Here is a 57671-nt window from a genome sequence, read left to right on the forward strand (position 1 = left end):
TTATAACAAGAAAGATACCTTAGCACGTCATCCGGGCTAAGGTATCTCAATGAACTAATTTTTGTTTTTTTAACTGTCTACTTTACAGGGAGCGGTTCACTACGATAGCCGGGAGTGCTCTTTTTATATAATTTAGCTCTATAAACGGCCATTAATCCAAATTCACCTTGTAATTTTACTTACCGGTAAATATAATTTATTAGAATTGACCAATAAGGGTGGTGAAGCAGCTTGGATGTATGGATATACTCCGTACTTACTCTTGTTTATTTGATACTTGTTGTGCGGATGGCCGTCGATTTAACCCAGAGAAAGCAATGGCTCGCGTATTCCAGTTTTCAGCTATTCGTAGCGTTCAGCTTGGCATATGATAATGTAATTATTGCTGTAGGTAAGTTGATAGGGGATGGGGAGGTGTTAATGGTTCTCAGTAGCCTTCGATTTTGGCTACATGCCTTTGCTACCCCTACCCTTATTCTAGTTGGCTACCATATCTTGCGCAGCTCAGGTGCCAAGGTTGCAAATAGAAGTATAACGAGTGTGGTAGCATGGCTGATAACTTTAGGTTTGGTTATCTACCAGATTGTAGGCTTTACTATATCCGAGGTTAAAAATCTTAAGGTTATAGAAGAGTATGGAGTACTGAGATATATGGCAGAAGGTCATGGAGGTCCGCCGATGATGGTTATCGTCGTGGGGATTGTACTCTTATTGGTTAGCCTGATCGTTCTTTTCAAACATAAATGGGTATGGCTGTTTGTTGGGACTGCATTATTGTTTGTAGGGCAGTTAATCTCCCTGCCAGTGGAAACCGGAACTTTAACCAATGTGTATGAGCTGATCCTCATCCTCTCAATTTGGAGAACGACTACATTTTTGAGGGATTCAACAGATCATCGCCGTCCTTAAGCCCCCATGCATCAGAAAAGACTGGCCAGTAAGATACAGGCCAGTCATCTGTGTTTGTTTATTTCATTTTTTTATTCAAATATCCTTAGTATCTGATGAGGCAGACACAGTACTCACCGAGTCACGATAGATGATGTTGCCTTTCACGTGTACACGGCCGAAACTGCGGTTTGGGTTATCGATCTTTTTGAGCATGGACTGGACTGCCGTGCGCGCCATCTGTTCCACATCCACTTCGACGGTTGTCAGCTTGGGATCGGAGAGCGTGGCATAGATATCATTATCAAAACCAACAACAGAGCATTGGCCAGGCACCTGAATATCCATGGAAGTCAGTTTTTGAACCAGCAGATGAGCGACTTGATCACAGTTGCATACAAAGGCCGTTGGAAGTTGCTCTGGCAGATCGATCTCAATAAACGTACCCCGTTCATCCCGATCATTCAGAACCAGATCTGGGTTCATCGGCAAGCGATGTTCCAGCAAGGATTTGTAGTACCCGAGGAATCGATCCTGGATGCTGCTCGTGGAATACAGGTTCCCCACATAAGCAATGTTACGGTGGCCCTGCTGAACCAGAACGTTCGTTAGCTCATAGGCCGCGTAGAAGTTATCGGTAACGACGGAATCGATATCGGAATGTTCATCGTAGAAGTCGAGAAACATTTTGGGAACTTCCATCGATCGCACCAGTTCAATATACGCTTTGCTGATCTGTCCGAGCACGATGAAACCATCCACCTTGTTGTCGCTGTACAGCTTGGGCAGCGTTAATTCTTCCTCATCCTCGACATTCAGAATGTGCAGAATGCCGTAGTAGCCCTGTTCCTCCAGATGTTTGGTGATGCGCTGGAACACGCGTACATAGAACGACTGCGTAGGCCCGGTAAAACGCTCCGGAATAATTACGCCAATATTATGGGTTAAGCCTTCCTTCATCGAACGGGCAGCAGAATTATACCGATAGCCCATTTGGGCAGCAAGCACTTTAATTTTTTCCTTTAATTCGCCACTCACGCCATCTTTATCATTCAATGCTTTGGAGACGGTCACACTGCTGACCCCGAGCCTGTCGGCGATATCCCGCATGGTGATATTGTTCTTCAGTATGGTCGCCTCCTTCAAGCCGGTATAGGCACAATGTGCTGTCATTATGATGAGTGCTTTCCTCCAACATAATAACAATCCATATCAGTATACATCGTTACCCACTTGGAATAAAGCCATTCTGGCTGTTGTTTCGCTAATTTTCAGCACATTGCAGGCTTCCCTGAGAGGACGCTCTACCGATGTTACGTTAATTGTTTCTGTAAAAGCTTCTCATTCTGTTCAATCAGCTGACCCCGCTGGCTGGCACAGTCCAGGGAACGATATGGATCGGCCGGTGTATTAAACGTATAATCAACTAGTTTTTCCAGAGTCGTTGTTGCCACATGACAGCGGGTATCACTGGAAGCGTAATAGATAAAGACTTCTTCTTTCTCATTGACTACAGCACCGTTGCAGAAAATAACATTGGATACATCGCCTACACGCTCGTCGTCATAAGGAGCAATGAAGTGGCCGCCCGGCTTGGCAATCACACGCGCCGGATCATTCAGATCCGTAGCGAAGGTGTATAACACGTAACGCAGGCCTGCCGCGGTGTTCCGAACCCCGTGAGCAATGTGAATCCAGCCACGATCCGTCTTGAGCGGAGCAGGGCCTTGACCGTTTTTGACTTCGTAGACCGTATGATATTGACGTTCGTCGATAACCGTCTCTTCATGAATGACCGGATTCAAGATATCCTCACACAGACCAAAGGCGATTCCACCGCCGCTGCCTGTGGAGATAAATCCGTCTTGTGGACGGGTGTAGAAGGCATACTTTCCATCCACAAATTCCGGGTGCAATACGACATTGCGCTGTTGAGGGGAATTCGTCGTGATGTTGGGCAACCGTTCCCAGCTTGTAAGATCCCGTGTCCGAACCAGTCCTGCCTGTGCAACTGCGCTGGACGTATCCAATGCAGGAGCCTCCGGGTCTTTACGTTCCGAGCAATAGATGCCATAGATCCAGCCGTCTTCATGTTGAACAAGGCGCATATCATACTGATTGGTTTCATCCGCATCGATATCTTCCCAGACTAATGGTTTACCCGTAAAACGAAACCCGTCAACTCCATTGTCACTCTCCGCGAGCGCAAAGATCGATTTGCGGTCCAATCCTTCGGTACGAATGACCATGACGTATTTGCCATTGAAATAGATGGCTCCTGGATTCAGCGTCGCATTAATGCCCAGACGTTCCATGAAATGCGGGTTGGTCGTCTCATTCAGATCGAATCTCCAATGCAGCGGTACATGATGGCGAGTGATTACCGGATATTGGTACCGATCATATACTCCGTTGTAGAAGGAAGAATTGATCTCATTGGGGCGAGTAAGCAGCTGTTCCTGTTTCTCCAGTAACTCCTTGTATTTCGGGTGTATCATTATGATCCCATCCTCTCGATTAATTCAATACAGAATCTGCTATTGTGATACGGGCATTTCCACGGTCCGGCAATTTCGCTCTGATCCGGCGTACCGTTCCCATCAACCGACCAGTACCATTCCCCACCAGTGCGCTGATCTATGATGTTTTCTTTTGTATAGGTCCACAGGTGATCCACTCTCTCCATAAACAAGGGATCACCTGTACGCTGATATGCGTTATAGAAGCCAACCATCGCCTCCGCCTGAACCCACCAAATGCGCTTATCATCGATATGTTCACCTTCTTGTTCATTGAGCAGGGAACCATCGGCATTCACGGCTACATTGGAGATGTTATAGGCAATATCCGTGACCATCGCCGCATACTCCGGATGTTGTTCCATCCCCAGCACTTTCAGTGCTTCGTCAATCAGCCAGCTGGCTTCAATGTCATGTCCGAACGAGCGAAGGTCAATGATGGATTCCCACTGTTTGTTGAAAAATACCCCGAGAAACTTGGTGTCTTGGTCATACACACGTTCATACAAAATTCCGAGCAGACGTTCCAGCGCCGCCTTCACTTGTTGATCCGGCCACACTCGATAGAGCGTGGTGTAGGCCTCCAGCACATGGATATGCGTATTCATGGTGTAATCCGCAATAACCCCATTTTCGCTCAGCATCTCATTGGGTTGTTCCTTCCATGTGCGATCAAATTGTTCCTTGTACGCAGGTCGTTCGGCATCCAGACCTTTGTCCTCGATTAGTGCAAAAAGCGTTTTCGCAAGTTCCAATGCAGAAGCATCCCCAGTAGCACGATAGTACTCACTGAGTGAATACACGCCGAATGATTGCGTATACACATGTTTGCTCGTGTCCAGCGCTTCCCCTGTGTAATCTACCATCCAGTACATACCGCCATATTCGGTATCCATCACATGGTCAGCGAGGAAACGATAGGCGTGCTCCGCGTGATCTCGCCATCTTTGATTTCCGGTAACCCGATAGGCTGCTGCAAAAGACCATAGTTGCCGTGCCGTGGCGATCCCGCCTTTGGGTGCCTGTGGATTTACCTGAAGATCATTGCCAACCCAGCCGTAGAATCCACCGTGGGTTGTATCTTGAAGGTTGGACCAGAAGGGTAAAATCTGCTTCTCCCAATGCGCCTTAATTTCAGATTGAAGTTCAGTTGTTTTTGTATTCATAAGTGAGCGCTCCTTCAACGTGTTACATAGATCTTAAAATATAAATGGACTAAAGAATATTTACACTGGCCACTCCGATGACAGAATAACCTTCCGATCGCTGTTATCCCCAGATTTTTTGATTCCTTGTCATAAGGAGAAAATCCGGGGATAAAGGCGAACGCTCCGCTTCTCCAGGTTCTTTCTGTCCTCTCCGTTTCGTGTAAATGTTTAATAAATTCATATATTTAAGTTAACGGTAACTTTATAAAATAATATTAGTGCTCTAAAAAACAGATGTCAACGAATTACCTCGCAATTTTTCTTGTTAGGTTCTAAATAAATGAATTGACAGGTAAGCGTTACCATAATAGAATTCATTTTGTAACCTTAACGATAACCTAATTAACTTGAGAGAGGGGTCGAAACAATTGAGGAAAAACAAAGGTTGGATGATGTTGCTGACGATGCTGCTCATCACTTCACTACTTGCTGCATGTTCATCCGGAGGTGGATCTTCGCAGGCAGGGGAGGAGATCAGTACAGATCCGGCAGATATCAAAGGTGAAATAACCGTTCTGACGCAACGGACAGATATTGTGGATACCGTGTTCAAAGACTACGCTGCAGAGTTCAATAAGGAATACCCGGATGTCAAAGTGAACTTCCAGGCACTGGCCGACTATGAAGGTCAAGTGAAGATCCGTATGAGCACCAAGGATTATGGTGATGTGCTGATGATTCCGACCAGTGTTCCGATCGCGGATATCCCGGACTTTTTTGAGCCGCTCGGCACTTACGATGAATTGAAAGACAAATACACGGCGATTGAGGAGCGTATGGTGAATGGTCAGGTATATGGTATTCCTACCGTGATCACATTCTCCGGAATCATCTATAACAAACAGGTCTTCCAAGATGCAGGTATTACCGAGCTGCCAAAAACACCGGAGCAATTCCAGGCAGCGCTTCAACTGGTCAAAGACAATACAGATGCCGTTCCGCTTTACACCAACTATGCATCCGGCTGGGCGTTGACGCAGTGGGAAGCAGACCTGCCAACGGTCGCAGGTAGCGTAGATTACGTGAACGTGGACCAACCCAATACCGATGAGAACTTTGTGCCTGGTCAGCCGCACTACGAACTATATAAAGTGCTCTATGATGCAGCCAAGAACGGTTTAATCGAGAAAGATCCAACGACAACCGACTGGGAAAGCTCCAAAGCTGATCTTGCCAAAGGCAAAATTGCCACAATGGCACTGGGCTCTTGGGCCATCACACAGATCCAAGGTATGACGGATACACCTGATGACATCGGATTCCTTCCTTTCCCAACCAATGCAAGCGAAGTGGTGGTACCACTCTCCGCTGACTATAACATCGGCATGAACGTCAACAGTGAGAACAAACCTGCTGCGAAAGCCTGGATTGACTGGTTCTTGGCGAAATCGAACTACGCAGTTGAACAAGGCGGCGGTATGGATGCAGACAAGAATGCTGAATTGCCACCGATTTTGGATCAATATAAAGATGTGAAATTCTCCACGCTTACGCCCGCCAAAGAGGGCCAGGAAGGTCTGGTCGACAAGATCGATAACGAAGGTGAAATCGGCCTCTGGCAACCTGACTTCAAGAAACGCATTATCGAAGCAGGTCTTGGTAACCGCAAGGAATCGTATGACGATATCATGAAAGATCTGAATGATAAGTGGGTAAAAGCCCGGGCAGAACTCACGAAATAATTGGATTAACGTAAGTGAATCAGGTGATGAATGGACTGCGGGGATATAGGAATCCATTTATGAATGGAGCATGGAGTATGTGGTATTTGAAAGCATGATCCCCATGCTCTTCCCCCGGCAGTTGTTCCACGGGAATTCCATTGGACGGGAGACTTTTGATATATAGGCGGGTGAACCGCTTGGAGGTGTGGAGAGCATGAAGTACTTAAAACTTTCGAATTGGGGCTACTCAGCGCAACGCATATTTATTATCTGTGCCTTCTCGATTATTCCGCTGGCGTTGCTGTTTACATTTGCATACTTACCAGTCATTAACATGTTCAAATACAGTTTCACCGATTGGAACGGATATAGCAAAAGGTTCGATTATGTTGGCTTTGAGAACTATACGCGCATATTCAGTGATCCCGAATACTTCAAAGTATTTATTGTCAGCTTGTATTACTTCGTGGCTACGTTCTTACAGATGGGATTGGCGCTTTACTTTGCCACGATTCTGAGTTTCAAAGTTCGAGGCAAAAACTTCTTCAAGGGCATACTGTTTTTCCCTTATTTGCTGAATGGGGTAGCCATCGGTTTTATCTTCCTCTTTTTCTTCAAACCAGACGGTACACTCGATATGCTCATGCATGCTGTAGGGCTGGGACAATATACGCAGCTCTGGCTCGGTAATCCGAATATTATCAACGTGTCACTCGCAGGTGCATCGGTATGGAGATACATGGGCTTCAACTTTATCATTTTCCTGGGTGCAATCTCCTCCATTCCGAAGGATGTATATGAAGCATCTGATATTGATGGCGCCAATCGCTGGCAGCAATTCCGCCACATCATCCTGCCAAGTATTACACGCATCCTGCAGCTCAACCTGATCTTGGCGATTAGCGGCGCAATTAGTGCGTTCGATATTCCATATATTATGACTGATGGTTCCAACGGCAGTATGACCTTTGTAATCCAAACGGTTCATTTGGCGTTTAAATATGGCAAGCTGGGACTGGCATCCGCCATGGCTGTGGTGCTGCTCATGATTGTTATTCTCGTTACACTCGTTCAGCGCGTGACCATGAAAGGGGAGGAATGATTGTGAACCAATTCAAGTACACCCTTGCGAGCGTGGTTAAATATACTTCCCTTGTTCTTGCAGCGTTTATCGCACTGTTACCTATCGTGGTCATTCTGTTTGCATCTCTCAAAACCAATGCGGAATACGCTACCAGCAGCCCGCTAACCCCGCCAGCCAACTGGCTGAACTTTGCGAACTATGCAAAGGCTTTTGTGGATGGCAACATGCTGGTCGGTTTCAAAAATACAATCATTATCCTGATCATCTCCATTATAGGTGCTACCTTGACCGGCTCCATGATCGCTTATGTGCTGGATCGGTTCAAATTCAAAGGCAAGAAAATCATGGTCGCGGCATTCCTGCTCGCTACGCTGATTCCAAGTGTTACAACGCAGGTCGCCACATTCCAGATCATCAACGCGCTCGATCTGTTCAACACACGCTGGGCGGCCATCGTGATGTACCTGGGTACAGATATCATCGCGGTTTATATTTTCCTGCAGTTCCTTGGCTCCATCTCAAGTGCACTGGATGAATCCGCCATGCTGGATGGCGCTTCGTACTTCACAATCTACTGGAAAATCATTCTGCCACTGCTGAAACCGGCCATTGTAACAGTCATTATCGTGAAGGGTGTGAACATCTATAACGATTTCTACACACCGTTCCTGTACATGCCCAAGACCGATCTACAGGTCATATCCACCGCTTTGTTCAAATTCAAGGGACCGTTCGGATCGCAGTGGGAAGTCATCAGCGCCGGCATCATGATCGCCATTATTCCAACCATGATTATCTTCCTGCTGTTACAGAAGTACATCTACAACGGCTTCGCGCAAGGCTCCGTTAAATAAAAAAACATAAGGCTATATGAAATGCATAAGAGAATGCACAGGAACAAAGAGGACAGAAAAAAGCTGGAGAAACGGAGGGGACGCTAAAAGCTTTCTGAAAGAAAGCTCGCTCCGTAAGCATAAGCTATAACCGGATTTTCCCCCTTCATAAGGGGATCAAAAAAATCTGGGGATAACGGCGATCGGAAGGTTGTTCTGTCATCAAAGTGGTCTAGTGTAATTTTAGTATTCATTTCATAAAGCCTAACCGAAGGGAGAAATGAAAAATGACAGTTGCCGAAACAAAAAACGTACACATTGTTGGGGATGCTTTGCCAAATATGCCGTGGGAGGCTAAACCTGAGGGAACAGAAGGCCCGGTATGGAGACATTCGGCCAATCCGGTGGTTCCGCGTAATCCGGTCAAAGGTGTTGCCCGCATTTTCAATAGTGCCGTTGTACCATATGAAGGGAAATTCATTGGGGTATTCCGCGCCGAAACCGTGAATGGCCGACCACATCTGCACATGGGCTTCAGTGAGGACGGTTTGGAGTGGACAATTGAAGAGGAACGCATTGCATTTGTAGATGAAAATGGCGATTCGTTCATGCCAAACTATGCGTATGACCCGCGTCTGGTCAAAGTCGAAGATACGTATTACATCATCTGGTGTACAGACTTCTACGGCGCAGCCCTAGGTCTGGCGAAGACCGATGACTTCCAAACGTTTATCCGCCTTGAAAATCCAATGCTGCCGTTCAACCGGAATGGCGTGTTGTTCCCGCGCAAAATCAACGATAACTATGTAATGTTGTCCAGACCAAGTGACAGTGGACATACCCCATTCGGAGACATTTTCCTGAGCGAAAGCCCGGATCTTGTGTACTGGGGCAAGCACCGTCATGTGATGAGCAAAGGCGGTCAGGGCTGGTGGCAATCGGTCAAAATTGGCGGCGGTCCTGCTCCGATCGAAACGTCCGAAGGCTGGCTGATGTTCTACCACGGTGTCACTGGAACCTGTAACGGCTTGGTATATAGCATGGGTGCGGTCATTCTGGATCTGGATGAGCCCTCCAAAGTGAAATATCGTTCCTCCAACTTCGTACTGACACCGGAAAAATGGTACGAGGAGCAAGGCTTCGTTGATAACGTCATCTTCCCGTGTGCCACACTGCATGATGCTGAGACCGGACGTATCGCCATCTATTACGGCGCTGCCGACACATATGTGGGCGTTGCCTATACGACCATCGAAGAGATCGTGACCTATGTCATCCAGACCGATGAGGTTATTGCAGGTGACCGCGAGGAAGGCAAGCTGTAATGCATATGGAGTACATCAAGGGATTTACATTTGGCTGGCTGAGTGGCAGGGGAGAAAGCATTATGCGGCGATTGCAGGGCAGGAAAAGTGCGAGATATTCATCGCAGGCTGTGAGATGGTGCAATCCGAGCGTCGGGATCAAGAGTGGCGCGGGGTGATCGCTGGTGTGCGTGAAGTGTACACTGGACTGGTCATACAACACGGACAAATATCAGGAAGGTCATGTGAAGTGGTGGGATGCTGTGGACTTGATCTCTTCCAGTGGGTATTATCCCATCGGAGATTGGGAGGCACAGCTGGATCGAATTGAGCAGCGATTGCTCCCTATGGCAAACCCTTTTTCTTCGCGGAAGCAGGTTGTCCCAGCCGCAATGGGATCAGCCCGGGGATCGAATGATTGGGGACAGGAAGGCGAAGTAAGTGCTGAGGAACAGCAGCGTTTCTATGGGGCCATGTTCGGGCATGTCAGTCAGCGTGAATGGGTACGCGGATTCGGTCTGTGGGACTGGAGTGCACATTTACATGACGAGAAAGATGCGCTGACCGATGACGGATACGGGGTGTATGGTAAGCCAGCAGAGCAGGTGATTTGTCGGTTCTATGAGAGCGTCGCTGTAGAAGTTTAAACGAGAAATAAGAAGATATATGTGAAGCGGGACTATAGGTAATATATCTGCATATGTACTTTCGTGATTTCCGTGCTGTGAGCAAGGAATAGCAGATTATTGGGGACTTATTTTTGCAGTTGCGATTCATATTCAGGTATAGAGGCCCTTCCTCCTATAGGAAGGGCTTTTTTTGGCTATTTTAATAACAACACATACTATGTCGAATTTTGTTGACAAAAGGAGGGCTCCTGCCTATTCTTAATAAATGAATATGAGAATCATTATCATAAAATAGAGAAAAGGGGTTCTACATCCATGTCTGTACAACATCGCAAATCTTCGGCCCTCACACTGGCAACGATGCTCTTGTTGCTATTGGTTATCGTGGGCTGCAGCAATACAGGAAGTGCAGATAAATCCTCATCTGCTGCTTCGGATCAAACATCTGAGAAGTCGATTACGATGTCATGGCCACGTGATATCGGTACAATGAATCCGCATACGTACAATCCTTCGCAATTATTTGCCCAATCGATGCTCTATGAGCCACTGATCAGTTACCAGAAGGACGGAAAGCTGGAACCTGCGCTGGCAGAATCATGGACGATCTCTGAGGATGGCAAAGTATATACATTCAAGCTTCGCCAAGGTGTGAAATTCTCAGATGGTACACCATTTAATGCTGAGATTGTGAAAAAGAATTTTGATGCTGTAATGAAAAATAAAGATACACATAGCTGGCTTGGCATTGTAGGGGTGCTCGACAAGACGGAGGTTGTGGACGATCAGACTTTCCGACTGACACTCACGGAGCCGTATTATCCTGTTCTTCAGGACTTATCTGTAGTTCGTCCTTTCCGCTTCCTGGGTGAAGCCGGATTCCCGGATGATGGAGATACATCCCAAGGCATCAAAGAGCCGGTTGGAACGGGCCCGTGGATGCTGGCGGATTACAAGCAGGACGAATATGCTGTTTTCAAGCGTAACCCGAACTATTGGGGAACAGCACCAAAGGTGGATCAGATTACGGTTAAAATCATTCCCGATGGTGAGACTCGTGTACTCGCTTTTGAAAAAGGCGATCTCGACCTGATCTATGGTGAAGGTGTGATCAGTCTGGATGCATTCCAGCAGCTTCGTGACAATGATGAATATGTGACCCAATTGTCTGATCCGGTGGGCACTCGTAGCTTGCTGCTGAACTCTTCCAATCCAAAGCTGTCCGATGTCAGAGTGCGGATGGCGCTTCAGCGAGGGTTTAACAAAAAGGCAATGGTAGAAGGCGTGACTTCCGGATTGGAAGAACCAGCCGATACAGTACTTTCCAAAAACTACCCGTACACCAATGTAGACCTGGAAGCGATCACGTATGACGTGGAGAAATCCAAAGCTTTACTGGATGAAGCGGGCTGGAAGTTGCCTGCAGGTGGTACGGTTCGTGAAAAAGATGGTCAGCAGCTTGATTTCGAGATGATTTTTGATAAAACGGACCCGATTCAGAAAGCGATGGCTGAGACCATTCAGGCGGAATGGAGCGAGCTTGGGGTTAAGGTAAACCTCACGGGGCTGGAACTGACGGTACAGATCAAACGTTTGAAAGCCAATGATTTCGACCTGTATTTCTGGTACAACTATGGTGCGCCATATGATCCACATTCCTTCATTAATGTTGTGGCAAGCCCTGGATTCGGGATTTCCGAGACCCTGAATGCGTTGCCGATGAAAAAGGAACTGGACGATCAGGTGCATGCAGCACTATCATCTACAGACGAGACAGAGCGCCAGGAGTTATATGGCTCTATCCTGAAAACACTTCAGGAGCAATCGGCGATCGTACCGATCTCTTATATTAAGAAAACGGCTGTATATCAGAAGAAAATTTCCAACTTTATTTTCCCGGCGAACCGTGATGAAAATCCGTTTGTGGGCATTGAATTAGGCAATTAATAAGTAGTGACTTTGAGAGTGGTAAGGTCATGTAGCTTGATAAAAGGGAGGAATGTTTGGTGATCAGTTATATCGGTAAAAGAATGATCGCGATCATTCCTATCGTATTTATCGCTACACTCGTTACCTTTGCGCTTATTCATATTTCGCCGGTTGACCCGGCTGAGGCTTATCTGACAGCCGCTCATATCTATCCAACACCGGAGCTGCTTGCACAAAAGCGGCATGAGTTCGGTCTGGATCAGCCTTTGTTAACCCAATATGCGCATACGATTCAGAAGATTGCCAAGCTCGACTTCGGCACCTCGTATCTCACTAATAAACCCGTATGGGATGAAGTGAAATTAAGGCTTCCCGCTACGGCTGAACTAGCCTTCTGGAGTATATTGTTATCGGCTTTGGTGAGTATTCCTTTGGGAATACTGGCTGCGGTGTATAAGAATAGCTGGATTGACATGGTCAGCCGGGCGATCTCCTATTTTGGAGCATCTATTCCGCAATTCTGGCTCGGTTACCTGCTGATCTTCTTTTTCTCGGTGAAGCTGGACTGGCTCCCTGTGGAGGGGCGTGGATCGTGGGAGAATCTGGTTCTGCCTACGATTACACTCTCCTTGATTCTTATTGCGATCTACACCCGATTGTTGCGTTCCAGTGTACTGGAGCAATTGCAGGAGACATATGTACAGTATGCAAGAACACGCGGAATTCGCGAAAGAGTGATTATGCTGAAACATGTCCTGAAAATCGCCATATCGCCCCTCATTACGGGGATGGGGATGAGTATGGGCAAGCTGCTCACAGGCACCATTATTGTGGAGCAAGTGTTTTCCTGGCCTGGATTTGGACGATACTTTGTCGATGCAATATTTAATCGGGATATCCCCGTGATTCAATGTTATGTCTTCCTGGCGGCATGCCTGTTCATCGTATGCAATCTGCTCGTTGATCTGGTGCAGCTCGTTATGGACCCACGGATTTCAGCGAAAGGACGGGCAGAACATTGATAAACAAATGGCGCACGTTATTTAAAGGACAGAGAGCCATCCAGATCTGCTCGGTGATCATCTTGCTTTTCTTCGTGATCGCGTCATTAGCCCCATGGATTGCTCCTCATGACCCTGTGAAGGTAAACCTGTTACAGAAGCTGGCGAGTCCATCGCTTGAGCATTGGCTGGGAACGGATCATCTGGGACGCGACAATCTCACCAGGCTGATGTATGGAGCGCGGGTGTCGCTCGGATTTGCTACCCTGATCTTTCTGTCTTCTTTGCTCATAGGTGTCATCGTAGGTTCAATCTCCGGTTACCTTGGTGGCTGGGTGGACAGTCTGCTGATGCGCTTGTGTGAAGGCATTATGGCGTTTCCGAATCTGGTGCTAGTGCTGGGTATTGTAGGGATTTTTGGCCCAGGTCTGATGCAGGTGCTTCTAGCCCTCATGATGGTGCAGTGGGTGTATTATGCACGTATCTGCCGGAATATGGTCGTGAGTCTGAAGGAACGGAACTTCATCGCGGCGGCGCGGATTAGCGGCTCCTCTTCGTGGACGATTATTCGGAAACATATCATCCCCAACGTGCAGCGTCCCATCGTTGTAATGGGCACGCTGGAGATGGGGTGGGCGATTATGGATATATCTGCTCTGTCCTTCCTGGGACTCGGTATTCAACCACCGAATGCAGAATGGGGCGCCATGATTCATGAAGGGACGGGTTACATTCGCAGTCATCCGGAGTTGATGATCTATCCAGGTGCCTTGATTTTACTGGTAGTCATTACGTTCAATATCTTGGGTGAGGCGTTATCCGAGCGTTATGGCATTGCAAAAAGATAGTGATTCGGAATCGAAGGTATATAAGGGGTGAACGTAACGATGGATGATGCAGCGAAGGTACTCGAAGTTCGTGGTCTGCAAGTGAATCTAAGAACAGCGGAGGGTTCGGTCCCGTTACTTGCGCCCATTGATTTCGAATTAAAAAAAGGTCGTGTCTTCGGTCTGGTTGGCGAGAGTGGCAGCGGCAAGACCGTTACGTGTAACGCGTTGCTCCATCTGCTTGATCCGCGCAGGATGGAGGTATCGGGCAGCATCCGTCTGAATGGACGGGAGCTTGGCTCGTTGTCAGGTGAGGAGATGCGGCGCATCCGGGGCAAGGACATCGGATTTATTATGCAGAATCCGATGAATGCTTTTACACCCGTATATACGATCGGATCTCAATTCATTGAAACCTTGCGTACACACACGGGAATGTCCAAAGCCGCAGCCCGAGAGCGGGCTATTGCTGCCTTGGCAGATATGAACCTGCCCGAACCAGCTAAACTGATGAAGCGATATCCCTTCCAACTGAGTGGAGGTATGTTACAGCGGGTGATGATTGCCATATCGATGTGCCTGCGACCCGCCTTGGTTATTGCTGATGAACCAACGACGGCACTGGATGTCGTGAATCAGTTCAAGGTGCTTCAGGAATTGGATCGGCTACGTACCGAATACGGCACATCCATCTTGCTCATCTCCCACGATCTGGGCGTGATCTCGCAAATGGCGGATGAAGTTGCGGTTATGCAGAAGGGCCGAATTGTAGAGCAGGCAGATGTGTACCAACTGTTTGATCACCCGCAGCATGAGTATACCCGGATGTTGTTAAATGCCAGACCTAGTGTGTCTTTGGGACGATAGTGATTGATAGAAGAGTGGAATCGTTAGTGAATGTATGTGTAGAGCTGACATGAACTAGGTTTGAAGCGGGTAGGTGTAGGGGTGGAATGAACATGGTGATGTGTAGATTCGGCCTCTTCGGAGATTGCTTCTGCCAAGTACAAGAGAGGAGGATGACCGATGCTTCAGGTACGTGAAGTAAGCCATAGCTATGGCAAACGCAATTGGCTGGATCGTTCAGGAGCGCGTCCTCCTGTGCTGGCAAACATTTCGCTTACGATCGAAAAGGGTGTGTGTCTGGGACTGCTGGGTACGAGTGGGGCAGGTAAAAGTACCTTGGGTAAAATCATTCTTGGTCTGGAGAAGCCTAGCCAGGGTCAGGTTTTATTTCAAGGTCAGGATATCTATCGATCCAGCAAACCCGTGCTTAAGGAATTACGACGTGATCTGCAGGTCGTGTTTCAGGACTGTTATTCGGCTGTGAATCCACTCATGACTGCCGCGCAGATCATTGGGGAGCCGCTGGACAATTACGAGCGAGTGTCGGCAAAAGAACAACTTCGTGTGGTTGGACAACTGCTTGAGCAGGTTGGACTTACACCTGAGGATGGGAGCAAGCTTCCGCACCAGTTCAGCGGTGGGCAATTACAGCGAGTTAACATCGCACGAGCTATCGCGCTCAAGCCAAAGTTAATCGTATTGGACGAATCGATCAGTAGCCTGGATATGGTGCACCAAACGCAAATCCTGTCCTTGCTGGCGGAGCTCAGAGCGTCGTATGGATTGTCGTATCTTTTTATCACGCATGACATTCGGGCCGCCATGACGATCTGTGACCGCATTGCGGTAATGGATCAGGGGAAGCTAGTCTATAGCGGTGATGCGGGGGATTCGGTGATGCAATCGGATCATCCGGCTGTGCGGCAGCTGGTAACAGCTATTTTGCCTGAGCATCCATCGGGTCGTATTTCGTTTGGGTAATGGGTTGCTTGTATGGTTTACCTTCGTTAGACCATAGCGAATGTTAAAAGGGTTGTCCCCTACGTCTTGAACAAGACGTAGGGGACAACCCTTTTTTTGTAACTGGGAATAGGCACATTTCCTGCTTTCTGATATAAATTAAACTAAAATTAAAATTGTGCTACTCGCAAAAAAACAAGACTACCTCTGAATTACGCATATCCCCAGATCTTTGATCGAACTTACAAGGTGAACATCTGGGAAGAAGCATCTACTTCCGATGAGGGCTTTCTTGCAGAAATTTTTTACCCCATCTTCCGCCCAAGTTGCTCAATCTTATCGAGCCAATTCTTTCTCTGTTCATCAGACTTCTTCCTAACTTGATCTACAGTTGTTATCCGAACAGGTTTGATGCCAGTGAGTTCAAATGTGGAGATTTTCATCATCTTGTGTGCGGGCTCACCTTGGAACCATTTGTAGTACCAGCTCGGACCATCCATCGTGGTGATCATGTGGGCGGTGCGGCCTTTGAGCAGTTGATCCGGGAAAAGTTTTCCTTTTTGATACTTGAAGGCGTAACCTGGCATGAAGATTCGGTCAACGAAACCTTTCAGCAGGGCAGGCGGTCCTCCCCACCAGATTGGGAACACCCATACGAGATGCTCGGCCCACTTGATCGCTTCTTGGGCTTGTAGCAAATCCGGTTCGAGTGGAAGTTTATTACGATATCCTCCTTCCAGATTCATGTTGAACGTGAGTTCGTTCAGGTTGATCATGCGAACTTCTGCGCCAGCCTGAACCGCACCTTTACGGTAAGCCTCGGCGATTGCGCCGTTGTAACTGGGTGAGACGGGATTGCCTTGAATAATTAATATTTTTTTCATCGACGATGACACTTCCTGACTATTTTAGTTAATGAACACTAACCTCATGTGCAAAAAGAAAAGGTCACGTATGACCCGGTAATCCATTCGTATATCCTGATGGTATGTTAACGATTCTCTTTTTATAACGTGCAGCTCCGACCCTTTTTAGAAATGGCTGCCCATCTCCATCGTTACTCTTGGGGGACTTGTCCCAACATGGATGTAAGTCGGTGAACGGTTTCACCAGTATAGGGTACCAACAGCTCCGGTAACTCACCTTGCATACTGGAGACCGCCATACGTGTAATTGCACCGATCACCAGAACGGCTGTAAGCCGTGAATCCTGCTGAGGCAGCTCACCTCGCATGATTCCCTGATCGATCAGATCCCTTAACGCATCCAATGGCTGACGGTAGTCTTCACTGCTTCCAGCTTCAATGAATATTTCATGATTCTGTGAAATCAGCAGAAGCCCGTAGGGATCTTCATCATGCAGATGGAGAACCTCGGTAACCAGTTGCTTGAAGCGTTCCAGCACCGGACCTTCCCGGCGAACATACCCGTCAATCAGTGAAGTATAGTCCGCGCAGTATTGGGTGAAGGCTTCCAGGGCAACGGCATCTTTGTTTTTAAAATGTTTGTAGATCGCCGCATCGGTTACTCCGGCGGCGTCACCAATCTCTTTGACGGATATGCCGTCAACGCCTTTGGTTGCGAACAAGCGCATCGCCGCTTGTAAAATATCTTTCTTTTTGCTATCCACATGAGGTTTATTCTTCATGATTGTATAGTAAGTGATTACTAACTAAAATGCAATAAGAAATTTTGTAACTCTACATTGAGACGCTGAATAAGCGCTTACGAACAAAGCTTGCAGGCTTGTGAGCGGCAACGTATGATGAATAGAAATCAACATCGGAGCAGCAGGGAGAACGAAACGGATGGTGGGTAGCGTGAAAGAAGAGATGGATGCATACAGCTGGGTGACGCCCGAAGGAATGCTGAATGATCACTATATAACAAGCCGCGAACAGTTGTATCAAGGAATGAACGGACGATATGTGGAGCGATTCACTGTTCCCACTGGTGGAAGTTTTATTTTCAAACCGCTGACGAATCCTGCGCAGCATGGACGGGAACGATGGATGTATAAGCGTGTGATGTCTGTTCTACCTCCGTTCTATCCGCAGCTCATTGCAGCGTCGGACCCTACCATTGCACCGGCACAGAGCTGGATGATCTACGAGGATCTGGGGAAACTGGTGCATGATTCACAAGAAGCGACGATGCTCCGCGCAGCGGCACATATGGCAGCGTGGCATGCGCTACCTGTTGAAGATTGGAGCGAGCTGCCTCGCGTGGGCCAGAAACCGTCCATTCGCACGATGTTGGATGAGTTGCAAATGCAGAAGCAATCTACCGTTGATCTGTTGTCCAGAATGGATATGCAGCTGTCCGCATTGGATTGGGACAAGATCACCAGGTTGATCCTCACGGCAGAGGAAGAACTTCCAACCGTTCTGTGTCACGGAGATTTGCATCCTGGTAACATGGCAGAGGTGGACGGCAGACTGGTCATCCTGGACTGGGAGCATGCCCATCTGAATACGCCGCTGTGGGATGTAGTTCATCTGGTGGATCTCTCGCATCCGCTGTTTCCCAGAACGGTTACGCCTGCCTTGCGGGAGCGGGTTATAGATGTGTATCTGGACAAGCTGGAGAGCCTGGGCGTGCAGATTGAACGGGTTTCTTTTGCAGAATGGTACGACGCCTATGCTATTGTATTCTCGCTCTGGATGCTGCGTTTAATTGATGGTGACCTGAGGAGTGAGGAATGTGTGTGGCCGAAGGAGCAGCTGCGAAGCCAGTGGCACGAGACGGCAGCGACGCTGGAACAGTGCATGAAGCACATGCGTGAGGAATAGAAATGAGGGGTGAGAAGCTTGCGTAAAGTCGGACTTGTTATGCGTAAAATTCAATTTACAGAAGCTCAGGGGCCACGCGTATTTGCGGATCGGCTGAAGCAGATTGGTCTGGAGCTTGGTGTGGATATTGTGTTCATCTCGCCGGAGCGTCATGTCAGCGGATATGACTGGTTGCCGGGTTATGAGCATGAGAAAGGTGATCTGGTGAACTACGATATCGTGCTGGATCAGATTCATAGCCAAAATATAGAGCATGTCATCTACACCGTGTCCGGGTTTACGTTTCTGAAGATGTTTTTACCGAAAAGCGTATTGTTCCCGCACAGTTTCCCCGATCCCGCGCTGACGGGATATGAGATGATGAAGCCATTCTATACGATGGTGGATAAAGCCATTGTACAGACGGAGTTTTTGAAAACAGAACTGGGTCGCAATTTCGGTGTACATGACGTGAACGTTATTCCGATTGGCTTTAGCGAAGAGCTGGCGAACCGGCACTATGATCCGAGTCAGGTTGTGCATAATCGGGTGCTCTGGATCGGTCGGGATGAGGCGAACCGTCGCCCTGATTTAGTCCTGGAATACGCTCGGCAGAACCCGGACAAGGAAGTATATATGGTGTTTGGCGGTGTACGCTATAAGGAAACCATGAAGAAGTACGACATTCCTGCCAATGTGAAGCTGAAGTTTGCGCTCACACAGGATGAGATATTTACGTTGATGAATTCCGCGAAGGTTTATTGGAACTGTTCGGCCTTTGATACGTTTGCGATGCCGCTGACCGAAGCGATGGCGATGGGCAAAATGGTCGTGAAACCGGAGCATGCTTGCTACGGTCATATTCGATCCACGCATGCCTTTGCAGGCAACGAGGATAACTGGTTTGAACTGGTGAACATGGCTGCGGCTGCGCCGCGCAGTGTGTCAGAAGACAACAGGGAGTATGCGTTTGGTGCTTTTTCGCGTACGAAGATGAAAGAAGGATACCGGAACTTTTTCTCGGATTGGTTGAAGTAACGTAAGGTCTGTAACTAAGGGCTTAATCCATTCAGCAACAGGAGGGGAACCTTATGGAAGTACTGATCTTGTGGACATTGGGAATGTGGGCAGTGCAGCTGCTGATTGAATGGCTTATCTACCGGTTGCAAGGACGCCGAATGACGTGGGTTCAATATATTTTGCCATGTGTGGCCTTGCTCGGCGGTGCCGTCGTAATTATGATCAGCATCGATATTGGCGGGTGGAACGGCATCGGATATGCCCTGCTTGGCGTATCACTGGGTACCTCGGGAATGTTAACACTCATTACGGTGGCGATCAGGGATGTGGTGCTTCGGCGACGGGGCAGGAATTAAGCGGAAGAATGAAACCTCTGTACAGTAAGATTGAATTGGGCGATGGGATGGTTGCAGGAACGCATCCCTCTGTGATATATTGACATTAATTATGACAAGGGAGGTGAAGACAGGTGAATCACGAGATGCTTAACAACCGTATTAGCCAGCTGCCGATTGCTATGGCTGGCATTGTTCATACTTTTCTGACCAACGGGAGAAGTCTGTCCAATTTTGAATATACGGAAGTTAACATTTGCGAGAAGATGCCTGCCTTGACCTCATTCGGACGATAAGCGATATTGCTTGAATTCTGAAGGGCCGCGGAGCTAACCTCCTGCGGCTCTTTTTGTGTTGCGGTCAGGATCTTCCAACCTATAGGAGGAACCTTATTATGATGATGATTAGCGCGCAACAACTGACTCAATACCACGGAGCACATCTGGTGCTGGACGGCATTACGTTTGAAATTATGGAAGGTGACAAGGTCGCCCTGATCGGCCGCAACGGAAGCGGCAAGACCACACTTATGCGCCTGATGGCAAGATTGAATAAGCCGGATGAAGGGCAATTGATGATCAAGAAAGATACACGAATGGGATATGTGGCTCAGGTTCCAGAAGGATTGGATGACCGTACCGTACTGGATGTATTGAGTCTGGGATTCAAGGAGCTTATGATATGTCGCACGCAAATGAAGGAAATGGAGCAGCAGATGTCCGATCCGGCATGTGCAGCAGACCCTAATCAATTGGAGCGCCTGCTGAAACGCTACGCGGCACTGCAAGACCAGTTCGAGCGCGAGGGTGGATATGAAATGGATGCCCGGATCGATCAGGTGGCAGACGGTTTGGATATCGCCAAGGCGAATTATGGTTGGCGCTTCGGTTCCCTGTCTGGTGGGGAGCAGACTCGGGTGGTGCTGGCTTCACAGCTAATCGTAAGACCCGACCTGTTATTGCTGGATGAGCCGACAAACCATCTTGATCTGGAGCGGGTGGAGTGGCTGGAAGGATTTTTACGAGAATATCCCGGCACCATTGTCCTGATCTCGCATGATCGCTATTTTCTGGATCGGGTCGTGAATCGAACACTGGAGCTGGAGGATGGAGAAGCGGAAACATCTGCTGGCGGTTATACGGAATATATGAAAGTGAAGGAACAACGGATGTTGCAGCAATTCGAGGAGTTCAAGGAGCAGCAGAAGGTTATCAAGAAAATGAAGGAAACGATCCGCCAACTGGAGGAATGGGGTCGTGTGGGCGGCAATGAAAAGTTCTTCAGACGGGCCGCTTCCATGCGTAAGGCGCTGGAGCGGATGGAACAGGTGAAGCGTCCTGTACTGGAGCGCCGCAATGCCGAATTCGATGTGCGTCCTACGGATCGAACGGGTAAACGGGTAGCGGTATTGGAACAGGTCGAGAAGAGCTATGGTGAGCGTGAAATCCTGCGCGGAATCTCGGGTCTGCTGGAATATGGAGATAAAATTGCACTCATTGGCCGCAATGGTTCCGGCAAGACGACCCTGTTCAAGTTGTTGCTTGGTGACGAGCAGCCCAATGCGGGCAAGCTGGAGTGGGGGGCGCGTGTGGATGTGGGGTATCTGGCTCAACAGGAGGAACCTACGAATCCGAAGCTGAACGTGCTTGAATACTTCCGTCTGGAAGCAGGCGTTGAAGAGGGAGAGGCTCGCGGAATTCTGGCGCGATATCTGTTCTATGGAGCGGATGTATTCCGCTCGGTGGGACAGTTATCTGGTGGAGAATGGACGCGCCTGCGTTTGGCTCTGCTGGTGCAACGCAAACCCAATGTACTGTTGCTTGATGAGCCGACCAACCATCTGGATATCGCATCCAGAGAAGCGTTGGAAGAGTCGCTGGTTGATTTTGAAGGAACCGTACTTGCCATCTCACATGATCGGTATTTCGTCAATCGCCTCGCTTCCCGTGTCTGGGAACTGGAGGGCGGTCAGATGACTGCTTATCTGGGAGACTATGAGGCATATCGGGAGAAGAAGCTTGAACTGCAAGCTCGTGCGGCGGCAGCGAGTCAGCATACATCAGGGGTAGCCGTTCCATCCCGCGGGAATGCCAAGTCAGAGGTGAAGTCAGGTTTAACGTCCGCGTCGAGTGCGACTGCCGATGGAAGTCGTGATCATGAAGTTTCCACAGGATCAAGCAAGGCGTTGACTCCTTCGGCAGCAACTGCATCGAATCATAGAAGTAGCAATGGCAACAACCAGTCTGCGGAGAAGCTGGAACAGACGTTAGCTCGTCTTGAGGCACAGATTCAGGCACTGGACCAACAGTTGGAATCAGTACAGAACAATTCGGTGGAACTCGAACAAATCTGGAATGATCGCGAGCAATTGTCCGCTGAATATAATGATATATTGGCGCAGTGGGCTGAGTTATAAGTCAGAATGGCATGAGCATAAGATGGAACAAGCGAGGTCGGAGAATCATTTCCGGCCTTTTTGACCGGGGTTACAACACTTGCCAAACGTGGAATCCGCATGTTAGCCAAGCAACCGTTAAACCGCCAATAGCACCATTGAAAGCAAATCGAATAGTAGCTTTTTTTACATGTCATGGTGAATAGTGTAACTTTTTACCTCCACATGCGTTAAATACGTTTGTATGAATTGAAACGGCTCACCTAAGAGCTCGCAAAAAGGGAGGTTAACGGTATCTATTATTCATTGACGTATCGGAGTTGGTCGGATGTAAGGCAGGCGGAGACGGGGGTGCTGGAACAGACTTCAGTCACGCGAGATGAACTGTTCATGCACAAACTGGTGGATGCAACCCTGGTGAAAAACAAACTCTGGGCGCATCTGTCCAATGAATGCCAGGATGGGCGGGAACATGCAGTATATGTAACGGCGTATGAGCAACAGATGCCGGATGAGTACGGTGCAGCTATTGCGGATGCTGCGCTGGCGATGTGCAAAATGTCTTCCATGTACAGCGCAGAGTATATGTTGTGGAATGGAAGTTCATTTCAGGAGTTGGAACTCACAGTATCCTCCACCTATACGATGGAGCTTGCCGAACAACTGCTGGACCATTACATGGTTCGCGGTAACAAGACATATGAGTTCCTGTATTCCGTGCTGGATGCGGATCGCAAGAAAGTGTTGTTTTATATGAAAGAGGTGGATCTGTAATGAGTGACCAAGAGCGGGGGCAAGCATCGAAACCCGGATCAAAAGCAAAGCTGGTTGCTTTCTCCCTGATGCTGGCGGTTCCTGCCGTGTTATCCGGTTGTGGTAGCAACAATGATGAATGTGATCCGGAGTATGATACCGGATGTGAATATGATTCCAGCAGTGGGCACTACTACTACGGCGGGTCGTCGTATCGAAGCAACAAGGACAGTAACAGCTCCTATAGCAAATCCAAGTCCAAATCAAGCGGCTTCGGTAGCTTCTTCCGCAGTTCGGGAGGATAACCGGATGAGGCAAGTGGTTCAACTGCCGTTTAGTCACGAAGAGGTATTTCAGGGCGAAACGGGACAACAGATTCCATACCATCGAATGTACGGGAAGCAATATTGTGTGCCTGCTCTGACAGTCTACTCTCCCTCGGAGGTACTGGAGCTGCGTACCGCAGCCGAGGCGGTAGACGGCATTTACTGTAAAGTGATGCGATTTATCCAGCAATATATGCCGGATTCTTTTTTGGAGCATCAGTTAGGTATCCATCCCGGGCTTATTCCGGCGGCACGTATGGAGCTGGTGACTGGAGGAATTACCCGCCAGGACTGGATTATTGGAGAAGCTGGGCCGAAGTGTATTGAAAATAATACGGACACTCCTACGGGCATACCGGAGGCTGCTGCATTGGAAAATATCCTGGTCGGTCTTGCTGAGGATACTACGTTAACTGCGCCATCTGCCGAGATGGATACACGTATTCGGGAGTGTTTCAGGATATGGCTGGAATTCTATGCAAACCAAGGATTGCAGGGTCCGGTGACGTTTACTTCTTTTGGCGAACATGTCGAAGATCGAACAAATACGGAATATCTGATGAGACGTTGTCAGGAAGCTGGATACGAAACCTGCTATGCCCCGTTGGAGGAACTGGAGATTGTTCCGGAGGAGGCGCTTTACCATAGGGGGCGGGAAATTAATCTGCTGTATCGCCTCTATCCACTGGAGTATCTGATCGATGATCGGGATGAGACGACAGGGGTGGACATTGGTGCTGCGCTGCTTGAACTTGTTCGTGAGGGACGACTTGGCCTGATGAATCCCGTTCAGCATGTCCTGATGCAGAGCAAAGGCTTCATGGCGGCAATCTGGTCGCTCTACGAGCGTAACGAACAGACCCCGGATTATTGCGGGTTTACCCTCTTTGATGAAGCAGAGATGGACGTGATTTCCCGATATCTGCTGCCCACCTATTTTTCGGCTGAGCCTTTTGAGCTGAACGCCATACCATATGTAGCCAAAAGCTATTGGGGGCGCGAAGGCAGAGGAACTCTTTTGCTGGATGGAGGAACGGACAATGCCTTTGGAAAGCAGGATATGGAGCGTCCTCTTAACGAGGCGCTGGAATCCAATCTTGCATCTGGGGCTACGGACGAGGATGAGGAGATTACAGCCTATTACAATAACCAGCCCAAAATCTATCAGCAACTGGTTCCGATGGAACAGGTCGTGATCGAGACGGAAGATGGAGCGTACAGTGGTTATTTGCTTACAGGGGTGTTTGTTATTGGTGGGCGTTTGGCAGGTGTACTTCCCCGGATTGGGGAGAAAGTAACCGGAGATATGGCTTATTATTGCGCAGCAACAGTTCGTGAACAGATGAATGATGAGGAGGAGAAGGTATGGAAAACTTGGGATTGAACTTGCTGAATGTTGCGGTGGGTATAGGCATTCTGCTGGTGGTATTGGTATGTGGATATTTCGCGTTTAGCAAATTAACCCGATATAACGATAGTGAGGAGATCGCCAAAGGCAACGAGGCGGCAGGCATTTATATGGGTAGCAAACTGCTGGGACTGTGTATTATTGTCGGAATGGTATCATTCTCGACGCACTCGTGGTTGGATATGCTGCTGTGGTCGGCGCTGGGCATCATTATTCTGTGTCTGGTCTATATTATATTTGACTTCCTCACACCCAAAATGCGAGTTTGCGAAGAAATTGCACGAGGCAATATGGCGGTAGCACAGCTACTGCGTTCGATTATCATCGGCGTTTCCATCGTCATCGGTACGTTTTTGATGTAAAATAGGACATAGTGTTTTGTAGCGTTTACTATCAAACGGAAGAAGGAGCGCGGCATCATGAGAAGAGTCATCATCGATACAGATACAGCAGGAGACGATACGATTGCGATCCTGACGGCATTGCATCACTTCCAGGTGGAAGGCATCACCATTACGGGCGGTAACGTACAATTTGACCAGGAGGTTGAAAATGCCCTATACACGGTACAGGTTGCTGGACATGGCGGCAAGGTGCCTGTGTATAAAGGTTGCGAGCGGCCACTAATGGTCTGCGGAAAGGCTCAGCACCGCACAGTGGAAGATGTGCATGGCGATGACGGCATGGGCGGCGCGCATTTCCCGAAGGCAGATCAGCGCCCAGAAAGTGGTCATGCGGTTGATTTTATCATTGAGAAGGTGCATGCACATCCAGGTGAAATTGAACTTCTGGCGATTGCGCCGCTGACCAATATTGCAATGGCGATCCAGAAGGACCCAACCATTATTCCGGAAATTGCTCACCTGTACATCATGGGCGGAACCAATAATGCACTGGGCAATATCACACCGGCAGCGGAGTATAACTTCTACGTGGACCCGGAAGCAGCGAAAATTGTACTGCATGCAGGCATTCCGATCACGATGGTTGGCTGGGAGATGTGCACGCAATATTCAGTCATGGACAATGATGATCATGCAGAAATTGCAGCTCTCGGTACATCTGGTGCAGATTTCTTCACCGCTATTAACAAAGTCGTTATGCAGTTCAACAAGTCGGTACATAAACTCAATGGCACCACTCATCCTGATACGTTGCTGATGGCTGTAGCGGCAGATGAATCCATCATGACCAAGTCGGGTCAATATTATGTGGATGTGGAAGCGGCAGGAGAACTGACACGTGGATACAGCGTGGTCGATATCAACGGACGTTTTGGCAAGGAGCCGAATGTGCGCGTCTGTGAGGCCATTGATCGATCGAAATTCAAATCTATGTTGCTGGATGTTCTCTCGGCGATTCAATAAACGAATAATATTCCGAGAGATCGTATGAATTGCAGGAATCGCATTCGAATCAACAGCGACAATAGTCCTACCAAATCCGTACCTCTAACTGGTACGGATCTTTTTTTGCCCATTTTTGGATTAACTACTTCACCTGTCGTAGTAACTGTGCTATACTTCAACTACTACGACAGATGAAGTAATGAGGAGGAGTATCTTTTGTGATCAGCAGTGACGTTATACGTGGCTACAATGATACGCTGATCCTCTACATGCTGCTCGAAGGGGAGTCGTACGGCTACGAGATTTCCAAGAACATCAGGCAGCTAACAGAGGAAAAGTACGTCATGAAGGAGACGACATTATACTCGGCCTTCACTCGATTGGAGAAAAATGGTTATATTAAATCGTTTTACCTGGATGAGAATAGTTTGGGAAAGCGTCGAACCTATTACCGGATTACGCCGCCCGGTCTCGACTATTACAGAGAAAAGTGTGAGGAATGGAAGGTTACGCAGGAGGTTGTTAATCTATTTATCAGGGAGTTGTGACGGAACATGGAGACAATTATGGTGTATCTGGAGAACATGTTTGCTGGTCTGCCGAAGACACCCGAGGTGGAGCATCTGAAGCAGGAGCTCCTTTCGGGGATGGAAGATAAGTACCTGGAGTTGAAGCGGGAAGGCAAGTCGGAGAATGAAGCCATCGGTATTGTGATCTCAGAATTCGGTAATATCGAGGAGCTAACTGCAGAACTAGGTATTCAACCAGTCAGTGCGGAAGAGGTAGTACCTGTGCTGACGGAAGAAGAAGCCTACGCATATACCACTGCCAAAAGAAATGCCGGGTTTTGGATCGGGCTGGGTGTTTTATTGTGCGCGTTGGGTGTGGCGTTTCTGATTTTTATGAATACCTTGTTTGAGAACTATGCCAATCTAGCTGCAGACCGTTAGGAAGAAACAGGCGCTGTACTGGGCCTAATCGGCATGTTTGTACTGATTGCCATTGCGGTTGGCATGTTCATTCATAGTGGCATGAAGCTGGATCGTTTCAGTCATATGGAGAAGGGCTTCCAACTTCCTTATGCGCTTAAGATGAGTCTTCAGCGTAGCCAGGAGGGCTTCGCTCTAACTTATCGTGTAGCCATCATTACGGGTGTCTGCCTGTGCATTCTGTCTCCTGTGTTTATTTTCGCAGCCTCCTCTATCAATGATAACTACGCCTCTTATGGTGTATCTGCCTTTATGGTGATGGCTGGGGTAGGGGTATTCCTGTTTGTATATTATGGAAATATGCAGGGGGCTTACACGAACTTGCTGGAGAAGCACCAGTTGACGGCAGAGAAGAAGCAAGAAGTAAAGGTTGTGAGAGCCGTGGAAGCGATTGTATGGCCGCTGGCGACAGCCATCTTCTTGTTCACAGGCTTTGTATATCAACGGTGGGATATCAATTGGGCCATATTCCCGATTACAGGCATTCTCTCCGGCAGCTTTAGCAATGTGTACCATATTATGAAAAGCAAAAATCCGTCCTGAGCACTGCTTTAGCTAGTAAAGCCCGCTTGATCTATGTTGATCAGGTGGGCTTTTTTTGCTCCATTTAATCTAGTTTTGCTGCAACAAAAATGAGCGGATGCCTGTCGTGACCAGATCATGGTCTTCTTCATCTGGCAGACCCGATACCGTAATGGTGCCGGCCTGTCCCTCATTCTCCAGAATCAGCGGGAAAGCGCCACCAGCCAGTACATAGTCCGATGAAGACAGATTGAAGTCATGCTCAAGTGTCTGGCTTTCACTGCTCAACCGCAGGGCGGTATGCCAAGAACTGGAAGAGAAATGATTCACCACGTTGTTTTTGCGTCGAATCCAGTCTTCATTGTCGGGATGAGTGCCTTCCATCGCATGCAAAAAGAGGCGATGTCCCTTCAGGGTGATGTCGATGGTCACGGCTTGGGAGCGACGCTTCGCTTCTTCGACCAGATGCAGGCCAAGGTTAAGCGCCGTTTCAGAATCAAATGTGCCAAATACCAAGTCTATTTCTTCCTGCTGCATTTCCTTTAATCTTTCGGTCATGGTTAAGTTCAAATTACAGGCAGCCCCTTTACATATATGATTGATGTCTACATTCGACATGGGTTGGTGCAGTACCTTCCGAGTACGGACTGGACGATGTTAGTCCACGTTATATGTGTGGCTGAAGTTGGCTCATTTGGAGACCGTACATCAGCTGTGTTAAAGTGAAGGGAACCTAATATACAAAAATCTTAAAGTTAAAATAAGTTATCGCTAGGTAGGCAGGAGGAGAAGCACGATGCTGTTTTATTTTGTAGCACTGCTGGTGACTTTGGTGGATCAGGGAACCAAAATTGCAGTGAGGATGTATATGGAAGTTGGCGACGTCATGAGACTGGGTGACTCGGGCATGCAGTTACAGCATTACGAGAACAGTGGAATGGCGGGCAGCATGTTTCAGGGAAATGCGCGTCTGTTCGGTATGATTGCTGTTCTGTTCATAGCGGGTATGCTGTATTATCGGAGTAAAGGTGAGATTCGTGGTTTCTGGATGCAAGCTGGCGCGGGTTTTATGGTCGGCGGGGCTTTAGGAAATGCAATCGATCGATTTATCTATGCGCGGGTAACGGATTTCCTCGTGTTTCCGTCAGGACGCGGGATTTTAAATCTCGCTGATGTCGCAATTAACATCGGTGTGGTCATGATCATCATTGGCATGTTGATTCGTGCATATCAGAGTTATCGAGCCAAGCGTTTACGTAATGCTTTGCCGAAGGTTGAGCGTTCATAATTAGGTTGGATAAAAGCGTTACATTGGCTGAATATAAGCTTAATAAATGAGGGACATTGGATATCATCTAGTGTCCTTTTTGTTATGCCCAATTCAGGTTATGGGAGGAAATGTCTTGATTCATTTTTGCCGAAACCGTTTTAGGAATAATAAAGGCTTGTATAGCCAACGTTCATAGTATGAGTTATTGGAAGGATTAATCAAATGGTTATTTCACCAATTTACTGGGTAAATCTTTACGTATAAAGCTGAGGGAGGTACAACATGAGAACAACGCTTACCAAGGCTCTCGGGACAATGTTGCTGTATGGAATGATGGCTGTACTTTTATCTTCCTGTACCAGTGGGGATAGCGCGAATGGCAAAGTGCAGATTGAGTTTTTCCAAAACAAGCCTGAAGCCAAAACAACCTTTGATGAATTGATCAAAAAATTCAACGCGGAGCATGACGATATTCAGGTGACACAGGTGAATCCGCCCGATGCGGAGACGGTATTGAAGACGCGTGTCGTCAAAAATGATATCCCGGATATTATGGCCATGGGGGCAACCGATACCTATTCCATTTTGGCCCAAAGTGATATTTTCACCGACCTGACGGACAGCTCATTACTCCAGACGATTGATCCGAATTACATACAGATGCTGAAGGATGTCACAGGTATGGACGAAGTCACAGGTATTCCTTACGCAACCAATGCAAACGGCATCATGTACAACAAAACGTTGTTTAAGGATATGGGATTGGAAGTACCAAAGACGTGGGATGAACTCATTGCGACCGCCCAAAAGATCAAGGATGCAGGTGAGATTCCATTTTACTTCACATACAAGGATGACTGGCAGACAAGCCTGCCCTTCAATGCACTCGGCTCCAATCTGGTTGGCATAGATTTCTACCAGGAGCGGCGCGATAACAAAGTTACGTTCAAGGAGAAGTACCGCGAGGTAGCCGAGAAGCAGCTGGAGCTCATGAAGTACGGTCACGGCGATAACTTTGGTAAAGCGTATTCGGACGGCAACCGTGCCTTCGCAAATGGTGAAGCCTTTATGTACATCCAGGGAACCTGGGCCATCTCGGAGATTCGCAAAGCGAACCCAAATGTCGACATCGGTTTCTTCCCGTTCCCAACGGGCAACGATGCAAGTGAGATCAAGCTGGTGAACGGGATTGACTCCCTGTTTACCATTGCGGCAGACACGCCTAATCGCGAGCAGGCAGAGACGTTTATTGCGTTCCTGTTAAAGCCTGAAAATATCGGAAGATACATTGACGAACAGACGCTGTTCTCTGCGGTCGAAGATGTGAAGCAGGATGATCCTGCAGTGCAGGAATTGATGCCTTATATCGAGCAGGGCAAGGTTGTAGACTTTGCCGATCACTATATTCCGGCTGCGGTGCAGCTGAATTCCATCGTACAGTCCTTTTTGCAGAACCAAAACATCGACAACTATCTGGATACACTCGACAAAGAATGGGACAAGGTTGCCAATCGGCGCTAAGCCTTGTCTGGAGGAGGATGGAGTATGAACAAGCGCATGGCGCCCTTTTACTGGATGACGGTTCCGGCGGTCGTATTGTTCTTTGTGTTTATGACGCTGCCGGCCATCCAGGGCATCTATTATTCATTTACGAATTACAACGGATTCGGGAAAGAGTATGATTTTGTTGGCTTCAAAAACTATTTTAACTTGTTCCAGGATGACAATGTAGGTCACGCCTACTGGTTTACGTTCAAGTTCGCGATCGTTGTGACGATCCTGACCAATATTCTGAGCCTGCTCATTGCACTCGGGCTGAATGCCAAGATCAAGTTCCGTAACTTTTTCCGCGGCATCTACTTCCTGCCCAATATTCTGAGTGTGCTGATCGTAGGTTACATATTTAACTACCTGTTCTCCAACGTATTCCCGATCTGGGGACAAAATCTGGGGATCAACGCGCTATCCACCAACATTCTCGGCAGCGAGAGTCTGGCCTGGATCGGTATCGTCATTGTTGCAGTGTGGCAATCCGTGGCCCTGAATACGATTCTGTATTTAGCTGGTCTGCAAACGATACCAACCACACTATACGAGGCATCCAACCTCGATGGTGCAGGCAAATGGCGTGAATTCTGGAGCATTACTTTCCCGCTGATTGCACCTTTTTTCACCATTAATATGGTGCTTGCGATGAAAAACTCACTTATGGTCTTCGACCAAATCGTAGCCTTGACCAACGGTGGTCCTGGACGGGCGACGCAGTCCATCTCCCATCTGATCTACACCGGAGGATTTGAAGGCGGCGAATATGCATATCAATCTGCGAACTCGGTTATATACTTCATCGTTATTGCGGTAATTTCAATTCTGCAAATCCGGTTCCTGCAAAGAAGGGAGATGGATCTGTAATGAGAAGCCGTACACGAATCAATTGGCTCGTTATGCTGCTTGTTGTGCTGGGTACGCTGTTTATCCTGTTTCCATTGTATATGACCGTTACGATTGCTTTGAAAAATCCGGAACAGATGGCCCAATCGGTCTTTGCTATTCCGACCACACTTCACTGGGAGAATTTCGCGAGGGCCATCGACATGACAAACTTCTTCCAATCGTTCCGTAACAGTGCAATCGTTACCGCATCCACCGTGCTTTTGACGTTGCTCAGTAACTCGATGGTAGCCTATGCGATTGCACGGAATATGGAGAAACGCAAGTTTTTCAAAGGACTGTATTATTACTTTGTCAGCGCGATGTTCATTCCATTTCCGATCATCATGCTTCCTATTGTTAAACTGACCGCATCCCTGGAGATGACAAATCTGATAGGTCTGATCCTGCTGCATACGGTCTATGGTCTGGCATTCAACGTATTTGTGTACGTTGGATATATCCGGTCCATTCCGGTGGCATTGGAGGAAGCGGCGTTTGTGGATGGGGCAACAACCTGGGGCACGTTCTGGAAAATCATTTTCCCGCTCATGGCACCGATCAGTGCCACGATTGGTATTCTGACCTGCCTGTCCACGTACAATGACTTCCTGCTGCCACTCATTATTATCAGTGATCCGGGACAGTACACGCTGCCGCTGGTGCAGTATGTATTCCAAGGGCAGTTTAATACCGAGTTTAACCTTGCGTTTGCATCATACCTGCTCGCGTTGCTGCCGATGATCATCATCTATCTGTTTGCACAGAAGTGGATCATCAACGGGGTGACTCAAGGGTCCGTGAAATAACTGAAATTAGGTGGGGAAGAAAAAGATAGATGTAAAAGGAATGGACATATGTGAAGAGATATGAACAAAGAGAGGTGGACTTTAAAAAGTCCCCTCTCTTTTTTGATCCTTGTCATTTAACGTATGGGAACTGTCAGAAGGATTGCTTAACCTGTAAAACTATGCTATTTTTTAGTCGTTAGTTTAATCGGTAAACAAAGACTAAAAGAGAAGAAGATTAAGGTTTAATCTTGCAAGCGCTTTAACTATATAAATTAAATACGTAGATAAATCCGGCATCGTTTGTACCCAGTCTTCAAGAGCACGGGCGTAAGGTGGTGGGTTCTTTTACATGCCAAAAAGAGAGGAGAATGGGCAAGTTGCACGGGAAAAAAGGACATTTTAACTCACTTCGCAATCAGATCTTCATTGGTTTTGTTATGGTGATGCTTGTTGTTCTGCTGCTTGCAGGCATATCGGCCTATGATCGGGTAGCTGCTCTGCTGAAAAGCAATGCGGAGAAACATATTCATCAAACTGCCGTCCAAGCCAGTGGCAGATTGGATGCACTCATTGCACAAGTGAATTCGCTGACCGCCCAGGTAGCGGATGATTCATATGTGCAGCGTCTGCTCAGCGATGAGAAGCAAGGCAACCCGGCCACCTTTAATCAGCGTCAAGCTCTCTTGCAGATTGCAGGCAGCTATCAGTCTTTCATCAATGGCGCGCAGAGTATGGAGATATACACTACGGGTTATAACCGCATCTTTCCCATGGATGACAGATCCCTTGATCTCAGAGTGGAGCGCAACTGGATCAGCCTGGCGGATGAAGGAAAAGGCAGACTGGTATGGGCAGGCGCTGACCCTGAAGATCCGGGGGTGCTTCTGGCTATTCGGCGGATTAACCTGCTGGATCATTCTTTCGAACATGGAGGTTACGTGGTGGTGCGGATGCAGCGGAGTTTTTTTCAACTCAATGATTCGAATGGGGCAGATGGTTCGCAGGACTCGATCATGCTCTTGGATGGTGCAGGCGAAGTGGTGACTTCCGATCTGGAGATTAATCTCGATCCCAAAGCCATATTGGACAGCGGATCAGTTGTGCAGAATGGGGAGGAATCCTATATCGTCGTCCGGCAAAAATCAGAGTTAACGGGATGGACACTTGCTGTCCTGACTCCGCTGCGGGAGACAACGGAAGGGGTATCCATCCTGAGAACGGCGCTGCTCGTCTCGGGAATCATTGGTGTTGTTCTGTTCCTGATCATGTCGTTCTTTCTGTCCACAATGATTACACGTCCACTCGTACGCCTGATGCGGGCCATGCGCAGTGCACAGCCAGGAGCAATGAGACCTAATCTAATGGTTAGCTCTACGATGGAGATCAATGAACTCAACGACGTATATAACCAGATGGTTTACAGGCAGAACGAATTGACCCGTGTGGTTCATGAGAAGGAAGTCATGCAGTCCCGGGCTGAGCTGAAGGCGTTGCAGTCTCAGATTAATCCCCATTTTCTATTCAACACACTGGAGGCGTTCTATTGGTCCCTTGAGGAAAAGGGAGACGAGGAGATGGCACGTATGGTTGTGGCGATGTCCCGATTATTTCGCTACATTATCTCCAGTTCGCAGCAGGATGAATGGGTTACGATTGCCGACGAGCTTGAACACGCCGAGCGTTATCTTCGAATTATGCAGATGCGGTTGGGAGAAAGAATGCAATGGGAGATTCAACTGAGCGACGTGGTTCGTAAGGTCCCAATCCCAAAACTGCTTATACAGCCCTTGGTGGAAAATGCGATCCTCCACGGCATTGAGAGTAAACTGGGACCGGGAAAGATAAGCATCCATGTGGATGCTTCGACGGAGGATAATCTGGTTCGCATTGTGGTTCGTGATGATGGTCCCGGTATGGATGAATCACGGCTTCAATCTGTCATTCATGCTTTACATGGCGGGCCGGCTGTGTCCAAGAAGGGGACAGGTGTAGGGTTAATCAACGTACATCAGCGGCTAAAGCTTTACTTTGGCGGCCAACTTGGTGAACGTTGCAGGCTTTCCATTACAAGTAAGGTTGGGGAAGGGACCGTCATTTGCTTTGAGATTCCCAAGGGAACGGAGGGTGCATATGATTCATGACAAAACGATTCTTATCGTTGATGATGAGCCGCGTACAAGAGAGGGTATTCGCAAGACACTGGAAGGATGGTCGGCAGGACGAAATCACATCCTGACTGCGGAGAGTGGGACCCAGGCCGTGGAGTGTCTCAGGAAACAGCCAGCAGATCTGTTAATCACGGACGTTCGCATGCCGGAATTCTCCGGCTTGTCCCTAATTGAGGCCATTCAGCATTTTGCAAACAAGCCTGTCGTCCTTATTATGTCGGGACATGCCGATTTTCAATACGCTCAGCAGGCCATTAAGCTGGGGGTCGTGGAGTATATGTTGAAACCCATTGATAAGGAACAGTTGCTGCAGACTGTCGAAAAAGCCCTAAAGTTTAGCGAACAACAGCGACGTATTCAAACGATGCAAGAAATGGTTGACCCCAAGCTGCTGGATGTTAAGGAGCGAGGGGAACAAAGGCTCAATAGCCAGATCAGTGAAGCTTTGACCTATGTGGATACTCATCTGGGTGAACATGTGACCATGCGTGAAATTGCTGACTTACTCCATCTCAACTCCAGTTACTTCAGCGTATTGTTCAAGGAACAGATCGGCATCAATTTTAGTGAATACCTTACCCGCAAACGCATTCAGCGCGCGAAGGAGTTGCTTGTGCAGACAACGATGCCAATCTCGGAGATTGCCGAACAGGTGGGGTATCAGACGGATAAGTATTTTATCACGGTATTTAAAAGTCTTGAGGGGCTTAGTCCAAGCAAATATCGGCATTCCCTATCTGAACGAGATAACAAATAACCTCAAAAAAGTGGAGTTTTTCCAAATTATTCTGGTCTTATAGGGGCGATAGGCCCGTGCTACAATTTGGTTAAAGCGGTTACATTAACCGAAAAAACCAAGGGGGTTGGAATAATGAGCAAAAAGACGATGGCTATTCTTCTGTCATGGACGCTGGTTCTCGCCGTAATTTTATCCGGATGTAACAGTTCTAGTTCGGATGAAGAGGGTGAAACAGGCACAGATGGCAAAGTAAGCCTCAAATTCATGCACCTCTGGCCAGCAGGCAGTTCCGCACAGCAAAACAAACTGGTCAACGATATCATCAAGCAGTATCAGACAGATCATCCAAATGTAACCATTAAGCAGGAAGTGCTGGAGAATGAACAATACAAGAACAAATTGAAAATCCTGTCTGCATCCAATGAACTTCCCGATGTTGGTGTAACTTGGGCTGCCGGATTTCTGGAGCCTTATGTGAAGGGGAATCTGTTCGCACCGGTCGATGATCTGCTGAGCGACTCGCTGGGCGAGAAATTCATAGCTGGAACAACAGAAGCTTATGCGATCGACGGCAAAACATATGCGTTACCCATCGAGCTCAATATCTCCCCCATTTATTATAACAAAGCCATTTTTGCGAAATATAATTTGCAGCCGCCAGCAACGTACGATGAATTCCTGAGTGTGCTGAAGACACTGACCGAGAACGGTGAGGTTCCGATCGCACTGGGCAATAAAGACCGCTGGACCGGCTCACTCTGGTATATGTATCTGGCGAATCGGTTAGGTGGAGATGCACTGGAAAAGGCCATCAATGGCTCCGGCAAGTTTGACGATCCTGCGCTGACTCAAGCTGCTGCTGAGGTACAGAAACTGGTGGATATGAATGCCTTCAACAAAGGTTTCAACGGGTTGTCCAACGATGAGGGCAAATCCGAATTCATGAACGAAAAGGCTGCTATGTACCTGATGGGTACCTGGGAACTGCCAAACTTCACGACCAACCCGGACATCCCGCAGGAATTCAAGGACAAGATCGGATTTTTCAAATTCCCAACAATGGAAGATGGCAAAAGCGATATTAACAGCTGGGTAGGTGGTCCAGGCGTCGGACTGTTCGTGGCCCAGAATTCCAAAGTGAAGGAAGAAGCGCAGAAGTTCGTGCAATACTTTGTGGAAAAATGGGGTGAGAGTTCGGTGACTGAAGCAGGCGTCATCCCGGCAACCAAAGTGGATACAGCTGCAGTACAGCTGCCACAGCTCTACATCGACCTGCTCAACGAATTGAATCAGGCCAGCAGTCTCACACTCTTTGCAGACGTGCAGATGAAACCGGCAGCCGCTCAGGCACATCTGGATATGATTCAGGCGTTGTTTGGCAAAGCGGTAACACCGGAGGACTTTGTGAAGAATCATCAGGCTGCGATTGATAAAGGTAATTGACGTACACACGCTTGAACGCTTGAAGGGAGGATAATGTGATGGACAAAGTCATGTCCAACCGTCTCGTTGCTGCGCTGTACGTGCTTCCTGCACTGCTTCTGCTGCTGGTCTTGGTTTACATCCCGATCGTACTCACCGGATATTATGGTTTGATGCAATGGGACGGGATCGGTGCAATGACCTATATTGGATTGGATAATTACGCCAGATTGCTTCAGGACGGAACATTCTGGCAGAGTGCGAATCATACCTTTTTACTTGCTTTGTTCTCCGCGCTGAGCCTGATTGGTTATCTCATGATCGCTCTGGTGCTGTCGGGCAAGATCAAGGGCGCAAACTTGTTTCGAAAAATATACCTGATCCCGATGCTGTTGTCTTCGGTCGCGATCGCTCAGCTATGGCTGAAAATATATCATCCCAGCAATGGTGTGCTGAATACATTCCTGGAGGCGATCGGATTCAGCAATCCACCAGCCTGGCTGGCGGAGCCATCCCTGGTGTTGTATGCACTGTTCGTGCCAATTCTGTGGCAGTATGCAGGCTTTTATATTTTGATCTATTATGCGGCGCTCAAAAATATTCCGGAATCTCTGGTGGAGGCAGCACGGATTGACGGGGCAAGCCCGTGGCAGATCGCTTTTCGAATCAAGCTGCCGCTTATTACAGAAGTCATTAAGGTTACCGTGGTGCTGTCTGTGGTGGGCTCGCTCAAGTATTTCGATCTCATATACGTGATGACCGATGGCGGGCCGAATGGCTCCAGCGAAGTGATGGCCTCCTATATGTATCGTCAGGCGTTCCGTAGCTTCGACTTTGGTTACGGCAGTGCTGTAGGGTTCTTCCTGCTCTTGATCTGTCTGCTTGTTACCTGGCTGCTTCGTAAAGCGACAGCATCCAAAGATACGATCCAGTATTCCTGACGCTAGTTCGTGTCTGAAAACTCGCTGAAGTGCATCTTTTACCGCCTTTTCGCCCCCTGCTGCGTCACTTTCTCTTGACGTGCCCCGGCACGCCTGCGGAAAATTTCCTTGCTTGGAACGAAAATTCGGCAAAATCTGCCACCTTCGGAGTTTCCAGACACGCCCTAGTGAAATGAAAGGAGGTTCATCCCGGTGAAGACGGATACGGTCGTTAGATTGCAAGCTTACCCGGGGACAGGCCGAGGTTCGGCATGGTTAAGGAGATTCGGATATATTCTGTTGTATTTCCTCTTGTCCCTGGTGGCTTTGCTGCAAATTTTACCCTTGGTATGGCTGCTGTTATTCTCGCTTAAAAATAATCAGGAAGTATTCGACATGGCGCCTTTTTCCCTTCCTGCTACTCCGCGTTGGGAAAACTATGTCAAGGTATGGACAGAGGGAAATATCAGCTTGTACTTCTTCAACAGTGTATGGATTACGGTGGTCTCGGTGGTGGTCACCGTGCTGTTCGCCAGTCTGGTGACCTTTGCCATTACACGTATGCGCTGGAAGGGTCGTTCGCTGGTGCTGGGGCTATTCATGGTGGGTCTGATGATCCCAGTACACTCCACGTTGATCCCGTTGTTCAGCTTGTTCCTGAAGCTGCATCTCACAGATCATCCTTTGTCAGTCATCTTGTCTTATATTGCCTTTAATATGCCAATTACCATTATGATTCTACTTGGATTCTACTACGCGCTTCCCCGGGAAGTGGAAGAAGCCGCAGTGATGGATGGCTGCTCCGTGCATCGGATTTTCTTTCGGATTGTGCTGCCGATGACGTCTTCGGTCATTTCCACAACGGCGATCATCAACATGATCTATAACTGGAATGAATTTATCTTTGTTAATACGTTCATCAGTTCAGATTCTTACAAGACCTTAACTGTTGGGGTACAGAACTTTATCGGTCAATATACAACGGATTGGGGAGCCATTGGTGCAACGCTGATGATTAGCATTATGCCAATCCTGATTGCTTTTCTTATCCTGAGTAATCGAATCGTGGAGGGCATTGCTGCGGGTTCAGTTAAAGGTTAAAAGGTCGAGGGCCTAAGGCCCTTCCATTACTTGCTTAAAAGCGAGTTGGGAGGGGCCTTTTTTGTCTTCTAAAACCTCTGGCAGGCGTACGGAAGCGAGCATGATGAAAACGCTGAAAATACCTATTTATGGAATTTCAAAAAACTTTCAACTATTTTCGCAAAACTACTGCATTTTCAAACCACCTGTGCTAACATACCCTAAGAATTAAAGCCCACATCGGAAAGGTGAGAAAATGACAGCAATATCCTCAACCAAAGAGTCTCTTCGTTCTGATGCCAAGGATCTGAATCTGATTCGACTGACATGGCCTATTTTCCTGGAACTCTTCTTATTTATGTTGATGGGGAGCGTGGATACGCTCATGCTCAGCTCGGTATCCGATAATGCGGTATCTGGCGTTGGAGCAGCCAATCAGATTATTTCTATCGCTATCCTTGTATTGGAAGTCATTGGACATGGTGCTGCGATTGTAGTGGCACAATATATCGGATCGAAAAAGTTAAGTGAAGCAGCACAAGTTACGGGTAATGCGATTACACTGAACCTTATTGTAGGTCTGGTCCTGAGCGGAATCTTCCTTCTGTTCGGAGGACAATTGCTAACACTTCTGAATATTCAAGGCGAAATTTATGATTTTGCCCGTTCGTATATAAATATCGTCGGTGGCGGGATCTTCCTCCAGGCACTCATTAACGCGCTGGCTGCGACGATTCGTACACATGGTTACACCAAAGAAACGATGTATGTTGCTGTATTCATGAACGTGATTCACGTTGTTGGTAACTATGCATTGATCTTTGGACACTTCGGCCTGCCGAAGCTTGGAGTGGAAGGGGCAGCGATCTCCACGGTAGGAAGCCGGTTTATCTGCCTGCTGATCTTTTTCTGGTTGTTGTATCGTGTGAGCGAGGTGCGGGTGGACTTCGAATACTACATTAAGTTGTCCAAACATTTTATTGGCAAAATTCTGCGGATTGGCATTCCGTCTGCGATGGAATCGATGGTATATCATTCCTGCCAGCTCGTGTTCACGCTGTATGTGACCTATCTGGGCGCAGAAGCCATGGCAACCAAGCAGTATGCTGGTAATATCTCCAGCTACATCTACTTGTTCAGCATGGCGATTGGTATGGGGACATCGATCATTGTAGGCCGGCTTGTGGGTGCGCGGCGCAAAGACGATGCGTACAAACGTGTTTTTGACAGTGTAAAATGGGCGCTTCTGGCAACAGTCATCATTGATGTGATCATCATTTTTTTCCGCGTGCCGCTGATGAGCATCTTTACGGATAATCCGGAAATTATCAAGCTGGGGGCTCAAGTGATTCTACTCAGTCTTTTGCTCGAAACCGGACGTACCTGCAATATTGTCATTATAGGTTCCTTGCGTGCGGCAGGGGATGCAAAGTTTCCGGTATACATGGGTCTGATCTCCATGGTCTGCATGAGTCTGCCACTGGGGTACCTTCTTATATTCCAGCTTCATCTGGGGCTTGCGGGTGTGTGGCTTGCCATTGCGGCGGATGAGTGGACCCGTGCGGTCATTATGTACTTCCGCTGGAAGAGCAGAGCCTGGGAGAAACATGAACTGGTGGAGCATGATGAAGAAGAGTCTGGTGCACAGCCAGTACCGGCTGTCTGAGGAAGAATGATGTGCTAAAAGGAGAGTCAATGACGGAAAGGATTCAAATCCGTGATTGGCTCTTTTTTGCGTTCTCGGTAGAGTCAATAGAATACAACGTAGCAAAAATGATCAAAACGGTGATGACATCATTCACGTATAGTAAGGATATGGAAGGAGGCTTTACCTCAGTTGAGCCGTTACCGTGCAATGATTCAGCAAAGTTTGTTCTATATTGAAACCCATCTGCATGAGCAGATCGGGCTGGAAGATGTGGCGTCCGAGGCGTTGTTGTCGCCGTATCACTACCACCGGGTTTTCCGTAATGAGGTTGGCATGACTGTGGTGGATTATATACGCAATCGCCGGATGAGTCTGGCGTCCACGACCCTCCGATCGACGGATGCGGGCATTTTGGACATCGCGCTGGCATGTGGCTTTGAGAGTCAGGAAGCCTTCACCCGTGCATTCCGTAAATTATATGGCATGCCACCAGGACGTTTTCGCAAATTGTTCGATCTGAAATTATTCGAAGGAAGAACCAGAGGAGGAGAATTACAGATGAATCAGACGTCAACAATTACAGGTTGGATGTTAACCGGGAGTCATCCGCAGAATTATGAGATGGGCATTGATCCTGCCGAAGTGCATCAGGGGAAAGCTTCAGGATATTTGAAGGCCGTTACGCCGATGGAGCCTAACGAGTTCGCAACGATGATGCAACAGTTCAGAGCGGACAAGTATGTAGGTAAGCGGATGAAATTATCGGGATTTGTGAAGACCGAGCATGTGGATGCGTTCTGCGGATTATGGATGCGTGTGGATAATAACGTCCATGATGTGCTTCAATTTGATAACATGCACGATCGGCCAATTACGGGTACGCAGCCATGGAATCAGTATAGTATTGTGCTCGATGTGCCGGAGGGCAGCGCGGTCATTTCATTCGGGGTTATTTTGAACGGTAAAGGAAAAGTGTGGGTCGATAGCTTCCGCTTCGAGGAGGTTGATCTGAACACACCGCTGACACATATGGAGACAGAGTACGAGATGTCAGACGAGCCGCTCAATCTGTCATTTGAGGAGTAAATGCAATATATGTGCAGATCCATTATCAAGCTGAGGCTATATGGGAATTATGATATAATGCTGGTGAGAATGGAGCTGATGCTGAGTGACGGAATTACTCGATCCACGAGTAGATTTTGTGTTCAAACGCATTTTTGGAAGTGAGCAAAACAAAGATGTTTTGTTAGCTTTTCTGAACAGCACGTTTATAGAGACCGGCGAATCTCCGCTTACGGAGATTACGGTTATTAACACGTACACGGATAAGGATAGTCCGGAGGATAAACAATCCATTCTGGATATTAAAGCGAAGACGGTAGAAGGCAAACTAATCAACATTGAAATGCAGCTGTTTAACCCGTATAACATGGAGAAAAGGACGTTGTTTTATTGGAGTGAGATGTACTTTCATCAGATAAAAAAGGGTGAAAACTATAATCTGCTCAAAAAATGCGTGACTATTAATATCCTCAATTATTCCTGTCTGGATAATGAGCGATATCACAATGTTTTTCATTTACGAGAAGATCATACAGGTATTGGTTTGACGGATGATATCGAAATACATGTAATGGAACTGACCAAACTGGATCAGTATTCTGTTCCGATGGAAAAGGGCGGACTCATAAACTGGTTATTATTCCTGAAAGGGATAGACACATCAAACTGGGAGGTGCTGGCTATGAATGAACCGATGCTGAAAAAGGCGATGGATACGCTGGAATTTCTAAGTCAGGATGCGGCCACCAGAATGGCCTATGACGCTCGGATGAAAGCACTTAGTGACGAGAAATCGATGATCGAAGGCGCACGAGCTGAAGGTGCAGCCAAAGGCAAGCTGGAAGGTAAATTGGAAGGTAAATTGGAAGGCAAGCGAGAAATGGCACGGGAACTGCTCGCACTGGGTGTCGATATGTCTGCAATCGTGAAGGCCTCAGGTCTCCCCGAAGAAGAGATCAGAAAGCTGCTTTCTGATCCGTAACATGATTTGAATAAAATAGTATACTCAGGGCCGATCCAATTACGGATTGGCTCTTTTTGTTGCCTTTGGGGTATAAAGAATATAGAGCAAAGTCCAAGCGGAGAGGAAGCTGCCTTCTGCTGGAAAGAACAAAGTCCTCATGGCGAAATGGTATAGACCTTGTTAACATAGACCGATATAAACCAACTCATGACATAGATAAAGAGGATGAATCCCATGAATAAAAAAGTGCTGGTGGTTGATGACGAATCAAGTATCGTCAGTGCCATTGCTTACGCGCTGCGGCGCGAAGGATATGAAGTAGAGACTGCAAGTGACGGCGAAGAGGCCTTGGTCAAGGTCGCATCGTTTCACCCACAGGTGATGATTCTGGACGTGATGATGCCAAGGCTTGATGGATACGGCGTATGCCGCAGGCTGGAGGACCGCGAGGATATCGGCATTATTTTGCTGACTGTCAAAAATGATATCGTAGACAAGATCGTTGGCTTGGAAATGGGCGCCGATGATTACATGACCAAACCATTCGAGATCCGTGAACTGCTGGCAAGGGTGAAAGCACTCATGCGCCGTGTTGAGAAAAGCAGTCCACCACCTGACGATTCGAAGAATCAGGCCATCGTGAATGGCACACTGCGTATTCATGTTGCTCACCGCACGGTGACCGTGAATGAGGAAAAGCTGGATCTGACACCAAAAGAGTTCGATCTGCTGACCATTCTCATGTCCAATCCTGAGCGGGTGTACACACGAGACGATCTGCTGGATCAGGTCTGGGGCATGGAATATACAGGTGGCACACGGACCGTGGACATTCACATTCAGCGTTTGCGCAAAAAAATCGGAGATACGGATCAGCAAAAATTGCAGACCGTATACGGGATTGGCTACAAAGCATCTGCCCCTGATACAGGCGGGCCCATATGAGAGTCAGCATCAAGCTGAAGTTCAGTGTTTTTCTGGCAGCCTTGCTTATCCTGACCGTGGTGGTGCTCAGTTCACTGGTCCTGCGCGGTATTGAACGCAATCAGCAGTCACAGATAGAAGGTATTTTATCACAGCAGACACGGCTGGTGAATCTGAATGTGAGACAGTCCTACTATACGGAGTCCGTTCATCTCGATCAGGACGTTTTTTTACAGCGAAATGGCCGCAGGCTGGCACAGGAACTGGCCAACTCTACCGGATTGCCAATAGCACTCTATAACATGACAGGCCAGCAGGTGGGAGCATCCTTCGCCTCCAGCGAGAGTGAACTCGTTCAGGAAACGTTAGACTATGCACTGCAAAATAAAATTGCCTATCATGAACAAGGGGACACCCTGCTCTACGCTGCACCATTGGACGGCCCGGATGGGCAGATGGGAGCAGTGTGGATACAATATCCTGTCCAGAGCTACCATGAATTCTATACTCGCATCCTTCAACTGTTCACATGGGCAGGGATTGCGGTTGTTGCGCTGAGCTTCATATTAGGTTATCTGTTCTACAATCGGTTTGCCGTTGCGATTGCCCGGCTGAAGAAGTCCGCAGATTCCATTCGCGAAGGGAATTACATTACGGAGTCTCCTGTAAGGAGTAAGGATGAATTGGGAGAGCTGGGGCAGGGCATTTATTATATGAGTACATCCATTCAGCAAAATATCACAGCCATGCATGCGGAGCAGCAGAAGTTACAACTGGCGATTGAGAAACTTCAGGCGCTGGAACAGCAGCAGAAACAATACATCGGTAACATCAGCCATGAGTTCAAGACACCGCTAACATCGATCAAAGCTTATGTGGAGCTGCTCGACATGTATAAAGATGATCCGCAACTGCTTGATGATGCCACAAGTAACATTGGCAAAGAAACGGAGCGGCTGTACGAGATGGTAGAAAAAGTACTGCATTTATCTGCCTTGGAGAAGTATGACTTCGAGAACCAGGCCGAAGATGTAGAGGTCAGCGCTCTACTGAAGGATGCCTGTGGCCGGATGCGTGGGAAAGCGGAGAAGTTTGCGCTGAACATGGAACTGGATCTTGAACCGGCGGTGATCCGCAGCGATCGGGAGAGTCTTATGCATATTTTCATCAACATGCTGGATAATGCCATCAAATATAACGTTCCGGATGGTGTGATCCGGGTGGAGAACGAACTGCGGATGCAGAAGCGTCAAGCGGTCATTCGCATCTACAACTCGGGTACGCCGATTCCGGAAGAGGCGCGGGAGAAGATTTTTGAACCCTTTTACACTGTGAACAAAGACAGAGCCAGAACAACGGGCGGAACCGGACTCGGACTATCTCTCGTGAAGCAGTTTGTTGAAAAACAGGGCGGTACAATCACCTTACTTCCAAGCAGTACGGGCGATTCGCAGAATGGAGAAGGTGTGACCTTCCAACTCGTATTTCCTTTGGCTGATTCAAGTTAACAAGTTCGAAACAAGTCTGAATAACTTTGGAAGTATGCGATGTGTATGCTTGGTCTATAGCAAGAGAAACCAGGGGGGACCATCATGAATTGGAAACAAGCAGCTTGGGGCACGTTCGGAGCCATTGCCCTGTTAACGATAGCAGCATGCGGGGGAACAACAGACCCGGGGGGCAACACACAAGGTGGGAAAACGGGCACCGATATTACAGTCAAAGATAATACCAACACGTCCGTGTACCAGAGCTTCAAGCTGGAGAAAATCGATAAACTTCCGAATATGCGCGGGATCGCATGGCTAAGTGACGACTGGATTGTATCCGACAAGGAGAACAAGTCCTTGAAACCCGTCACGGTTGAAGGTCAGGAAAGATACCCGCATAACTTATATATGTATGATCTGACGAAAGGCACAGACACACCACTCAAGGAAAGTGAAGCCAGCCTGGGTGCACCGCTGGTGTCACCGGATGGTCAGTACCTGTTCTACCGGGAGCCGGAGGAAAATACGGGCAAAGGCTACTTTCTGAACCTGCATAACGGGGAGACAACCCCTGCTGGTAAGGAGGATGGATTCATACAAGAGGGCGCATGGCTGGATAATGAACATGTTGTTTTCCCCAATATGAAAGGTGATCTGATCTCGGCAAGTGTGGATGGCACAACGAAGGTACTGGTGGAGACAGGCAATTTCAATGTGCGGAGTATCGAGGTGTCAGGCAATATGCTCTATTATATTACGGGTGAAGACGGCCAGCTGAATGCATACGATGCGAAGACGGGTGACGTGAAACAGGTGCTGAAAAGTGTGGAGTGGGTCATCCCTTCTAATGATGGAACAAGGCTTGCGATTGTGAAAAGAACAGCGGATACCAAACGGGCGCTGGTGCTCACCGATCTGGAAGGCAATGAGAAGGCTACGCTCGCCAGAGGCACACAGATTTTCGGCACAAGCTGGTCGGGTGATGATTCCAAGATTGCGTATACGATCAATTCCGAGAATGATAATGAGAAAGGGCTGTTTGTCTCTAACACGGAGTCGGCAGAACAGTTCCAGATCTCGGCGGATATGGACAACGCGTCTGACCCACTCGCCTGGAGCCCGGAAGGCAATAAGATCCTGTTATCGCAGGCGGTATTAGAAAACGAATCGTATCACTTTGTAACCTCAGTCATTACGATCTCGGAGTAGGATGATTGTTGCAGACAGATATGTTCCATATCTTTCATCCCTTTCTATACATTTATATTGACTAAGCTATTCCGCTTCCGATAAACTAGAATGCAGGAATAAAGGTCGAATGTCAGGCAGCAGTTCGAGACGATGTTTCGGGCGGCTGTTTATTTTCTTTTTAACAGTAAGGGTGCAACGTAGTCGTCTTGCCGGATGATCCGGCTAATAACAACATGGAATAGGAACAGGTGATATACATGTGTAACAGCGCGTACCGCGTGCTTTTATATTATAAGTTCGTGAAGATTGAAGACCCCGAGACGTTTACACAAGAGCATCTGCAATACTGCAAGGACCTGGGTGTGAAAGGCCGTATTCTAATCGCATCCGAAGGTATTAACGGTACGGTATCCGGAACGCCTGAACAGACGGAACAGTATATGAAAGACATGCATGCAAACCCGCTGTTCAGCGATATGGTGTTCAAGATTGATGATGTGGAAGAGCATGCGTTCAAAAAAATCTTTGTTCGTCACAAAGCAGAGCTGGTAACGTTCCGCGTGGACGAAGATCTTGATCCAAATGTGATTAGCGGCAAACGCCTTTCACCGAAGGAGTTCCATGAACATCTGCAACGTGATGACGTCATCGTTATTGATGGTCGCAATGATTATGAATACGAAATTGGTCACTTCCGCGGGGCCATCCGTCCAGATGTTGAGTCGTTCCGTGAGTTTCCGGAGTGGATTCGGGAGAACCTGGGTGACATGAAGGACAAAACGATCATTACGTACTGCACTGGCGGCATTCGCTGCGAGAAGCTGACCGGGTTCATGATCAATGAAGGCTTCCAGGACGTGGCTCAACTGGACGGCGGTATTGTCACGTACGGTAAAGACCCTGAAGTACAAGGCCATCTGTTCGATGGCAAGTGTTACGTGTTTGACGAGCGGATCTCTGTACCGATTAACCGGACAGAAGAGGATATTGTCATTGCCAGCTGTTATCACTGTGGAACGACACATGACCGATATATTAATTGTCCAACCTGCAACCTGCAGCATGTAAGTTGTGAGGATTGCGAAGAGACGCATAACCGCTTTTGCTCGGATGCCTGCCGGGAGGCAGCACCGGTACACGCATAAGCAGGAGAGCAGGTGCTGATCGTGAAGCGCGAAGAGGAACGAACGACGCGTGAACGGATTTTGTTCATGCTGAAGCAGCAAGGTACATTGACCGCGAGGGAAATGACAGCTGATCTGGGTCTGACCGGCATGGCCATTCGCCGTCATCTGACGGCGCTGGAGCAGGACGGCTGGATCGAGGTTCGGGAGGCCAGGGCTACGGCCGGACGTCCGTCCTCGGTGTACCAACTGACGGTACGCGGGGACAGCTTTTTCCCAAAATCATATTCGTCCCTTACGCTGGAACTGCTTGAAGAATTGTCTGACTCAGCCGGGAGCGGTGTGGTGGACGCATTGTTCGAGAGTCGCCGGGACAAGCTGCTTCGTAGCGGATTGCCACAGATGGAGGGCCAGGATCTGGCCGGACGGGTGGAGGAACTCGCGCGAATTCAGAATGCCAACGGATATATGGCGGATGCGTCCAGAGATGCAGATGGAACCTACGTCATTACGGAAATGAACTGCCCGATTGTGCAAGTCGCGAGTGTCTACAAGCAGGCTTGCCGCTGTGAACTCGAACTGTTTCGCTCGCTGCTTCAAGCCGAGGTGGAGCGTACTGAATGTTATGCCGATGGCGGCAAAAGGTGCAAATATGAGATTCGCGAAGCGTCGGGGAATTAACTGGTTTATACAAAAGAGATTGTTTCGATTTGTCGAAATAGTCTCTTTTTTTGAATAAAAATGACGTAAACACGTTATTTTATAGTAAGATGCGTGATATAATTTGAAATAACATCCAGATGTTTTATACATAACTCAATATTAGATGGGAGGCGTTAATGATGCACGAACCCGAACCGGCTTTGAAAAAGGCCATGAATCTATTGAAGGAACTGAGCGAGGATGAAGAGTTCCGTCAACAATATGAAGCACGTCAAAAGTTTTTACGGGATCAAGTATCCATGATGGAAGGCGCACGAGAAGAGGGTCTCAAAAAAGGCATGGAGGAAGGAATTCAAAAAGGAATCGAAGAAGGGATCAAAGAGGGTGAAGCTGAGAGCAAGCGGAAAATCGCAATGAATATGCTCAATTTAGGTCTTGATCGAGAGACCATTGTCAAAGCGACGAGACTAACCTCTGCTGAAGTGAAAGCAATCCAGCAAGAAAAATAAGCTATATATACTAGGCAACTCGCATAACTTGCGGGTTGCTTTTTTGCCGTTATGTAATGTTTCCTATCACATCATACGATGAAACTAAATTGGAAGCGGTTCAACCATTGACGGATATCGGGAGGCCCCTTAATATTAGGGGAACAATAAAACACCAACACGGGTCATGGACTTCAGTCGCATGAGAAAAGTCTATATTTGTCTGCTTTTGTCGATCAAAGCAACAATGCGTTGAAGCGTTCGTTTTGTCCCGCCCTATCGTGTCAATGGAATCTCGATAAGGGTAACCACATTTTATAAGATGGAGAGGGGTTCTCACACATGAAAAAGAAATTTTGGATGTCACTGATGATGGTTGCTTCAATGATCGTTGCAGCAGGTTGCGGAAATAACAGCGGTACAGGCTCGGAATCCGAAGGATCAGGGACTACAACAGGTGGAGGCAGCGAGGAAAAATCATATCAGATTGCTATCTCCCAGATTGTTGAACATCCATCTTTGGATGCTACACGTGAAGGATTCATCGCAGCCCTGAAGGAAGCAGGCATTGAAGAGAACAAAAACCTCAAAATTGATTACAATAACGCGCAAGGTGATTCGACGAACAACCTGTCCATTGCACAGAAAATCTCGGGTGATTCCAAAAATGATCTCGTACTCGGCATCGCAACACCATCTGCGCTGGCGCTGGCTCAACAAGTGAAGGACAAGCCATTGTTGTTCGCAGCGGTGACAGACCCACTGGGTGCCAAACTGGTGAGCGATATGGACAAGCCGGGCGGCAATGTTACAGGTGCATCGGATACGAATCCGGAGGCTATTGTACAATTGGCTGACTTTATCGCTAAAAATCTGCCGGATGTGAAAACGGTGGGCTTGGTCATTAACGAAGGTGAACCAAATGCGGTGGTTATGGCAGATAACGCAGAAAAAGCGCTGGCAACACATAATATCAAGCTGGTGAAAGCACCAGTTACGAATACATCTGAAGTAAAACAGGCAACGGATTCCCTCGTTGGCAAAGTAGACGCTTTCTACATTACGCTTGATAACTCTGTCGTGAGTGCGGTTGATACGATCATCCAAACGGCGAACAGCAACAAAATTCCGTTCTTCTCCAGTGATCGGGATACCGTAGAAAAAGGAGCTTTCGCAACGGTTGGCTTCAAATATTATGACCACGGATATCAGGTTGGAGAGATGGCTGCGGACATTCTGAAAAATGGTACGAATCCTGGTGATATGAAAGTCACCGTTCCGGACAAACTGGATCTGATCCTGAACCTGAAAGCGGCTGAAGCCCAGGGCATTACGGTTACGGATGAGATGAAAGCGGAAGTAAAAGACCAGGAAAACAACATTATTCAATGAGTTATGAGATTGATTCAATAATCTGACCGGAGTGTAATCCGGCAGAATGGATGCGAGGCGAACATGCAACGGGTTCGCCTCATTCTTTTCGATAGACAGGGAGGAAGTAGCGTGAATATAAGCTGGAATTCAATTGAAGGGGCGATCGAGCTAGGACTGTTATATGCCCTGATGGCACTAGGCGTGTATATTACGTTCCGCATACTCGATTTTCCTGACCTTACCGTAGACGGAAGTTTTACAACAGGAGGCGCAATCGCGGCGGTTATGATCTCCAATGACTTCTCTCCTTGGCTCGCTTGTTTGGCGGCAATGGCTGGAGGCATAGTGGCTGGGGCATGTACAGGTCTGCTGCATACCAAAGGCAAAATTAACGGATTGTTATCCGGTATTTTGATGATGATCGCCCTGTACTCTATAAATATGCGTATTTTAGGCGGGGCACCGAATAAATCTATTATGGGCATGGATAATCCATTCTCGGGTGAACATGTTATGGTGCTCATTATCATCGTTGTGCTGGTGTTTAAAATCATGCTCGATCTGTTCATGAAAACAGATATTGGACTTGCGCTTCGCGCAACAGGTGATAACAAACGTATGATCCGCAGCTTTGGGGCAAATACGGATGTGACAACCATTGTTGGTGTCAGTCTATCCAATGGACTGGTTGCCCTGTCTGGTGCATTTATTGCACAGCAAGCGGGCTTTGCGGACATCACGATGGGCATCGGTATGATTGTTATTGGACTGGCTTCGGTGATTATCGGTGAAGCTATTCTCGGAGCAAGAACGGTATTCTGGGCCACACTAGCGGCTGTTGTTGGTTCAATTATTTACCGGATCGTCGTTGCATTAGCACTGGAAGTCGACTGGTTCAACACGTCCGATCTCAAGCTGATCACCGCTGTCATTGTTATTATTGCTCTGGTGTTCCCTTCCTTGCGGCGCTCCATGAAGCAGCGAAATCTGGCTCGCAAACGAACCGAAGAGTTGATGCGGTCAGCGGGTCAACAGATGAAGGGAGGTATGTGATCATGCTGGAGATTACACAAGTCACCAAGCTGTTCAACCCAGGCACGACGGATGAGAAGACCGCACTGGTTGGTGTGAACCTGACGATGAATCAAGGAGACTTTGTGACGGTGATTGGCAGTAACGGAGCCGGAAAATCCACGCTGATGAACATTATCTCGGGTGTGATGAAGCCAGATATGGGTGATGTATTGATCAATGACCGCTCCATTAAAAATCTGCCGGAGCATAAACGAAGCAGCTGGATTGGCCGGGTGTTTCAGGACCCGATGGCAGGAACAGCACCACATATGTCCATTGAAGAAAATATGGCGATGGCATACAAACGTGGCAAAGGACGCGGCCTGGGGTTCGGAGTTACCCGTGCCAGACGTGAGATTTTCAACACGCAACTGGAGAAGCTGGGAATCGGACTGGAAAAGCGACTTAACGCGAAAATCGGTCTGTTGTCTGGCGGGGAGCGGCAGGCACTCAGTCTGTTGATGGCTACGTTTACCCAGCCGCAGATTTTGTTATTGGATGAGCATACGGCAGCCCTTGACCCTTCACGTGCCGAACTGATCACGGAACTGACGGAGACACTTGTGCGTGAGATGAGACTGACTACATTGATGGTGACGCACAATATGGAGCAGGCCATTCGTCTGGGTAACCGTCTGATCATGATGGACAAAGGCCGAATTATTCTGGATGTCAGCGAAGAGCGTAAACGTACGTTGACTGTACCTGAGTTGCTTGGTGAATTCGAACGGATTAGCGGCAAAAAAATGGCAGATGATCGTGTCGTGCTGGGTTAAGAGACAAGGGAATACTTGTTGGAAGAAAAGATATACGTAGCTTGATCTACAATCTAAGCCAGCTATAAGATAGACGATAAAAACCTTTTGCGTTCTCGCAAAGGGTTTCTGTGGTATGTTGAACACGTTGAAGAAAATGGAATGAATCTATACGATTTCGGATTAGCGCATTATACATCGTAGGAGGAACCAGGCATGTCTTTGCAATTAGATGAAGGTACATATACGGTCACGCGGCGAACGGAATCCATTCGTCTACTTGCCAAGGAATTTGCACTGCTGCATTTTTTGTATGAAAACAAGGATAAAGCCTTCACTCGCAGTCAATTGCTGGATCGGGTATGGCCGCTTGAATATCCGGTTGAACGTACCGTAGACGATCATATCTATCGCCTACGCAAGAAGCTGAAACGCTGGGATGAGATCCGTCTGGATACAGTACGGGGCTACGGATATCGACTTGCTGTGCAAGAGAACAAGTCCGCTCTACCCGCTAGCCCCTCTGCTCAGGACCCAGAAATGCAGGAAGTCATTCACGGATTACTTCGTAAATATCACTTGTTTGGGCAGGGAAATGCCATACAGACCCTGGTTCAACAGCAGGAAGCGCTTGGCATTCAGATTGTCCCGTATTATCAGTTGTATATCCATTTTATACAGGGAGATCTGGAGTGGCTGATTACAACCAAAGAAATTGCTTTTGAAGAACGCTTATACTGGTTATTGATTTTTGTCCATTCGCTAATTGAACCATCAGAAAGCTTACCTTTGTATGAGCAGGCATTGAGTTCAGCTGCATTGTCTGCCGATCAGCTTCGCGAACTCCGCATTCTGAACATCATTGAAGTCTATGTAGAGGTGGGCCAATATCAACGGGCCAAAGCACAACTGGAGGAAACGTATCGTGTAATAGAGACTGACGAACTCAAGAATTTCAGAATGCCTGTAGCACTTGCAGCGTTGTATGTGGAACTGTGGGGTGGCAGCGGGGAAGCTGTTGAGACTCAGATGACAGTCCTGCGAGCGGGATTGAAGGATGCCCCGTATCTGCGGGAGATCGGACGTTTTCAGGTGATGGAAGGACTATGGTTACTTCGGCAGGGACGGATTCGTGAGGCAGAGTTAAGAATGGATGATGGCCTGGACGTATTGAAGATGTCGCTGAACGCACCGCTATATCTGAATGCTGCATATCAGATCCTTCAGTTCATGGGTCATCATCGAATTGAAGGCAGAATTTGGAGTAAGTATCGTCAAGTGTATGCAGAGATCGGCAAAAGTTACGGTGTTCCCTTATATGGACAACAAATTTTAGATGAAATACGTAACTTTTTATCTCCAACCTCCCCATCCTCTGATCTTCCTCTGATATAACTCCTTTATGATTACAGCCAAGGAACATATAGGCCACAAGCGGCTGTAATCAAGGGAGGAAGTACATGTATGACCGTCATTTCAAATGAATCCACATCCAATGAACCCACCGAATCACCCACCTCATCTGCACAATCTTCCAAAAGCTTATGGACTAACCTCCGGTTTGTCCGCATATTTATCGCATACTCTCTGGCTACATTTGGAGATTGGTTCGATGCACTTGCCATCCAGGTAATGGTGGCTTACCGCTGGGGCGCCGATCCGCTGATCATTGCCCTTATTCCTGTATGTATGGCTGTCCCAGGTATACTGCTGGGCTCCGTTGCTGGTGCCCTGGCTGATCGACTGCACAAAGTGAAAATCATGATGCTGTGTGATGTAATCACCGTGGGATTAACCGTTGCTATTTTATTCGCACCAAGCCCGATAGGGTTGCTTCCACTTCTTGCCCTGCGGGCCATGATGGGAGTTTTTCACGTTCCAGCCCAGCAGGCGTTAACCCGCCAGGTGGTGGCAGAGGAACATCTGTTTCAGGCGTCATCCCTAAACGGTTTTGTGAGCCAGTGTTCGAAAGTGGCGGGACCACTGCTGGGTGCAGTCATTTTGGCCTTCTTTTCACCTCAAATCTGTATAGTCATTAATGCCTTTACCCGCCTGTTGTCAGGTGCGGTATTATGGCCCTTGCGGCGTTTGGTGGAGAAGTCGGAGTCCGTTGAATCAGACGGAAGTGCTGCTAGTGAACAGGATGGATCGGAATCGTTGTTCTCCCAGTGGAAGCAAGGCTGGCGTTTTATACAGAGCAGTCGCACCGTGCTGAGTACGATTTTGTTCGGCTGTTTTGGACTCATGGCCATTCTTATGATTGATTATCAGTTTACGACCCTGTTTCGGGAGATCAAGCCAGGTAATGAATCACTGCTCGGTTGGTTGGGATCGTCGGCAGGAGCAGGGGCAGTCATCATCATTTTGTTGTTAAATCGCTTACCGAGAATTGGGTATGGGTGGGGACTGGGTGGAGGATATCTGTTCGTGGGTGCCGGAATTGCTGCGCTGGGGTGGATCGGCCCACAAACACCCGAAATTTGGGTCATGATCTGGGGCCTCTGCATTGGGCTGGGTAATGGGCTCTTTATGGTAACACTGAATTATTTGCTGCAAAAGGAAACCCCTCCTGCCTATGTAGGGCGCGTCTTTGGCATTCAAAATTCACTGTCCAGTGTTGTACTGGTTGTAGCTCCACTTGCAGGTGGAGCGCTCATTCGAGTTGCAGGGCCGAGCCCCACCTTTCAATATATCGGTCTCGCTACGCTGGTGATTGGTCTTGCAGGCATACTGCTGCAACGCATTTTGTGGGAGGGGAAGCAGCCTCTCATATCGGAAGCAAAAGAGACTATTCCGCAGGAATCGATCTGAGAGCCATTAATACATCTGCAAACCAACAAATAGCCGCTTCCGGTATTCATCCGAAGGCGGCTGTTTGCACATTGCATTGTTCAGCGTCCCATTCGCGGTCATACTCAAGGAACCACTGAAAGAAGGCAGCTGGTTGAGCGCAACCGTGATTCCGCCGGAGAGTGGTGATACGTATAGGGTTTTCCCGCACCCTGCTGGATTCGCCAATTGTACTGTGGCGCTAACCGTTCCTCCTAACAATCCCAGTGTGTGGAGTTGGTGAAGCTTGCATCGTTCTCCGGTGGGCAACAATGCCAGGAGAGGTGTATGTGTTGGTATTCGACGTTGCCAATAGCTCGATCCCTCATTCCTTCGTTCCTTATTCTATACTCAAATCAATCATTCTCAACCTTTGCATATCACCGCTCGAAAACAGCGGATCGGCGTGCCGTACATGTCAGACCAGATAGCATCGTCCGGCTCTTCCACATTCAGCTTATCTTCAATAGTTAATCCGGTGACAGCCATGATTGTCTCCAGCAGATCAGGGCGCATCTCGGGCACATCAAAGGTAGCGATTAACTGTCCGTTTGGCTTCAGCACCCGGGCGAATTCACGAAACGCCCGCAGCATCGTGCCCGTATCCAGATGCTCCAGTACAGAGATACAGAACACCCGATCAAACTTACCCGACTCGTACGGAAGCTGGGCCAGATTAGCCTTGGCACGGTGCAATCGGACGAGAGTTGATTCCGGCAGATCCTGAGCGGCTTGCTCGCCAAAATCAGAAACAATATCCAGCCGGATCGCCTCTTCAGACAAAATACGTTCATCCCAGTCACAGGCGTGAACCTCGCGGCAGTGTTCGGCAAGCCAGAATTTGAATGGATGGGAGATGCCGCAGGCTGCATCAAGGACGACGTCGCCTGGACGTGCAAATTGCCGGGCCCATTCGTATTCATAAGGACGGCTCCACCATGCCGGATGCAGGGGGAAGACCAATGTATCCGTTTTAGGGTCACTTTGCCTAATGTATCTTGATTCCATGAATTCCGTTGCCTTGGGCGTATCCATCATCCCCGAATTCCCTCCTTCAATCCTGTCTCTGTCAAAAAAGATTCCAACACCGTGCTCCACCGGCTTTTTCGATTTCCGATGAATCCAAATGAAAATCTACCGTTCCTTTCCACTCTCGTTCTTGATCGTTATCTGTATCCCCACCTCCATCCGCACCTCCATCTCCGTTAGCCTTACCACTGTTCGCTCCAGCACCACTCGTTCCATCCTTGCCTTCTACAGCTTGCATCCCTGATATAACTGCACCAACATTTTCTTCATGACTCACCAGATCATTCTTCCATGCGACAAGCCATTCGTCTTCCTGTTCTTGCTCGAAGGTCCGCGTTGGCGGGGCTGGTGTGAAATAGGACAGCTGATGAACCACGGGAATATGCCCGAGTCCACGGATGACACTGCACAGATCCAGAATATATCGCTCCAGTCCACCACCAAATACACGACCGAATTCCCGGTTGTACCCGTCGGTGAAACTATGCGTCAGAATACTCACCACGCCCATCTCACGGTCCCTCCTTCCAGGGAATCAGCCGAGGTTCCGGATCGAGAATAGACTCGTAATGTGCAAGATTGCCCCACTCACCGCTAGGATCAATGCGCTTATAACGCAAATATTTACGAACCCGGTCCTCCAGACTGCCTGCCCAGCCGAGATGCTGAACCTTCAGTTCCGTGCTGACTCCAGGCAATACGTTGCAGGACAAGGGAAGACGGGGAACATGATGATTCTGTTGTGGATAAAAATAAGGATATCCAGGCATATACCGTACAAGTGAAGCGGTATGCCGTTTGTGCAGACACCAGAGATCATCTTCCCGGTAGTGGGTCCGGCCGCCCCACATATCGTAGAAACGGAATGCAAACCAGTCTGCATACTCCTGATTAATCAGCGTGCGTATGGCTTTTTTGGCCTCTGAGCTGTACAGCTCATCCGCATCAACCGAGAGCAACCAGTCGGGATGTGTTCCCGCCGCCGCTTGCCATAAGGTGTTGCGAAGTCGCCATTCCTCGGCGAACAGCGGTTTCTCCAATACCTCCAGACGGACCACCTTCGGATAGGCTTTGCATAGATCCGGGGTTCCGTCTGTGCTGGCATCGTCCACAATCACGATCTCATCCACGAACTCACTCAGATCATGCAATACTTCTTCAAGGTATCTGCCACGTTCATTGCGAACCTGGAGCATGGCGGTCAGCTTGTTGCCTTTGCTTTTGCGAACCCGACGAATGGAGAAGGGCTCTTTGATTACACTTGTTTCCTCTTGTGTTATAGCAGCATTCTGTTCTTCCTGACCTTGTGAATCACCCCAGTGACGCACTTGGCTTCGGATGTCCTGCGTTGGTTGTGCATGATCCGGGGTGTGATCGCCATTTCCCAATGCGTCTGTATATGTTCGATCCACTGTTTCCGTTGGCGTGTATGTGGTTTCGGTTCGGATATCCCTGTGCACCATTGGCCCATTCAACTGTTGGCTACGCTTCTTCGGGTCCAGCATCATGGCACCTCCCCTCGCAGTGCCAGCGCACTTACGGACAATTGCTGATAATCCGGGCGACTGGGCTGTACTGTCCTCAATCGGGTTGGATTCGGGATCTACACTTCGTAATGGTGCAGGCTTTTCCATGAAAAGTTCACCTCCCCTTAACTGTAATATGGCGCGTCATTCGCTCTGCATGTACTTCATGCTTTCACTTCATATGTAAAGCCCTCACGGTACTTCGCATGATATGCCTGAGACTAACATATGGGCATTCCGTCCCAAACATGAGTGTCTTCCACGAATAGATGCAGTTGGCAAGCTGTGATAGTAGGCTGAATTTTATCTTTTGTGTGACCAGGATCACTTTTTTTTGCTCTAGAGACGAAGATTGTGATAATTCTCACATGTATAAAATAGGTAATCTGGCACAATACGTTCATCAACGTATTTGGCGGACAGACAGCGAAGGTGCAACTTCAATGCCAGATACGCATACTGCGAAGTGAACAGAAAGAAGGGGTAACGGTATGGATCCGATTATGTTATCGCGTATCCAATATGCACTTACAACGATTTTCCATTTCTTTTTTGTCCCGCTATCCATCGGTCTTGTACTGTTGGTTGCAATCATGGAGACGTTGTACGTTGTTAAGGGTAAGGAAATCTACAAAACGATGGCGAAGTTCTGGGGCAAGCTGTTCCTGATTAACTTTGCCGTCGGGGTTGTCACAGGTATTCTGCAAGAGTTCCAGTTCGGCATGAACTGGTCTGAGTACTCTCGGTTTGTGGGAGACGTGTTCGGTGCGCCACTGGCTGTTGAAGCATTACTCGCGTTTTTTATGGAGTCTACATTTATTGGGTTGTGGATATTCGGATGGGATCGTTTGTCCAAAAAAGTGCATCTGGCCTGCATCTGGCTGGTGTTTGTCGGCACATTCCTGTCCGCGCTGTGGATTCTGGCAGCCAATTCGTTTATGCAGCATCCTGTCGGGTTTGAGATTAACAACGGCCGAGCCGAGATGAATGATTTCTTTGCACTCATCACGAATGGTCAGCTTCTCGTCGAGTTTCCACATACGATTTTTGGGGCATTGATGACAGGGGCTTTCGTCGTAACCGGGATCAGTGCCTACAAATTGATGAAAAAGCAGGATGTGGAGATCTTCCGCAAATCGTTTAATAT

General features: G+C 48.1%; 56 protein-coding genes and 1 pseudogene (1 of these 57 running past the window's edge). 48 read left to right on the forward strand and 9 right to left on the reverse strand.

What is annotated here, in order from left to right; translation table 11 throughout:
* Positions 1–231: 231 nt before the first annotated feature.
* Positions 232–909: a hypothetical protein gene (locus J7E78_RS24085; RefSeq protein ID WP_215078691.1), complete on the forward strand. Its 678-nt coding sequence runs from the start codon at positions 232–234 to the stop codon at positions 907–909.
* Between the two features lie 75 nt (positions 910–984).
* On the opposite strand, the gene J7E78_RS24090 is transcribed toward J7E78_RS24085, so the two are convergent.
* From J7E78_RS24090 to J7E78_RS24100, 3 genes are all read right to left on the reverse strand, one after another.
* Positions 985–2061: a substrate-binding domain-containing protein gene (locus J7E78_RS24090; protein ID WP_215078692.1), complete on the reverse strand. Its 1077-nt coding sequence runs from the start codon at positions 2059–2061 to the stop codon at positions 985–987.
* A 140-nt stretch (positions 2062–2201) separates the two neighbouring features.
* Positions 2202–3386, reverse strand: coding sequence for a glycoside hydrolase family 130 protein (locus tag J7E78_RS24095; RefSeq protein WP_215078693.1), 1185 nt, complete (start codon positions 3384–3386; stop codon positions 2202–2204).
* Entirely contained in the window at positions 3386–4573 is a 1188-nt protein-coding gene (locus J7E78_RS24100) for an AGE family epimerase/isomerase (protein ID WP_215078694.1), read from the reverse strand. The genes J7E78_RS24095 and J7E78_RS24100 overlap by 1 nt, the downstream gene beginning before the upstream one ends.
* A gap of 410 nt (positions 4574–4983) precedes the next feature.
* Here J7E78_RS24100 and J7E78_RS24105 point away from each other — a divergent pair, with 410 nt between their 5' ends.
* The 10 genes and pseudogenes from J7E78_RS24105 to nikE all read left to right on the forward strand — a co-directional run bounded on the left by J7E78_RS24105 (position 4984) and on the right by nikE (position 15713).
* Entirely contained in the window at positions 4984–6297 is a 1314-nt protein-coding gene (locus J7E78_RS24105; RefSeq protein ID WP_215078695.1) for an ABC transporter substrate-binding protein, read from the forward strand.
* A gap of 196 nt (positions 6298–6493) precedes the next feature.
* Entirely contained in the window at positions 6494–7381 is an 888-nt protein-coding gene (locus J7E78_RS24110; protein WP_036606603.1) for a carbohydrate ABC transporter permease, read from the forward strand.
* Positions 7378–8217: a carbohydrate ABC transporter permease gene (locus J7E78_RS24115; RefSeq protein WP_215078696.1), complete on the forward strand. Its 840-nt coding sequence runs from the start codon at positions 7378–7380 to the stop codon at positions 8215–8217. The genes J7E78_RS24110 and J7E78_RS24115 overlap by 4 nt, the downstream gene beginning before the upstream one ends.
* 266 nt (positions 8218–8483) lie before the next feature.
* Positions 8484–9521: a glycoside hydrolase family 130 protein gene (locus J7E78_RS24120; protein WP_215078697.1), complete on the forward strand. Its 1038-nt coding sequence runs from the start codon at positions 8484–8486 to the stop codon at positions 9519–9521.
* Positions 9481–10147, forward strand: a pseudogene (locus J7E78_RS30115) (glycoside hydrolase family 113). The gene J7E78_RS24120 and the pseudogene J7E78_RS30115 overlap by 41 nt, the downstream one beginning before the upstream one ends.
* 297 nt (positions 10148–10444) lie before the next feature.
* Positions 10445–12076, forward strand: coding sequence for a nickel ABC transporter substrate-binding protein (nikA, locus tag J7E78_RS24135; protein ID WP_215078700.1), 1632 nt, complete (start codon positions 10445–10447; stop codon positions 12074–12076).
* A gap of 59 nt (positions 12077–12135) precedes the next feature.
* Positions 12136–13080: a nickel ABC transporter permease subunit NikB gene (nikB, locus tag J7E78_RS24140; RefSeq protein ID WP_215078701.1), complete on the forward strand. Its 945-nt coding sequence runs from the start codon at positions 12136–12138 to the stop codon at positions 13078–13080.
* Positions 13077–13907 (forward strand): nickel ABC transporter permease subunit NikC, encoded by an 831-nt coding sequence (gene nikC, locus J7E78_RS24145; RefSeq protein WP_215078702.1) that lies wholly within the window; start codon positions 13077–13079, stop codon positions 13905–13907. Before nikB ends, nikC begins: the two co-directional genes overlap by 4 nt.
* Positions 13908–13946: 39 nt before the next feature.
* Positions 13947–14753: a nickel import ATP-binding protein NikD gene (gene nikD, locus J7E78_RS24150; RefSeq protein WP_215078703.1), complete on the forward strand. Its 807-nt coding sequence runs from the start codon at positions 13947–13949 to the stop codon at positions 14751–14753.
* Positions 14754–14912: 159 nt separating this feature from the next.
* Complete coding sequence (nikE, locus tag J7E78_RS24155) at positions 14913–15713, forward strand: nickel import ATP-binding protein NikE (protein WP_215078704.1); 801 nt, start codon at positions 14913–14915, stop codon at positions 15711–15713.
* Positions 15714–15997: 284 nt separating this feature from the next.
* Here nikE and J7E78_RS24160 read toward each other — a convergent pair whose 3' ends face one another.
* Positions 15998–16576, reverse strand: a complete 579-nt coding sequence (locus J7E78_RS24160) for an NAD(P)H-dependent oxidoreductase (protein WP_215078705.1) — start codon at positions 16574–16576, stop codon at positions 15998–16000.
* Between the two features lie 173 nt (positions 16577–16749).
* Positions 16750–17340 (reverse strand): TetR/AcrR family transcriptional regulator, encoded by a 591-nt coding sequence (locus J7E78_RS24165; protein WP_215078707.1) that lies wholly within the window; start codon positions 17338–17340, stop codon positions 16750–16752.
* Between the two features lie 160 nt (positions 17341–17500).
* Here J7E78_RS24165 and J7E78_RS24170 point away from each other — a divergent pair, with 160 nt between their 5' ends.
* The 13 genes from J7E78_RS24170 (at position 17501) to J7E78_RS24230 (ending at position 27581) form a co-directional block, all read left to right on the forward strand.
* Positions 17501–18484, forward strand: coding sequence for a phosphotransferase family protein (locus J7E78_RS24170; protein WP_215078709.1), 984 nt, complete (start codon positions 17501–17503; stop codon positions 18482–18484).
* Between the two features lie 18 nt (positions 18485–18502).
* Positions 18503–19501: a glycosyltransferase gene (locus tag J7E78_RS24175; RefSeq protein WP_215078711.1), complete on the forward strand. Its 999-nt coding sequence runs from the start codon at positions 18503–18505 to the stop codon at positions 19499–19501.
* A gap of 53 nt (positions 19502–19554) precedes the next feature.
* Entirely contained in the window at positions 19555–19839 is a 285-nt protein-coding gene (locus J7E78_RS24180) for a hypothetical protein (protein WP_215078713.1), read from the forward strand.
* 113 nt (positions 19840–19952) lie between these two features.
* Positions 19953–20114 (forward strand): hypothetical protein, encoded by a 162-nt coding sequence (locus J7E78_RS24185; RefSeq protein ID WP_017691697.1) that lies wholly within the window; start codon positions 19953–19955, stop codon positions 20112–20114.
* A 98-nt stretch (positions 20115–20212) separates the two neighbouring features.
* Entirely contained in the window at positions 20213–22234 is a 2022-nt protein-coding gene (locus J7E78_RS24190; protein ID WP_215078715.1) for an ABC-F family ATP-binding cassette domain-containing protein, read from the forward strand.
* 330 nt (positions 22235–22564) lie between these two features.
* Complete coding sequence (locus J7E78_RS24195; protein ID WP_311517954.1) at positions 22565–22987, forward strand: hypothetical protein; 423 nt, start codon at positions 22565–22567, stop codon at positions 22985–22987.
* Positions 22987–23271, forward strand: a complete 285-nt coding sequence (locus J7E78_RS24200; protein ID WP_036671603.1) for a hypothetical protein — start codon at positions 22987–22989, stop codon at positions 23269–23271. Before J7E78_RS24195 ends, J7E78_RS24200 begins: the two co-directional genes overlap by 1 nt.
* Before the next feature lie 4 nt (positions 23272–23275).
* Positions 23276–24676 (forward strand): glutathionylspermidine synthase family protein, encoded by a 1401-nt coding sequence (locus J7E78_RS24205; protein WP_215078719.1) that lies wholly within the window; start codon positions 23276–23278, stop codon positions 24674–24676.
* Entirely contained in the window at positions 24658–25062 is a 405-nt protein-coding gene (locus tag J7E78_RS24210; protein WP_215078721.1) for a DUF350 domain-containing protein, read from the forward strand. Before J7E78_RS24205 ends, J7E78_RS24210 begins: the two co-directional genes overlap by 19 nt.
* A gap of 57 nt (positions 25063–25119) precedes the next feature.
* Complete coding sequence (locus tag J7E78_RS24215; protein ID WP_215078723.1) at positions 25120–26067, forward strand: nucleoside hydrolase; 948 nt, start codon at positions 25120–25122, stop codon at positions 26065–26067.
* A gap of 200 nt (positions 26068–26267) precedes the next feature.
* Positions 26268–26597, forward strand: a complete 330-nt coding sequence (locus J7E78_RS24220) for a PadR family transcriptional regulator (protein WP_215078724.1) — start codon at positions 26268–26270, stop codon at positions 26595–26597.
* A 6-nt stretch (positions 26598–26603) separates the two neighbouring features.
* Positions 26604–26999: a permease prefix domain 1-containing protein gene (locus tag J7E78_RS24225; RefSeq protein ID WP_215078726.1), complete on the forward strand. Its 396-nt coding sequence runs from the start codon at positions 26604–26606 to the stop codon at positions 26997–26999.
* Positions 27000–27032: 33 nt separating this feature from the next.
* Positions 27033–27581, forward strand: a complete 549-nt coding sequence (locus tag J7E78_RS24230) for a hypothetical protein (protein ID WP_215078729.1) — start codon at positions 27033–27035, stop codon at positions 27579–27581.
* A gap of 69 nt (positions 27582–27650) precedes the next feature.
* Here the strand turns inward: J7E78_RS24230 and J7E78_RS24235 are convergent, their stop codons facing one another.
* Positions 27651–28130: a heme-degrading domain-containing protein gene (locus J7E78_RS24235; protein WP_251035231.1), complete on the reverse strand. Its 480-nt coding sequence runs from the start codon at positions 28128–28130 to the stop codon at positions 27651–27653.
* Between the two features lie 226 nt (positions 28131–28356).
* Between J7E78_RS24235 and lspA the strand changes: the two genes are divergently transcribed.
* The 23 genes from lspA to J7E78_RS24350 all read left to right on the forward strand — a co-directional run bounded on the left by lspA (position 28357) and on the right by J7E78_RS24350 (position 53951).
* The gene (gene lspA, locus J7E78_RS24240; protein WP_215078731.1) at positions 28357–28848 is read left to right on the forward strand and encodes a signal peptidase II; all 492 of its coding nucleotides are present in this window, start codon (positions 28357–28359) and stop codon (positions 28846–28848) included.
* 312 nt (positions 28849–29160) lie between these two features.
* Entirely contained in the window at positions 29161–30351 is a 1191-nt protein-coding gene (locus tag J7E78_RS24245; RefSeq protein ID WP_397330614.1) for an ABC transporter substrate-binding protein, read from the forward strand.
* A 24-nt stretch (positions 30352–30375) separates the two neighbouring features.
* Positions 30376–31242, forward strand: coding sequence for a carbohydrate ABC transporter permease (locus J7E78_RS24250; protein WP_215078732.1), 867 nt, complete (start codon positions 30376–30378; stop codon positions 31240–31242).
* Positions 31242–32069, forward strand: coding sequence for a carbohydrate ABC transporter permease (locus tag J7E78_RS24255; RefSeq protein ID WP_215078733.1), 828 nt, complete (start codon positions 31242–31244; stop codon positions 32067–32069). Before J7E78_RS24250 ends, J7E78_RS24255 begins: the two co-directional genes overlap by 1 nt.
* A gap of 350 nt (positions 32070–32419) precedes the next feature.
* Complete coding sequence (locus J7E78_RS24260; RefSeq protein WP_251035232.1) at positions 32420–34192, forward strand: cache domain-containing sensor histidine kinase; 1773 nt, start codon at positions 32420–32422, stop codon at positions 34190–34192.
* The gene (locus tag J7E78_RS24265; RefSeq protein ID WP_215078735.1) at positions 34182–34976 is read left to right on the forward strand and encodes a response regulator transcription factor; all 795 of its coding nucleotides are present in this window, start codon (positions 34182–34184) and stop codon (positions 34974–34976) included. Before J7E78_RS24260 ends, J7E78_RS24265 begins: the two co-directional genes overlap by 11 nt.
* 114 nt (positions 34977–35090) lie before the next feature.
* The gene (locus tag J7E78_RS24270) at positions 35091–36401 is read left to right on the forward strand and encodes an extracellular solute-binding protein (protein WP_215078736.1); all 1311 of its coding nucleotides are present in this window, start codon (positions 35091–35093) and stop codon (positions 36399–36401) included.
* Positions 36402–36439: 38 nt separating this feature from the next.
* Positions 36440–37321 carry a carbohydrate ABC transporter permease gene (locus J7E78_RS24275; RefSeq protein ID WP_215078737.1) on the forward strand — a complete coding sequence of 294 codons (882 nt, stop codon included), beginning with the start codon at positions 36440–36442 and terminating at the stop codon, positions 37319–37321.
* 216 nt (positions 37322–37537) lie between these two features.
* A complete protein-coding gene (locus tag J7E78_RS24280) occupies positions 37538–38401 on the forward strand; it encodes a carbohydrate ABC transporter permease (protein ID WP_215078805.1) in 864 nt (287 codons plus the stop codon).
* 235 nt (positions 38402–38636) lie between these two features.
* Complete coding sequence (locus J7E78_RS24285; protein WP_215078739.1) at positions 38637–40046, forward strand: MATE family efflux transporter; 1410 nt, start codon at positions 38637–38639, stop codon at positions 40044–40046.
* 189 nt (positions 40047–40235) lie between these two features.
* Positions 40236–41114: a helix-turn-helix transcriptional regulator gene (locus J7E78_RS24290; RefSeq protein WP_215078807.1), complete on the forward strand. Its 879-nt coding sequence runs from the start codon at positions 40236–40238 to the stop codon at positions 41112–41114.
* An 85-nt stretch (positions 41115–41199) separates the two neighbouring features.
* Positions 41200–42075: an Rpn family recombination-promoting nuclease/putative transposase gene (locus tag J7E78_RS24295; RefSeq protein ID WP_215078741.1), complete on the forward strand. Its 876-nt coding sequence runs from the start codon at positions 41200–41202 to the stop codon at positions 42073–42075.
* Between the two features lie 216 nt (positions 42076–42291).
* Positions 42292–43002, forward strand: coding sequence for a response regulator transcription factor (locus tag J7E78_RS24300; protein WP_215078744.1), 711 nt, complete (start codon positions 42292–42294; stop codon positions 43000–43002).
* The gene (locus J7E78_RS24305; RefSeq protein WP_215078746.1) at positions 42999–44489 is read left to right on the forward strand and encodes a sensor histidine kinase; all 1491 of its coding nucleotides are present in this window, start codon (positions 42999–43001) and stop codon (positions 44487–44489) included. The genes J7E78_RS24300 and J7E78_RS24305 overlap by 4 nt, the downstream gene beginning before the upstream one ends.
* A gap of 84 nt (positions 44490–44573) precedes the next feature.
* The gene (locus tag J7E78_RS24310; RefSeq protein ID WP_215078748.1) at positions 44574–45680 is read left to right on the forward strand and encodes a TolB family protein; all 1107 of its coding nucleotides are present in this window, start codon (positions 44574–44576) and stop codon (positions 45678–45680) included.
* Between the two features lie 239 nt (positions 45681–45919).
* Positions 45920–46807, forward strand: a complete 888-nt coding sequence (trhO, locus tag J7E78_RS24315) for an oxygen-dependent tRNA uridine(34) hydroxylase TrhO (RefSeq protein ID WP_124116691.1) — start codon at positions 45920–45922, stop codon at positions 46805–46807.
* 12 nt (positions 46808–46819) lie between these two features.
* Positions 46820–47467 (forward strand): helix-turn-helix transcriptional regulator, encoded by a 648-nt coding sequence (locus J7E78_RS24320; protein ID WP_083677519.1) that lies wholly within the window; start codon positions 46820–46822, stop codon positions 47465–47467.
* Between the two features lie 158 nt (positions 47468–47625).
* Complete coding sequence (locus J7E78_RS24325; RefSeq protein WP_251035234.1) at positions 47626–47958, forward strand: hypothetical protein; 333 nt, start codon at positions 47626–47628, stop codon at positions 47956–47958.
* A 321-nt stretch (positions 47959–48279) separates the two neighbouring features.
* Positions 48280–49329 (forward strand): ABC transporter substrate-binding protein, encoded by a 1050-nt coding sequence (locus J7E78_RS24330; protein WP_215078750.1) that lies wholly within the window; start codon positions 48280–48282, stop codon positions 49327–49329.
* 171 nt (positions 49330–49500) lie between these two features.
* The gene (locus J7E78_RS24335) at positions 49501–50364 is read left to right on the forward strand and encodes an ABC transporter permease (protein WP_251035243.1); all 864 of its coding nucleotides are present in this window, start codon (positions 49501–49503) and stop codon (positions 50362–50364) included.
* Positions 50365–50366: 2 nt separating this feature from the next.
* Positions 50367–51161 carry an ABC transporter ATP-binding protein gene (locus tag J7E78_RS24340; RefSeq protein WP_215078754.1) on the forward strand — a complete coding sequence of 265 codons (795 nt, stop codon included), beginning with the start codon at positions 50367–50369 and terminating at the stop codon, positions 51159–51161.
* Between the two features lie 195 nt (positions 51162–51356).
* Positions 51357–52535: a winged helix-turn-helix domain-containing protein gene (locus J7E78_RS24345; protein ID WP_215078756.1), complete on the forward strand. Its 1179-nt coding sequence runs from the start codon at positions 51357–51359 to the stop codon at positions 52533–52535.
* A 69-nt stretch (positions 52536–52604) separates the two neighbouring features.
* Positions 52605–53951 carry an MFS transporter gene (locus J7E78_RS24350; RefSeq protein WP_215078759.1) on the forward strand — a complete coding sequence of 449 codons (1347 nt, stop codon included), beginning with the start codon at positions 52605–52607 and terminating at the stop codon, positions 53949–53951.
* A gap of 384 nt (positions 53952–54335) precedes the next feature.
* Here the strand turns inward: J7E78_RS24350 and J7E78_RS24355 are convergent, their stop codons facing one another.
* The 3 genes from J7E78_RS24355 to J7E78_RS24365 are packed head-to-tail and all read right to left on the reverse strand — an operon-like array spanning position 54336 to position 56632.
* Positions 54336–55007 (reverse strand): class I SAM-dependent methyltransferase, encoded by a 672-nt coding sequence (locus tag J7E78_RS24355; protein ID WP_215078760.1) that lies wholly within the window; start codon positions 55005–55007, stop codon positions 54336–54338.
* A 31-nt stretch (positions 55008–55038) separates the two neighbouring features.
* Entirely contained in the window at positions 55039–55509 is a 471-nt protein-coding gene (locus J7E78_RS29535; protein WP_251035235.1) for a hypothetical protein, read from the reverse strand.
* Position 55510: 1 nt separating this feature from the next.
* Entirely contained in the window at positions 55511–56632 is a 1122-nt protein-coding gene (locus tag J7E78_RS24365; protein WP_251035236.1) for a glycosyltransferase, read from the reverse strand.
* Between the two features lie 383 nt (positions 56633–57015).
* On the opposite strand from J7E78_RS24365, the gene J7E78_RS24370 reads away from it, so the two are divergent.
* Positions 57016–57671: the 5' end (the start) of a cytochrome ubiquinol oxidase subunit I gene (locus tag J7E78_RS24370; protein ID WP_215078762.1), read on the forward strand. The gene runs 760 nt beyond the window's last position; the window shows 656 of its 1416 coding nt (coding positions 1–656); its start codon is at positions 57016–57018; the stop codon falls past the right edge of the window.

The organism is Paenibacillus polymyxa (assembly GCF_018614975.1).
Taxonomy (GTDB): Bacteria; Bacillota; Bacilli; order Paenibacillales; family Paenibacillaceae; genus Paenibacillus; species Paenibacillus polymyxa_E.

What these genes read in the sequence shown, in the direction of transcription:
- J7E78_RS24090 (WP_215078692.1), bottom strand. Translation starts at nt 2,061, where the DNA reads ATGACAGCACATTGTGCCTATACCGGCTTGAAGGAGGCGACCATACTG.
- J7E78_RS24095 (WP_215078693.1), bottom strand. Translation starts at nt 3,386, where the DNA reads ATGATACACCCGAAATACAAGGAGTTACTGGAGAAACAGGAACAGCTG.
- J7E78_RS24100 (WP_215078694.1), bottom strand. Translation starts at nt 4,573, where the DNA reads ATGAATACAAAAACAACTGAACTTCAATCTGAAATTAAGGCGCATTGG.
- J7E78_RS24110 (WP_036606603.1), top strand. Translation starts at nt 6,494, where the DNA reads ATGAAGTACTTAAAACTTTCGAATTGGGGCTACTCAGCGCAACGCATA.
- J7E78_RS24115 (WP_215078696.1), top strand. Translation starts at nt 7,378, where the DNA reads ATGATTGTGAACCAATTCAAGTACACCCTTGCGAGCGTGGTTAAATAT.
- J7E78_RS24120 (WP_215078697.1), top strand. Translation starts at nt 8,484, where the DNA reads ATGACAGTTGCCGAAACAAAAAACGTACACATTGTTGGGGATGCTTTG.
- nikA (WP_215078700.1), top strand. Translation starts at nt 10,445, where the DNA reads ATGTCTGTACAACATCGCAAATCTTCGGCCCTCACACTGGCAACGATG.
- nikD (WP_215078703.1), top strand. Translation starts at nt 13,947, where the DNA reads ATGGATGATGCAGCGAAGGTACTCGAAGTTCGTGGTCTGCAAGTGAAT.
- nikE (WP_215078704.1), top strand. Translation starts at nt 14,913, where the DNA reads ATGCTTCAGGTACGTGAAGTAAGCCATAGCTATGGCAAACGCAATTGG.
- J7E78_RS24160 (WP_215078705.1), bottom strand. Translation starts at nt 16,576, where the DNA reads ATGAAAAAAATATTAATTATTCAAGGCAATCCCGTCTCACCCAGTTAC.
- J7E78_RS24165 (WP_215078707.1), bottom strand. Translation starts at nt 17,340, where the DNA reads ATGAAGAATAAACCTCATGTGGATAGCAAAAAGAAAGATATTTTACAA.
- J7E78_RS24170 (WP_215078709.1), top strand. Translation starts at nt 17,501, where the DNA reads ATGGTGGGTAGCGTGAAAGAAGAGATGGATGCATACAGCTGGGTGACG.
- J7E78_RS24180 (WP_215078713.1), top strand. Translation starts at nt 19,555, where the DNA reads ATGGAAGTACTGATCTTGTGGACATTGGGAATGTGGGCAGTGCAGCTG.
- J7E78_RS24190 (WP_215078715.1), top strand. Translation starts at nt 20,213, where the DNA reads ATGATGATGATTAGCGCGCAACAACTGACTCAATACCACGGAGCACAT.
- J7E78_RS24200 (WP_036671603.1), top strand. Translation starts at nt 22,987, where the DNA reads ATGAGTGACCAAGAGCGGGGGCAAGCATCGAAACCCGGATCAAAAGCA.
- J7E78_RS24205 (WP_215078719.1), top strand. Translation starts at nt 23,276, where the DNA reads ATGAGGCAAGTGGTTCAACTGCCGTTTAGTCACGAAGAGGTATTTCAG.
- J7E78_RS24210 (WP_215078721.1), top strand. Translation starts at nt 24,658, where the DNA reads ATGGAAAACTTGGGATTGAACTTGCTGAATGTTGCGGTGGGTATAGGC.
- J7E78_RS24215 (WP_215078723.1), top strand. Translation starts at nt 25,120, where the DNA reads ATGAGAAGAGTCATCATCGATACAGATACAGCAGGAGACGATACGATT.
- J7E78_RS24225 (WP_215078726.1), top strand. Translation starts at nt 26,604, where the DNA reads ATGGAGACAATTATGGTGTATCTGGAGAACATGTTTGCTGGTCTGCCG.
- J7E78_RS24230 (WP_215078729.1), top strand. Translation starts at nt 27,033, where the DNA reads ATGTTTGTACTGATTGCCATTGCGGTTGGCATGTTCATTCATAGTGGC.
- lspA (WP_215078731.1), top strand. Translation starts at nt 28,357, where the DNA reads ATGCTGTTTTATTTTGTAGCACTGCTGGTGACTTTGGTGGATCAGGGA.
- J7E78_RS24245 (WP_397330614.1), top strand. Translation starts at nt 29,161, where the DNA reads ATGATGGCTGTACTTTTATCTTCCTGTACCAGTGGGGATAGCGCGAAT.
- J7E78_RS24250 (WP_215078732.1), top strand. Translation starts at nt 30,376, where the DNA reads ATGAACAAGCGCATGGCGCCCTTTTACTGGATGACGGTTCCGGCGGTC.
- J7E78_RS24255 (WP_215078733.1), top strand. Translation starts at nt 31,242, where the DNA reads ATGAGAAGCCGTACACGAATCAATTGGCTCGTTATGCTGCTTGTTGTG.
- J7E78_RS24260 (WP_251035232.1), top strand. Translation starts at nt 32,420, where the DNA reads ATGGGCAAGTTGCACGGGAAAAAAGGACATTTTAACTCACTTCGCAAT.
- J7E78_RS24265 (WP_215078735.1), top strand. Translation starts at nt 34,182, where the DNA reads ATGATTCATGACAAAACGATTCTTATCGTTGATGATGAGCCGCGTACA.
- J7E78_RS24270 (WP_215078736.1), top strand. Translation starts at nt 35,091, where the DNA reads ATGAGCAAAAAGACGATGGCTATTCTTCTGTCATGGACGCTGGTTCTC.
- J7E78_RS24275 (WP_215078737.1), top strand. Translation starts at nt 36,440, where the DNA reads ATGGACAAAGTCATGTCCAACCGTCTCGTTGCTGCGCTGTACGTGCTT.
- J7E78_RS24285 (WP_215078739.1), top strand. Translation starts at nt 38,637, where the DNA reads ATGACAGCAATATCCTCAACCAAAGAGTCTCTTCGTTCTGATGCCAAG.
- J7E78_RS24290 (WP_215078807.1), top strand. Translation starts at nt 40,236, where the DNA reads ATGATTCAGCAAAGTTTGTTCTATATTGAAACCCATCTGCATGAGCAG.
- J7E78_RS24300 (WP_215078744.1), top strand. Translation starts at nt 42,292, where the DNA reads ATGAATAAAAAAGTGCTGGTGGTTGATGACGAATCAAGTATCGTCAGT.
- J7E78_RS24305 (WP_215078746.1), top strand. Translation starts at nt 42,999, where the DNA reads ATGAGAGTCAGCATCAAGCTGAAGTTCAGTGTTTTTCTGGCAGCCTTG.
- J7E78_RS24310 (WP_215078748.1), top strand. Translation starts at nt 44,574, where the DNA reads ATGAATTGGAAACAAGCAGCTTGGGGCACGTTCGGAGCCATTGCCCTG.
- trhO (WP_124116691.1), top strand. Translation starts at nt 45,920, where the DNA reads ATGTGTAACAGCGCGTACCGCGTGCTTTTATATTATAAGTTCGTGAAG.
- J7E78_RS24325 (WP_251035234.1), top strand. Translation starts at nt 47,626, where the DNA reads ATGATGCACGAACCCGAACCGGCTTTGAAAAAGGCCATGAATCTATTG.
- J7E78_RS24330 (WP_215078750.1), top strand. Translation starts at nt 48,280, where the DNA reads ATGAAAAAGAAATTTTGGATGTCACTGATGATGGTTGCTTCAATGATC.
- J7E78_RS24335 (WP_251035243.1), top strand. Translation starts at nt 49,501, where the DNA reads ATGGCACTAGGCGTGTATATTACGTTCCGCATACTCGATTTTCCTGAC.
- J7E78_RS24340 (WP_215078754.1), top strand. Translation starts at nt 50,367, where the DNA reads ATGCTGGAGATTACACAAGTCACCAAGCTGTTCAACCCAGGCACGACG.
- J7E78_RS24345 (WP_215078756.1), top strand. Translation starts at nt 51,357, where the DNA reads ATGTCTTTGCAATTAGATGAAGGTACATATACGGTCACGCGGCGAACG.
- J7E78_RS24350 (WP_215078759.1), top strand. Translation starts at nt 52,605, where the DNA reads ATGACCGTCATTTCAAATGAATCCACATCCAATGAACCCACCGAATCA.
- J7E78_RS24355 (WP_215078760.1), bottom strand. Translation starts at nt 55,007, where the DNA reads ATGATGGATACGCCCAAGGCAACGGAATTCATGGAATCAAGATACATT.
- J7E78_RS29535 (WP_251035235.1), bottom strand. Translation starts at nt 55,509, where the DNA reads ATGGGCGTGGTGAGTATTCTGACGCATAGTTTCACCGACGGGTACAAC.
- J7E78_RS24365 (WP_251035236.1), bottom strand. Translation starts at nt 56,632, where the DNA reads ATGGAAAAGCCTGCACCATTACGAAGTGTAGATCCCGAATCCAACCCG.